Here is a 40,786-nt window from a genome sequence, read left to right as displayed (position 1 = left end):
ATTCATGATGTTATCTATGTATAAATATAAATTTTCTAAAATAAGGGGTTGATTTTTCAAATCAAAAGGAGTATATATATTGTATCAAATAAATAGACGAAATGAACAAAGGTGTTCCAAATCATTGGGACACTTTTCTTTTTTTGTTTTATCAGAAGAAAGGAAGTACAAAATTATGATGAACAAAATTTCAGCCGTATTCGGTTCACACGTTTTCTCCGATCAGGTTATGAGAGAGCGTCTTCCAAAAGCAGTTTATAAATCCTTGAAGAACACAATCGATAAGGGCGAACCTCTTGATACATCTATTGCAGATTCTGTTGCAGCAGCAATGAAGGAATGGGCAATGGAACTTGGCGCAACACACTATACTCACTGGTTCCAGCCACTGACAGAGACAACAGCCGAGAAGCATGATTCATTCGTAAGTACAGTAGGTGATGGCGGAGTTATTCTTCAGTTCACAGGTAAAGAGCTGATCAAATCCGAGCCGGATGCTTCATCCTTCCCTTCTGGTGGACTTCGTGAGACATGCGCAGCCAGAGGATATACAGCATGGGATTGTACCTCACCGGCATTTGTAAAAACAACAGATGCAGGAACCTGTATCCTTTGTATCCCTGCAGCATTCACATCATATACAGGTGAGTCACTTGACTACAAGACACCACTTCTTCGTTCCATGGATGCGATTAGCAAGGAAGCTTTAAAGGCACTTGCATTATTTGGAAATACATCAGCAAAGAAGGTTACAGCTTCTGTTGGTCCTGAGCAGGAATACTTCCTGATCGATAAGAAGAAATTCGCCAAGAGAACAGACCTGAAGCTTTGTGGACGTACCTTATTCGGTGCGATGCCTCCAAAAGGACAGGAGCTTGACGATCAGTATTTTGCAGCAATCAAAGATAAGGTTGCATCATACATGACCGAGTTAAATGAAGAATTATGGAAATACGGTATCCTTGCTAAGACACAGCACAACGAAGTTGCACCTGCTCAGCATGAGTTAGCACCTATTTTCTCAACAACAAATATAGCAACCGATCAGAACCATCTGGTTATGGCTACTATGAAGAAGATCGCAGCAAAGCATGATCTGGAATGTGTTCTTCATGAGAAGCCATTTGCAGGTGTCAATGGTTCCGGTAAACATAACAACTGGTCAATCTCAACAGATGAGGGCGAGAACCTGATCGATCCTGGTAAACATCCGGAGACAAACCTTCAGTTCCAGTTCTTCCTTGCAGCCGTTCTTGCAGCCGTTGATAACAATGCAGAGTTGTTAAGACTGTCCGCATCATCCGCAGGAAATGACCACAGACTTGGAGCAAATGAAGCACCTCCAGCAATTATTTCGGCATTCCTTGGTGAACAGCTTGAATCCATCGTTAAGCAGATCATTGAGAAGGGTGAAGCTACAGAATCACCAAAGGGCAAGACTTATGTATCCGGTGCATCCACACTTCCTACATTTACAATGGATGCTACAGATAGAAACAGAACATCACCATTTGCATTTACAGGTAACAAATTCGAGTTCCGTATGGTAGGTTCTACACAGTCCATCGCATTCCCAATGATGGTATTAAATACGATCGTTGCAGATCAGTTAAAGAAGATGACTGACGAATTGGAAGGTGCAGAAGATTTCGAGACAGCATGTAAGGCATTGATCAGAAAGACTCTGACAGAGCATCAGAAGATCATTTTCAACGGAAATGGTTATTCAGATGAATGGATCGCAGAAGCTGAGAAACGTGGACTTCCAAATATCAAATGTATGGTAGATGCAGTTCCATATCTGGCAGCAGATAAGAGCGTTAAGATCTTTGAAGGCCTTGGCGTTATGGATAAAGCAGAGTTGTCAGCCAGAGCAGAAGTTATGCTTGAGAATTATGCAAAGAAGATCAACATTGAGGCACTCACAATGATCGAGATGTCAAATGAAGAGATCATCCCGGCAGTTATGGAATATCAGGCAGAGCTTGCAAAGGGTGCTGCTGAGATCAAAGCTCTTGGTATCGAACCAAGCGTACAGGTATCACTGTTGAATACAATCTCTGATAAGCTTGCAGAGCTGAAGACAGCAACTGTAAAACTGGAAGAGCTTGTTGCAAAAGCTGCTGATTACGAAGATGATATCGAAGCATGGGCAAAATACTATCACAACGTAGTATTTGCAGCATTTGATTCTGTAAGAACACCTGCTGACGAACTGGAAAAAGAACTTCCAAAGACAGCATGGCCATTCCCTACATACGAGCAGTTATTATTCGAGCAGTAAGATCAAATACAGTAAATGTTTATTACAACCTAAAATAGTCAAAGGGCATCTCGTTTTCTGAATCGAAGGCGGGGTGCTTTTTTACTGTGCGGATATCACAAAAGCTATGGTCGAAACCTTGTTTTTCTGGTATTATAAAAAGATGTGATGTGTAATATTGATCAAATATAAAAGAATCAGGAGTTTGATTTGAAAAACTTATATATAGCAGAAAAACCAAGTGTTGCAAGGCAGTTTGCAGATGTGCTTGGTGTAAAAGGAAATGCCGGAGCAGGTTATCTGGAATCGGAAGATTCTGTTGTGACCTGGTGTGTGGGACATCTGATCACGATGAGCTATCCGGATGCCTATGACGAGAAATTAAAAAAATGGGATCTGGCTACGATTCCTTTTATTCCGACAGAATTCAAATACGAAGTGATACCAGATGTCAGCAAGCAGTTCAAGATCGTAGCAGGGCTGTTGAACCGGGATGATGTAGGCTGTATCTATGTCTGCACCGACTCAGGACGTGAGGGAGAATATATCTACCGTCTGGTGGATCAGATGGCAAAGGTTGGAAATAAAGAGAAGCGGAGAGTCTGGATCGATTCCCAGACAGAGGAAGAGATCTTGCGTGGAATCCGGGAAGCCAAGCCGCTTTCAGAGTACGATTCGCTCAGCGATGCCGCATATCTTCGTGCAAAAGAAGATTATCTGATGGGTATTAATTTCTCCAGAGCCTTATCGTTAAAATACAGCTATGTGATAAGAAATTATCTAAAACTGGATAAATGCGTGATTGCGGTTGGACGTGTTATGACCTGTGTTCTTGGCATTATCGTGAAGCGGGAGCGGGAGATCCGTGAATTTGTAAAGACACCATTTTACCGTGTTGTTGGTACGGTAAATGTTACCGGGCAGACATTTGAGGCAGAATGGAAAGCGGTAAAGGATACACCGTATTTTAATTCACCGCTTCTGTATAAAGAAAATGGCTTCAAGCAGAAGAAGGATGCAGAAGATCTGGTGAAAAAGCTGTCGGCAAATGGAATGGAAGCCACTCTTGTTGCAAGCGAGAAGAAGAAAGAAAAGAAGGCTCCGCCAATGCTGTATAATCTTGCCGAGCTTCAGAATGACTGTTCTTCACTTTTTAAGATCAGTCCGTCCGACACCTTAAAGATCGTGCAGGAGTTATACGAGAAGAAGCTGGTGACATATCCGAGAACGGATGCCAGAGTGTTGTCAACGGCTGTGGCAAAGGAAATTTATAAGAATATATCCGGTTTGAAACGATATACACCGATGGCTGCCTATGCTGATGAGGTTCTTAACATGGGAAGCTATAAGACGATCGCAAAGACCAAGTATGTAAATGACAAACAGATCACAGACCACTATGCGATCATTCCGACCGGACAGGGCATGGGTGCGTTAAGAGGACTGTCTGAGATTGCGGCAAATGTGTATGAGATCATTTGCAGACGATTCTTAAGCATCTTTTATCCGGCAGCAGAATATCAGAAGCTTTCAATGACACTGGCAAAGCAGGATGAATTCTTATTTGCCAATTTCAAATATATGTTAAAAGAAGGTTACCTGAAGGTTGCCACGAACCGCTTTGCAAGGAAAAAGGATGATACCAAATACAGCCCGGAATTCATCGAGACGATCGGACATTTGAAAAAGGGAGATATCCTTTCACTTGACAAATTCGAGATCAAAGAGGGTGAGACATCACCTCCAAAACGGTACAATTCCGGTACGCTTATCCTGACGATGGAAAATGCCGGACAGTTTATCGAGGACGAGGAGCTTCGTGAGCAGATCAAGGGCGCAGGTATCGGAACCAGTGCGACCAGAGATGGAATCATCACCAAGCTTGTAAATAACAAATACATTGCTCTGAATAAGAAAACGCAGATTGTAACACCGACATTTCTCGGCGAGATCATTTATGATGTTGTTTATTATTCGATCAATGGACTGCTTCGGGCGGATCTGACAGCAAGCTGGGAAAAAGGCTTGTGTGGTGTCGCTGATGGTTCGATCACGAAAGAAGAATATACAGACAAGATGAACACCTTTGTGATCAAATATACAAATCTGGTAAAGGGAATCAGCAATCAGAACCAGATTACAACAGTATTTGACAGAACAAGGGTATATTATAAAAAATAACCTTGAACATAGTTGCTTAATAGAAAGAATTATCCTTTGTGGATAGATGATTGCTTTTTAGAAAAGAATTATTCTTTGCGGATAAATGATTTTTTTTAGATAAAAATTGTCCTTTGCGGGCGAATGATTGTTTTCTATTAAATTCTGAAAAAGATAGTGAGGTATAAGAAAATGAATAATGAAACAGTAAAACAGGTAACGATCAAAGAATTATATGATCTGACAGAAACAGCAGCAAAGCCATTGCTTGAAAGCGTTACATATCCGTGGGAAGCGCTTCCGAAGATCAAGGACTTTATCATTGAACTTGGAAACAGCTTAGATCCGGAAGAGTATGAGAAACGTGGTGAAAATATCTGGATTCATAAATCAGCAACTGTATTTGATTCTGCTTATATTGCAGGCCCATGTATTATTGGAAAAGATACAGAGGTCAGACAGTGTGCATTTATTCGTGGAAGTGCTTTAGTGGGAGATAACTGCGTTGTTGGTAACTCCACAGAGTTAAAGAATGTCATTATCTTTAATAATGTGCAGGTTCCACATTATAACTATGTAGGTGATTCGATCCTTGGCTTCCATTCTCATATGGGAGCAGGCAGCATTACCTCTAATGTCAAGTCAGACAAAACACTGGTGCATGTCAAAGGCGCGGACTTCGATATTGCAACCGGTATGAAGAAATTTGGTGCAATGCTTGGTGACTATGTAGAGGTTGGTTGTAACAGCGTTTTAAATCCGGGAACCGTGATCGGCTCACATTCAAACATCTACCCATTGTCCCGTGTCAGAGGCTATGTGCCATCAAACAGCATCTACAAAGACCAGAACGACATCGTAACCAAGCATTAGACGCTAGCCTTTACGTTGAGGCACAAGGACGAAGGCAGGCAGGTTGTTATATCTTTATTCCGCAAAACGCTTTCGCTCTATCCTCAACGCAGCGGTACCTAAGGCTCCCTGCATTCGCAGTTCGCCAAGTACCGGCGTGAGGAGAGGTTTGCTTCATAAAATATAACACCTACCATCCTTCTGTATTGTGTAAGCATACAAAGAAATATTTGGCTATGCGATTTATGATTGAAAGGCAGCGCAGACAAGGCTGGGAAGAATACTGGCTCAGCGCACAAAAATCTGACGTACAGAAATGTTACATAACACATCTTGGTATAGAAACACAAATCACCTGAGTAGAATGTCCTTATGTAGCAGACCTGTCCAGATGTTAGTACTTTAAGTTAAAATGGAAGATAGCATTACTATTATGACGTAAGCATTATCCGAGGCCGGTACTTAAGTTGCGTTTTTTGCAACTTTATGTACCGCTGCACGAGGATACGAGCGGAAGCGTCTTACGGAATAATATGTAATGTATCTTTCATTTTGATTCAAGGACTTATGAGAGCGTTCTGCTACATAAGGAGCATACTACTTAGGTGGTTGTACCGTATCAATAGCCAAGGCTGGAAACGGTGTTATGTCAATAAACAGATATATGCCGGATAACTGATATTGTGTAGCAAACCTGTCCGAGCGTCGGTACTTAGGCTGCGTTTTTTGCAGCCTTATGTACCGCTACGTCGAGGATAGAGTGGGAACGTTTTGCGTAACAATAGTCAGTTGTCTGGCATATATCGTTCTATTTCATTGAACCACAGCCTTGGCGAGTGCCTCTTTGATGGCGTTGATCAGCAGCATCGAGGTATACTTGGTATCGCCGGAAACAGTGAGGTCGTCAATCGATGACACATACTGCAGGTCAGTGTTGATCGCCTCTAAAGAAGACGACAGGAGCGGATACATGGTGGTGACACTTTCGTCCAGATTGGAGAGCGCAACATCCTGGATAGAATGATCATCAACCGTAACCATAACAGACAGAGTAGATTCGCCGAGCGTGATAGTTGAATCATATGTACCGGGGTTATAAGAAGGCTCCGTTGTTTCAGAAGCGGTATTCGAAGAAGCAGTTTCTGAAACGGTGGCAGGTTTTTTGAACATGATCGTCAGTATGATGATAAACAGGGCGACAAGTCCGAGAAAAATAACCGTGTATATGATTTCTTTAGATTTTAAAACGATAAGCTTTGTGGATGCCATATAAATATTCCCCTCATTTATTATTACTATATTGTATTCACAGAGAAAACAAAATATAACCAAAGAGCAGATGGTTAGTAAAACAATATTGAAGTAAATATGGCTTAGCAAAGAGAAAGCCAGAAAAAGAGTATTGCTTGACAGATGAGTGAAAGGAGACCGTTATGTCAGTTCGATTCTTACTTGGAGCATCCGGCTCAGGGAAATCCAGACAGATTTACAATGAAATCATTCAGACATCGATAAAAGAACCGGAGCGGAATTTTTATCTGATCGTGCCGGAACAGTATACGATGGAAGCACAGAGAGAACTGGTTACCATGCATCCGGCCGGAGGCATGATGAATATTGATGCGATCGGCATGAACCGGCTGGCATATCGTGTATTTGATGAACTGGGGATCAGCACCGGACAGGTGCTGGAAGACTTTGGAAAAAGTATGCTGATTAAGAAGATCTTATGTGAACAGCAGGACACCTTACAGGTATATGGAAACTATTACGACAAGCTTGGATTTGTGGATGAGATGAAATCCATGATGTCGGAGATCTTCCAGTATAATATCAAGCAGGATACGATCGATGAGATCATGGAGCAGATTCCGGAGGACAGCGTTGTTGCAGGTAAAATGCAGGATATCAGACACATTTACGAAGAATTTGAAGCATTTGCAGGTGAACGCTATATTGTGGCAGAACAGTTGGTGGAACTGTTGACCAGACATGTTGGCCAGTCTAAACTTGTGTGTGGCAGTTCGCTGTATTTTGATGGGTTTACCGGATTTACGCCGGTACAGCTTGAACTTGTTGAGAAGTTGATGACCTGTGCGGATGATCTGACCTTTTCCTTTACATTAGATGACAGAGATCAGAAATATGAGCATATAAAAGACTACGAATTATTCTATCTGACAAAGACTACGATAAAGAAATTAACAGAAGCGGCAGCAGCCGCTGGTGTGGAGATTGAGTCTCCGGTTGTTCTGCCTGGAACAATCAACTATCGTCTGGGGGAGAACCGGGAACTGTTTTTTCTGGAGCGGAATTTGTTCCGTAGTCCGTATCAGAAATGGAAGCAGCCATTGGAGCGGATCCATCTGACAGCGACAGGAGATGCACAGGACGAGATCGTATTTGTCGCATCTACGATAAGGAGGCTCGTACGGGAGGAAGGATACCGTTATAAGGATATCGCGATCGTAGCGGGAGATCTGGAACAGGCATCCCACATCTATGAACGGGTGATGGATGAATATGAGATCCCTGTATTTATCGATGCAAATGCCTGCCTGAAAGCAAATCCATGTGCGGAGACGATCCGAAGTGTACTGGCGGTTCTGGCAGATGATTTCTCCTATGACAGTGTGTTCCGGTTCTTAAAAGCGGGTATGACAGATCTGTCCTTTGAGGATATAGAGCTTCTGGAAAATTATGCATTAAAGCGTGGTGTCCGTGGCTACAGCAGATGGAACCGGGCAGTATCTGAAAACTATGAGAAGACCTCTCCGGTAAATGTAGAAGAGATCCGGAAGGCTTTTATGGAGATGTTTGGTGATATCCGTAAGGTCTTTACAGATAAAAAAGCCATCACAAAAGATTATGTGGAAGCCCTTTATGACTTTCTACTTCAGATACATATGTATGAGAAGTTAGAAGCCAGAAAGAATGAATTATATGAAGAAAACCGGATCAATGAAGGAGATGCTTATGGTCAGATCTTTGAGAAAACGGTCCGGTTATTTGATAAGATCGCGGAACTCTTAGGCGATACGAAGATGAGCGTGAAAGAGTTCTATGAGATCGTGGATACCGGACTTTCAGATATTGAAGTCGGTGTTGTACCGCCTACGGTTGACCGGGTGTTGATTGGAGATATCACAAGGTCAAGATTAAATCACATAAAGGTGTTATTCTTTACATCGGTCAATGATGGAATCGTGCCAAAAGCACCGAAAAAGGGAAGAATCCTAAGTGACAGAGACCGGGATATTTTGTCAGGCTGCGGCCTGGAGCTTGCTCCATCCGACAAACAGAACAGCTATATCGAGCAGTTTTATATCTATACGATATTGACGAAACCATCCGATCATCTGTATATATCGTATCATAAATTAAGCGCATCACTTGAAAGCATGCGTCCGTCTTATCTGCTTGGAAGGATCAGCAGTATTTTTCCATCCCTTCAGGCAGAGGAGTATGATGCTGCTTCCTGTATGCCGGATACCGTCAACCGTTCATTAAGACGGATACTCCGGACAGAGGAAGATGATAGCGAAGATGCAGAGAGCCGGATTCTGACAAGAATTTTGACGGAAAAAGGATTGGCCAGAGAATTGACAGCCATTTATAAAGGCAGAACATACAGAAACGTGGCAGAACAGCTGCCACCGGAGACGATCGCCCTGTTATATGGCAGATATCTGCATGCATCAGTATCGAAGCTTGAATTATATGCCAGATGCGGATTTGCATATTTCTTAAAATATGGTCTGCGTTTAAAAGAGCGGGAAATGTATCAGGTCGATGTCAGAAATGTCGGAGTTATCCTTCACAGTGTAATGGAAGGACTGTTTAAGCAGGTAAGAGACACCAGAAATAATGACTGGGAGAATTTTCCGGAAGATGAGAGAATGCTGATGGTCACGGAGCTTGTAAATCGTGCAGCAGAGGAATCGGCAGGAGATTTCTTTGAAGATAATGCAAGAAATGCCTACATGCTTCAGATGATCGAACGTATGGCACAGACATCCGCTGGTATGTTACAGAAGCATATAAGACTTGGCAGCATGAAGCCTGGAATGCTGGAAAAGACCTTTGATTCCGCAAAGGATGAAGTCGGTTCTTATCTGTTTGAGCTTCCAAATCAGATCCGGATGAGCATCAATGGTAAGATCGACCGTGTGGATGTGGAAGAAGAGGATGGAACGGTTTATATCAAGGTGATCGACTACAAATCATCCACCAGAAAACTCAGTCTGGAGGAAGTCCTGAATGGAGAACAGCTTCAGCTTGTGACCTATTCTGCGATTGCATATGAGATTGAAAAAATGATCTATCCCGATAAGAATATTCAGATCGCCGGTTTATTATATTACAGCTTTGATGATCCGGTGATCGAGATTGAATCTTCGGAGATTGATACCGATACAGAGCAGCCGGAATTCTCGGATCAGGAGAAATTAGACGCTGAGAGAATGGAGAAAATGAAGCTGCAGGGATTTGTCAATGAATCACCTGCCGTGATACAGAAGATGGATCATACCTGCAATCAGTCACTTCCGGTAAAACTTGATAAAAATGGTGACATCAAGAAAAGTGAGAATGTGGTATCGGCAGACCAGATCCGGACGATCATGGAATTGACAAGAGAGAATATAGAAGAACTTGGAAGTCAGATCGCAGAGGGAAAGATCGCGATCGAGCCATATAAGAATAAGAGCAATACAGGTTGTGATTATTGTGAGTTTAAGAATATCTGTCATTTTGATGTCAAGAATGGCGGAAATCAATATCGCAGACCGGATAACGAGAAGCTTAAGCGGTACAGGGAGGAGTAGCAGAGATGGGTATTTCATGGACAGATGAACAGAAATCAGTCATTAATTCCAGACATGGTAATCTTCTGGTATCTGCTGCGGCAGGCTCCGGTAAGACGGCTGTCCTTGTAGAACGGATTCTTGAGATGGTCATGGGAGTTGATGCGGATGGCAATAAGGCAGAGGAGAAAATCGATATTGATGAGGTTCTGGTTGTAACATTTACCAGAGCTGCGGCAGCCCAGATGAAAGAGAAGATTGCGGATAAGCTTGAGCAGGCAGCCGAAGATCATCCGGAGGATGAGCATATCGTTAAGCAGTTATCCCTGCTGCCACGGGCAGATATTATGACGATCGACAGTTTCTGCCTTGGAATCGTAAAAGACTATTTTCAGATGATCGGGATCGATTCCTCTTTTGATATAGCAGATAATGCAGAGATGGATCTGATCAAGAATGATATATTGGATGAAGTATTAGAACAGAAATATCAGGAAGCATCCGATGAATTTATCGGACTGGTAGACAGCTTTGCGAGAAAAGAATCGGATGAGAAGATCCGGGAGCTGGTCTATCAGATCTACCGCGTTGCTTCCGGTTATCCGAAGCCGGAACGCTGGATAAATGAAGCAGAAGCGGCACTTGAAGTATCAATGAAGGAAGAACTGTATACCTTAAAATGGTATCGGGATTATATGCAGATCGTAGCAGACACGCTTGATTCAGCGATCGGTCAGGCAGAACAGTGCTTAGAGATCGCAGGCGAAGCAGATGGCCCTGCAGGTTATGATCCTATTATACATTCAGATCTGGAATTACTGCGGAATCTGAGACGGGCCGAGGATATGGATGAGGCATATAAACGGGTTTCCAAATTTTCCAATCTGAAGCGTATCGCAGCCTGTGATCCGGAGAAACAGCAGTATGTAAAGACGACTATGCAGACCTATCGTGGAAGTGTAAAGGACATGATGGCATTGTTTCGTCCGACAGATGTCATACTTGCAGAATGTGCGATGATGAAGGAACCATTGTTAGCGTTATTATCCCTGACACGTTCCTATATGGATCGGTTAAAGGAAGAGAAGCTCGACAGGAATCTGTATGAATTCCGGGACATTTCAGAATTTGCCTATGACATCCTGTGTGCAGGAACGGATGAGAATGGCTGTGTGATTCCATCGGAAGCAGGAAAGACGGTTGCCAGACGGTATCGTGAGATCCTGATCGATGAATATCAGGACAGCAACTTTTTACAGGAAGATATCTTAAATTGTGTGACAGGTCACGGAGAAGATCGGAAGAATATGTTTATGGTAGGTGATATCAAGCAGAGCATCTACCGCTTTCGTATGGCAAGACCGGATCTGTTCCTGAATAAATATAATACATATTCTGACCGGGAAGATGCAGAAGATCAGAAGATCCTGCTTTCGAATAATTTCCGAAGTGCAGGAAAGGTGATTGATACGATCAACCAGATCTTTGAACCGTTGATGTCAGAGAATCTGGGCGGGATCGATTATGATGAATCGGCAAAGCTGCATATCGGAAGACAGGACAAGAATAATATGGGGTATGGATCCGAGATCCTGATCGTAAGGAATGATTGCGCAGATCCGGAGAAATCCCAGCCGGAAGAGATACGGTCGTTAACAAATGTGGATATAGAGGCACGGATGATCGCAGATGAGATCTATGAGTTAGTGAAGGGTGATAAACCACTTTATATTCCGGATGGAGATAACGGAGAGACCAGAAGGGTTTCTTACCGGGATATTGCGGTATTGATGCGAAGTGTGAAGAAGAATGCGAAAGCCTTTGAGGAAGCATTTGCGGAGCGTGGGATTCCATTATTTGTAGAGAGCGAGAGTGGATATTTTGATGCGATCGAGATCAGTACCCTGCTTGATATGCTGGCGGTGATCGATAATTCCCATCAGGATTATGCACTTGCAGCAGTCCTTCGTTCACCGCTTGCAGGTGTAAAGGAACAGGAGCTTGCAGAGATTGTAGGTATCTATGACCGGGACTTCAAGGATCATGAGAAGAATCTGGCGCGGACGGCGAGTTTTTATCAGAAGGTCTGTTATTATGCAGAAAAGCCGGACTCAAAAGCTTCAGAGGAGCTTCGACAGTTTCTTCGTATGCTGGATAGCTGGAAGGCAGATAAAAACTATATGAGTATCAGTGAACTGCTTCATTCGATATTGGAGCAGACCGGATATTATTGGTTTGTTGGCGCGATGCAGTCGGGAAAACGAAGACAGGCAAATATCGATATGCTGATCCAGAAAGCGGATACCTATGAGGACAGCAGTTTTCGTGGATTGTTTAATTTCCTGCGTTACATGGACCGGCTGAAGACGAATGATCTGGATTTTGCAGAAGCATCGGTGCTTGGAGATGATGACGATTCTGTTGTGATGATGACGATGCATAAGAGCAAGGGACTGGAATTTCCGGTTGTATTTGTCAGTGGACTGGCAAATCGTTTTTCGAATCTGGATGCCTTATCTCCGGTGACGGTAAATGCAGACAGCTATCTGGCAGGTTATGCGATTGACCGGAAGAACCGTGCGAAGAAGAAAACATTTGCAAGAGCGGCCATGCTCAGTGTCATGAATGCAGAGAAGCTGGCGGAGGAGATCCGTATCTTATATGTTGCCCTGTCAAGAGCAAAAGAGAAGTTATATATGACAGCGGCGGTAAAAGACCCCGGAGCGGAAAAGGCAGTCTTTGATTATCCGCTGCAGACTGATTTTCTTATTGAAGCGTCCGGACAGATGCGGATGGAGCTTCCATATATCACCAGAATGGAAGCCGGCTGTTTTATGGACTGGATCTTATCGGCGTTATCTATGCATATCGTATCAGAAGATACTGTATGCAGAAAGGATACTTATGCAACCTGGGTACTTGCAAAGACCGGCTATCAGAATCAGATACCTGCCGGGACAAATATAGATATGTCAGAAAAAAAAGCTGTACAGACAGAGGATGAACTGCAGTTATATGAAAAGTATAAGGAACTTTTAGATTATACCTACCCATATAAAACAGAGCAGGCAGTAAAAAATAAGATGTCCGTTACAGAGATCAAACGACTTGCACACCGCGGAGAGGAGAATCCGGGATCTGACCTGTATCAGCCGCCTGTGACAGAAGCAGAGATTACAATACCGGTGCTTCATTCCCGCATGAAGGAGGAGCCTGTAAAAGGAAATGAGATGGGTACTGTGATCCATAAGATCATGGAGCTTATTGATTTTACAAGAAACAGCATGGATGAGATTAGAGAGCAGATCCGGTCATTTTTTGATCATGGATATCTGGAAGAACGGTACAGAGAGCATGTTCGTGCAGATAAGATTTATAACATGGTCAACAGCCCACTCGGAATCCGTATGGCAGAAGCACAGAAGAACCATACCTTATACCGGGAGCAGCAGTTTTATATCGGCATGAAGCCGGAAGATATATCACCGGAGTATAAAGACAGCAAGGATATGGTCGTAGTTCAGGGAGTGATCGATGCCTATTTTCTGGAAGGAGATCAGGTGGTTTTAATGGACTACAAGACAGACCGGGTGGATCAGATATCGGATCTGGTCAGCCGTTATCATGTACAGCTTGATATGTATGCAAAGACGATACATCAGCTTACCGGAAGAATGGTAACAGAGAAGATCATCTATGCCTTTCATTTTGATGACAGTATCAACTTATAAACAGTAAAATGTCCGCGGACAATCATATAAAGAAGATGGCAGCCTGTTACTATGCAGAGTATTTTCAGGCTGCCTTTGGTATATTTATATTGTAAAGAGATTAGGGGCTTGGTATAATTAAAACCAAATGGAAAGAAGTATTTTGATAAATGACAGACCAGATAGAAACGATGGTGTGACAGATAAGAACCGGGAGAAGATAAAGAATGATAATAGCCAATAACTTAAAGAAAATTTACGGTAAAGATTTTGTGTCCGTAAACAATTTAAGCTTTCATATTAAGAAAGGTGAGATCGTCGGATTCGTAGGGCAGAATGGTGCGGGGAAGACAACAACGATCAAGATGCTGACCGGTATTTTAAAACCGACAGAGGGCAGCGTTCAGATCAATGGTCATGATATCCGGAAAGAGCCGCTTGAGGCAAAACAGTCGATTGGATATATTGCAGATAATCCTGATATCTTTTTACGGTTAACAGGACTGGAATATGTGAATTTCATTGCAGATATTTATGGTGTATCAGAGACTGACCGTAAGAAGCGGTTAGAGGAAATGGCTGGGCGTTTTGGTATGGAAGACAGCTTAAATAAACAAATGGTCAGCTATTCGCATGGTATGCGCCAGAAAATGATGGTAATAGGCGCATTAGTACATAAACCACCGGTCTGGATCTTAGATGAACCGATGACCGGATTGGATCCGAATGCGGCATATGAATTAAAGAAGATGATGCGGGAGCATGCGGATGAAGGTAACTGCGTATTTTTCTCAACGCATGTTCTGGAAGTTGCAGAGAAATTGTGTGATAATATCATCATGATCAAGAAAGGTCATGATATCTATCAGGGAACGCTGGATGATCTGGTTGTTGCACATAAGAATAAGTCACTGGAAGATATATTTATAGAAATGACACATGAGGAATAGAGTGCTTATGAAGAATTTTTTGTATTTGACCAGAGTGATGGCAAAGGATACAGAGATGACGATGCCGGACACCGGAGAAAAAGCGAAGGCATATAAGACACTTGGTTCACTTGCCATGTTCTGTATCATGGTTCCCTGTTGTCTGGTCGTTGGATTTATTGTATATATTATGACAGAAGCACTGATAGAAGCAGGAGGAATGACGGAAGGCGTAGAACTGATCATACAGTTGATGTCCGTATTTGGCATGATCTTTTCGGTGATGGTACTGTTTAATGTACTGTTTTTTTCATCGGATCTGGATCATCTGCTTCCGCTTCCGGTAAAGCCGGGTGAGATCGTAGCAGCCAAATTTGTAAATGCATATATTGCAGAGAGTGTTATGGAGTTTATGGTTTTATTCAGCGGCTTTGTAGGTTACTTCATAGCTGCCGGATTCAAGCCGGTATCTGTACTGACGGCATTAGTCGGAGTAGCGATGCTTCCGATCCTTCCACTTGTATATTGCGGAATTTTTGCCTTACTTTGTATGGCGTTTTTAAGCCGGATAAAACTGTTTCGGAATGTGGATGCCATGACAGGACTGGTAACCGTTATTTTCCTCGGACTCTTTTTATTATCGTTTATTCAGATGGACAGCATCAATATTAACAATTATATTGATGGTCTGATGAATCATAACAATATGTTTACAGCAATCATGGGAAAGATATTCTTTACGGTTCCTGTATTCTTAAAAGCACTTGAAACGAACAACATTGCATATTCCCTGCTGTTCATCCTGTTAAATGCGGTTATGGCAGGTCTGTTGTTTTTCCTTGGAAGCAAGCTGTATCTGCGTGGCGTATATCTGGTTTCATCTGTCGGAAAAGCAGAGAAGAAAGAAGATGTGGTTTCTGATGCAGCTTATGCGAAAAAAAGTATTCGCAAAGCATATTTTCTGAAGGAATGTAAGATACTATACCGGACACCGGCATATCGCAAATATTGTGTAATGGTAAATATTATATGGCCGGTTCTTGCGGTGGCATTGTTTGTTCTGCCTGCGACGAAGAACTTTATGACTTCATTTGAGAAGCTGCTTTCCAAAGGTTTTGTAGCATCCGATCTGATCGTATTATTGCTGGTACTGATCATTTCCTTCTTTGCAACAGCAATGAACAGTATTGCATCGACCTCGTTTACAAGAGAGGGAGATCATTTCAGCTTTATCAAATATGCACCGGTCAGCTATCGGACGCAGATTGGGATCAAGGCAGGTGTCAGTCTGGTATACAGCGGCATCACAGTTGCAGTAACGATCATTGTGTTGTGCATCTGTATGCATATCAATGTGCCTTCGGCCATTTACTTTATTGTGATCGGGTTCTTATCGGTTGTATGCTGCACCTATATCGGACTCTGGCTGGATGCAACACATCCGAAGCTGAACTGGGAAGATGAATACGGAGCGCTCAGGGGCAATCTGAATGCATTCTTTAATATGGCGATTGCTATTCTGGTATCCATGATCCTTTGTGGAGTCGGTTTTTGTTTATTTAAGTTTACAAAGATGGATTCTTTTATGATCTTTGCAATCTATCTGGTAATTCTCGGACTTGTGACATACAGGATCCGCAGAAGTGCCATTATATATATAAAAAAGAGTATAAGCAATGACTTATATGTTTAGGAGGCATAAAAATGAAAGATAAAAATGCATGGAACAGTTATGACAAGGAAGAACTTGCAAAGCTGGAAAAATTATGTAAATCCTACCGTGAATTCCTGGATACAGGAAAGACGGAGCGGGAATGTGTAAAAGAGATCGTAAAACAGGTAAAGAAAGCCGGATATGAAGATATTCAGGATGTGATCAAAGAAGGAAAGAAGCTGACAAAAGGTTCAAAGGTATATGCGGTATGGATGAATAAGACCGTAGCGCTGTTCAATATCGGTAAGAAGGATATCGAAAAGGGTATGAACATTCTTGGCGCACATATCGATTCCCCACGTATGGATATTAAACAGATTCCATTATACGAGAAAGAGGGATTTGCTTATCTGGATACGCATTATTATGGAGGAATCAAGAAGTATCAGTGGGTAACCTTACCACTTGCTATTCATGGTGTAGTTGCTAAGACAGACGGAGAAGTTGTAGAAGCAAACATTGGGGAAGACAAGAATGATCCGGTATTTTGTGTTACCGATCTGCTGATCCATCTTGCCGGTGCTCAGATGGAAAAAAGGCAAATAAAGTTATCGAGGGAGAAGAACTGGATATTTTATTTGCGAGCAAGCCATTAAAGGGAAAAGAGAAAGAAGCCGTAAAGGAACAGGTGCTTGCACTTCTGAAGAAGAAATATGGAATAAAGGAAGAAGATTTCATTTCAGCAGAGCTTGAGATCGTTCCGGCAGGAAAGGCAAGAAACTGCGGAATTGATGAGAGTATGATCATGGCATACGGACAGGATGACAGGGTATGTGCATATACATCTATGGTTGCGATGCTGGAAGCAGAAGATGTAGAAAAGACGACCTGCTGTCTGTTGACAGATAAAGAGGAGATCGGAAGCGTGGGTGCAACCGGAATGCAGTCTCATTTCTTTGAGAATACAGTTGCTGAGATTATGAATGCGATGGGCTGTTATAATGAACTGGCCCTCAGAAGATGTCTGGCATCCTCCAGAATGTTATCCTCTGACGTATCTGCAGGTTATGATCCAACCTTTGCAAGTGCATTTGACAAGAAGAATGCGGCTATCTTTGGTGAAGGTATGGTATTTAACAAGTTTACAGGAGCAAGAGGCAAATCCGGTTCCAATGATGCAAATGCAGAGTATCTTGCAGCTATTCGTAAGGTAATGGATGATGCCGGAGTATACTATCAGACTGCAGAGCTTGGTAAAGTAGATGTTGGCGGTGGCGGTACGATCGCTTATATTTTATCATTATATGGAATGGAAGTTGTGGACTGTGGTGTGGCCGTATTAAACATGCATGCTCCATGGGAGATCACTTCCAAAGCAGATATTTATGAAACTAAAAAAGGATATGTAGCATTTTTATTAGGTGCATAAGAAAACTATGAAGCAGTTACATTCAAAAATCAGAATGATCATATTAATAGCAGTAGCCGTGATGATACTTTTTTCACCACGGCTTGCTGTGTTTGCACAGGAGAATTTTACATCAGATTACAGTCAGACCAAGTACACAGAAGATGACGGTTTTGAAAGTGGGGAAGCAAACTGCATCAGCCAGTCTGCCAGTGGATACATATGGGTCGGCACGGACAGCGGACTGTACCGTTATGATGGAAGTCAGTTTCGGAAATTTTCACTGGGAGAAGACAGCGACAGCAGTTCCTATATGATCAACAGTATTCTTGCGGCATCGAATGGGGATCTGTATGTAGGAACGGAAAACTATGGCTTATTTATTTACAAAGACGGATGCTTTAATCGTATATCGAATTCAACAGAGGATGAGATTACGACCGTCCGTGGACTGTATGAAGACGAAGAAGGAAAAATATGGCTTGCTACTTCATCCGGTATTTATTATTACGAATCCGGTGAAATGACGCTGGTTGCGGATGATGATGTTGTTGCACCGGATGTAACAGCGATCAGTGGATATCGTTCTTATGTATATGCGATCGTGAATAACGATACGATCGTAAATATCAAGGATGATCAGATCGTAAGCAAGATCAGTAAGATGGAATACACAGAAGAAGATCTGAACAGTCTTTTTGTAGATGAGAATGGGGAACGGTATATTGGTACGGTAGGTCATACAATTATACATCTTACGACGAACAAAGATTTTGAATTATTATCAACAGCGGCACTGAGTGGTATCAATAAGATCCAGCGGATTGATAATAAATTGTGGGTTCTTGCGGATGATGGTGTTGGTTATATCAACAAAAATAAAAAAATGAAGTATGTTACCGGTCTGGAATTTAATGAGTCGATGAGTGACATAATCCAGGATTTTGAAGGGAACTACTGGATGACCTCATATCGAAAAGGACTGATGCTGTTATCCAGAAGCAAATTCCAGAATGGAAGCATGAAATATGGTCTGGATGAGACAATCGTCAACTGCATTACGGAGTATTGCGGAAAGTTATATATCGGTACAGATGATGGCCTGCGGATCATAAATGCAGACGGAACTCTTGACCGTGACTCTGATCTTGTCACAATGTTAAATGGAAAAAGTATCCGTGATTTCTGTGTGGATTCAAAGAATAATCTGTGGATCTGTTCCTACCGAATTTATGGTGTTATCAAGGTGAACAGTAAGGGTAAATACAAATTCTATAATAAGAGTGGCGCGTTGTTGACCAGTAATGCTGTCAACTGTATCATTGAATTAAAGGATGGTAGTATGGCGATCGGAACCGAGAGCGGTATTTCCATATTGAAGGATGAACAGGTAACAGTCAGCTACGGCCGATTTTCCGGTATGGAAAATGCAGATATCATATCCCTGTATCAGGCGGAGGATGGAACCTTATATGCAGGGTCCAATGGTTCCGGTCTTTATACGATAGACATGGAATCTAATCTGAAAAAGATATCTATGTCAGAGGGACTGAATTCGAATGTTGTTTCTTCCATTGTTGGTGGAAGCAATGGTATCTGGATCGGAACAGATAATGGACTTTATTATCAGGAGGGCGTGATCCGTCAGATCAGTGCAGTTGATCCATCGAATTCTGTGGCAAATCTGATACTGGATCAGGCAGGAGACCTCTGGATCTTCGGTTCCCGTGGCATCCAGAAATATTACGAAGGAGATCTGTTGAGCTCGGCAGATCCGAAATGCGAGATATATACGAAAAATGATGGACTGATCTCTGATATTACGGATAATTCAACGAATTATATCAGTGAAGATGGAGTCGTCTATGTTTGTTGTGATACCGGCTTCAGTATGCTGGATCAGAATCAGGTATTTACAAATGAAGTTCCACCGAAGGTACGGATAGCTTCTGTTACGATAGATGATAAAGAGTATGCGTTCTCGGATCTGGATGGTAAGATGACCGTTCCGGGTGATACGAACCGAATCGTGATCAAGTTCTCTGTTCTGAGTTATGTAAATCGTGGGGATATTCAGGTAAAATATTATCTTGATGGATTTGACGATAAAGATCGTGTTGTTTCGGGTACGGATAATCTGGAAGCAGAGTATACAAATCTGGAGGGCGGAAATTATACATTTGTGCTTTCGGCAGAGAATTCTGATGGTGTTGCCTGTGAAGAACCGCTGTCTTTTGTTATTGTAAAACAGTTGAAATTCTGGGAGACTCCATTTTCCAGAGTTCTGATTGTGGTATTGATCATAGCAATCTGCGTGGCAGTGATATTTGTAGCCCGGTATGTGATGCATCTGCTTGGCAAAAAGACGGAGCAGGTAGAAGAACTCAGCAAGAAAAATGAACAGGCAGAGCGTTCTAACCGTGCAAAGAACGATTATGTGAACTATCTGAATCATGAGATCCGTGTACCGTTAAATTCGATCCTTGCGATCAGCGAGATGCTTTTGCGGAATGATGAGGCAAAAACGGAAGAAGAGGTAAAACAGTTATCCACGGTATATGGTTCCAGCTACGAGATCCTTGGTATAATTGATGGAATTTCCAGATTATCGAATTTACAGGATGGAACACTGGAATTGCAGGAGAAGGAATATGCGGTTTCAGATATGATCGAGGAGCTTGCGGTTCAGTTTAAGGAAATGATCAACCGGGATCTGGTTGCCTTAAAGGTAAGCATTGAGGATGATATACCAAATGGTCTGATCGGCGATCGTGATAAGGTGAAGGAGATCCTGATGAATCTGTATCAGAGGGCGGCAAAGACAACCAAAGAAGGTTCGATCAGCATTGAAGTGGATTGGAGAAAGATCGCTCCGGAAGAGTGCGACAGACCGGACAGCATTTATCTGGATATCGTGATATCAGATACCGGAACCGGAGTAAAGGAAGAACGTCTGGACAGTTTCTTTGATCTGGACGATTCTTATGACAGAACTGATATCGGTAATTTTGATATCAGTATCGGACTGGCAATCGCAAGACAGTTGATCGAGAGTATGGGTGGAACCCCGGAGGTTGACAGTACCTATGGAGCAGGAACCACGATACGCTTTTCCATTATACAGCAGGTATTTGATTACAGCTATGTTAATTATAATGTAAGCAAACGACGGGAGCAGGCATTCCGTAATTCGAATTCAAGAATCTGGCTTCCGGATGTCAGGATCCTTCTTGTGGACGATTCTGATGTCAGTATACAGATCCAGAAGGTTATATTTGATTCCTATGAGCTGATCTGTGATACTGCTTCATCCGGATTCGAAGCGATTGACAAGGTTATGGTAACTCCATATGATATGATCTTCATTGATACAGTCATGCCGGTTATGGATGGTGCAGATACCGTCCGTGAGATCCGGAGCCTGGATGGAGAAGAATACAAACGGGTTCCGATCATTGCACTTTCAGAAAACAATATAGACAGCAGCAGAGATGAGATCATAAAGCAGGGCTTCAGTGACGTACTTGTAAAACCATTGGAAATGGATGGAATCGAAGGGATTTTCCGTCTGTTCCTTCCGGAGGACAAGATCAAGGAAAAGACAAGCAATATCAGACAGTATATCAGCGAATCCAGATTTAAGGATGATGTTATATTCTGGAGAACAGTATTGTAGTTGAAAATGCATTGAAGATGATCGGAGGCAATTTTGATACCTTTAACCGTTTTATTGCGGCATTCAAGGAAGACTATGAGCCGGATGTAGATCGTCTGGAAGAATATATTGATGATGATGTCAGACGGTATCGGAATATCATTCATGATATCAAGAGCAGCAGTGGAAATATCGGCGCATACAGCATCGAACGGAAAGCAGCAAATCTGGAGTCGGCGATCAATATAGGAAATATGCAGTATGCAAAGGAAAATACGCATGAATTTGTATCCATGCTGAAGCGTATGTTTAAGGATATCGGACTATATCTGGCGAAGATCAATCCGGTTGAACAGCAGGAAAAGACAGTCAGGGATGCAGTGGATCGTGGACAGCTCAAAGATATGCGTACATTTTTACGGGATGCCGATGTTGGAGCTGTAAAAGAAATACTGGCAGAAATCGACCGATACGAGTATAATGATGCTGATATTGAGTTCTTAAATGCACTGAAGATGACGGTGGATGCCATGGATTATGAAGGGGCAAGTGAGATTATCGATCAGTATCTGAACAGTAAGTAAAATACCATTGTGCCATGCATGGAGCCATGTATGACACAGGGATATGACACATAAAAAGAAAGAAAGAAGGATAAAAACATGAGAGTAGCGATCATTATGGGATCAACAAGTGACCTGCCAAAGGTTGAGCCTGCAATCGGCATTTTAAAGGAGTATGGAGTAGCAGTTGATGTAAGATGTCTGTCTGCACACAGAGCACATGCAGGACTTTCAGAGTTTATTGAAGAAGCAAATAATAATGGAACACAGGTTATCATTACTGCCGCAGGTATGGCAGCAGCACTTCCGGGTGTTGTAGCAAGCCAGACAGTGATCCCGGTTATCGGAGTACCAATTTCCGGTTCTGTATTAGATGGAATGGATGCACTTCTTTCTATCGTTCAGATGCCATCCGGTATCCCTGTAGCAACTGTAGCAATAAACGGAAGCAAGAATGCAGCATATCTGGCACTTCAGATCATAGGAAACAGCAATGCAGAAGTAAGAAAGAAACTTTTGGCAGAGCGTGAGTCCATGGAAGCTGCAGCCATGAAGGCGAATGCAGAGGTAATTGCAAAATATAACTAATTTTTATGTATTATAAAAATGATGATTTCCGATATGGATCTATGATCTGTATGGGAAAAACATAAGAAAAGCAGGAGAAAAAATGATGATAAATTCAGGTTCTCCTGCTTTACTTTTTACCTTGTAAATGGTATTGTAAATGGCGGATGGTATTCGAAAGAAACTATACCTGATTGTACACCACAGATAGAACAGGCGATAGCAGGTGATCATATGAGGATTGGATTTATCGGTGCAGGCAAAGTAGGCTTTACACTTGGAAAGTATCTTGAACAGAAGCTGAATAAAGAAGAGATACAAAAGAACCTTCCGGAGACAGTAACCGTATCCGGATATTACAGCAGACAGGTGGAGAGTGCAAAAGAAGCTGCAGCATTTACCAATACCGAAGCATTTGATGATTTGAAGAAGATCGTTTGCGCAAGTGACGTCCTGATGCTTACCGTTCCGGATGGAAGGATAGAAGCAGTATGGGACAGCATAAAAGCCTTTGATATCAAGGGCAAACTGATCTGTCATTGTAGTGGTGCGATGACATCTAATATTTTTTCAGGTGTAACAGAGGCAGGAGCCTTTGGTTATTCGATTCATCCTATGTATGCAATCAGTTCAACGACAAAATCCTACAGGGAAATGCAGAAATGTTTTTTTACCGTGGAAGGTGCTGAAGAGTGGGGAAATAAACTTTGCCGCTTTATTCGTCTTTTAGGAAATGACTGTGTACTTCTCTCAACAGAAAATAAAACAAAATATCATGCGGCTGCAGTATTTGCCAGCAATCTGGTGAATGGTCTGTATGGATCGGCAGTTTCATTACTGGAAGACTGCGGATTTGAAGAGAAACAGGCAGAGCAGGCACTTGTTCCGTTATTTATGGGAAATGCATCGCATATAGCAGAAGATGGCCCAGTGGCAGGTCTGACCGGACCAATCGAGAGAAATGACACAACGACAGTAAAGAAACATCTGAATGTTCTTGATGCAAATGAGAAACATATTTATATCAGCGTATCAGGAGCTGTACTTGCTTTAGCAGAGCAGAAATATCCCAACCGTGATTATTCTGAGATGAAGAAAATTCTTTCAGGACAGGAATGAGAAATGGGAATACTGCAATGCCGGGAACGATGGCAGGGAAAGCAGTAAGTTATGGCAATGCTGGATTTTGAAATGAACAAAAAATGAAATGATTTCAGAATAGGAGAATAAGACGTATGAAGAACACAACAACATCAATTATGCAGATGAAGAATTCCGGGCATAAGATTTCTATGCTGACAGCGTATGATTATACGACAGCAAGATTATTGGATGAAGCAGGAGTCAACACGATTCTTGTCGGTGATTCCCTCGGAAATGTAATCCTTGGATATGAGGATACGATCTCTGTAACCGTAGAAGACATGATCCATCATAGCGCAGCCGTTGCAAGAGGAGCCAAGAATGCACTGGTTGTAACCGATCTTCCATTTATGTCCTATCAGACCAGTGTATATGACGCAGTCGTAAATGCAGGTCGTCTGATGAAGGAAGGCAGAGCCGGAGCTGTAAAGTTAGAAGGTGGTAAAGAAGTCTGTCCACAGATTAAAGCAATCGTATCAGCAGGAATCCCTGTTGTTGCACATCTGGGACTGACTCCGCAGTCGATCAATACTTTTGGTGGCTTTAAGGTTCAGGGTAAGACAGAAGCAGCAGCTAAGAAGCTGATCGAGGATGCCAAGGCAGTAGAAGAAGCAGGTGCGTTTTTACTGGTGCTGGAGTGTGTCCCTGCAAAGCTTGCAAAGCTTGTAACAGAGAGCATCAACATTCCTACGATCGGAATCGGAGCAGGAGCAGGATGCGACGGACAGGTTCTTGTAATTTACGATATGCTTGGCATGTTCAGTGATTTCAAGCCGAAGTTTGTAAAGCATTTTGCTAATGCAGGAGACGTGATTCGTGAAGCAGTAAAGACTTATATAGCAGAGATTGACGATGGAACATTTCCGGCAGAAGAACACTGCTACAAAATTGATGATGAAGTAATCGATAAATTATACTAAGAGATAGAAGCTGCCTGAACCGGTAAAAACCGGGAGACAGGATCAGGAAAGGACTGGAAATCAGAAATGAAGATTTTAAAAACAGTAGATGAAGTAAGAAGTCAGGTTAAGGCATGGAAGAAAGAAGGCTTAAGTGTTGGACTTGTACCAACAATGGGATATCTCCATGAGGGACATCAGAGTCTGATCAGGAAATCCGTAGAACAGAATGACAGAACCGTTGTATCTGTATTTGTCAATCCGATGCAGTTTGGACCAACAGAGGATCTGGAGAGTTATCCAAGAGATCTTGATGCAGATGCAAAGTTATGCGAGACAACAGGTGCAGATGTGATTTTTCATCCGGAACCGGAAGAAATGTATAAGCCGGGATTTTGTTCTTATGTCAATATGACAGGGCTTCCGGATGCATTATGCGGACTGACTCGTCCGGTACATTTCAAAGGTGTATGTACAGTTGTAAATAAATTGTTCAATATCGTTCAGCCGGATCGTGCTTATTTTGGTCAGAAGGATGCACAGCAGCTTGCGATCATCATGCGTATGGTTACAGATCTGAACATGGATATTGAGATTGTTGGATGTCCGATCATCCGTGAGGCAGATGGTCTTGCCAAGAGTTCCAGAAATATTTATCTGAAGCCGGAAGAACGTCAGGCAGCAGTTGTACTGAGCAAGTCAGTTAAGCTTGGACAGAAAATGATCGAAGATGGTGAGCGAGATGCGAAGAAGATTGTAGCAGCAATGAAAGACCTGATCGGATCAGAGCCACTTGCAGATATTGATTATGTTGAGATGGTGGATATGGATACCATGAAGTCAATCGATATAGTAGAGGGACATGTCCTTTGTGCTATGGCAGTCAGATTTGGCAAGGCAAGATTGATCGATAACTTTATCCTTGATATGAACAAATAACAGCCGGATCAGCATTCGTTCCGGACAGAATGATTTTCAATGATACGATGCAGAATGGAGAAAATGATGTTAAAGAATAAGACCGTTGTTTTAGGTGTAACAGGAAGTATAGCAGCATATAAGATGGCAAATGTTGCCAGTATGCTTGTAAAACTGCATGCAGATGTAAATGTCATCATGACAGAAAATGCGACCAATTTTATCAATCCGATCACATTTGAGACCTTAACAGGAAATAAGTGTCTGGTGGATACCTTTGACCGTAATTTTCAGTTTAACGTAGAACACGTTGCACTTGCAAAACGGGCAGATATCTTTATGGTTGCTCCTGCATCGGCAAATATTATTGGGAAGATTGCAGGCGGCATTGCAGATGATATGTTGAGTACTACGATCATGGCTGCAAAATGTCCGAAACTGATCGCACCTGCAATGAACACGAATATGTTAGAGAATCCGATCGTTCAGGATAACATCAGGAAATTACAGTCTTACGGCTATGAGATCATAGAGTCGGCAAGCGGATACCTTGCCTGTGGAGATACAGGCAAGGGGAAGCTTCCGAATGAACAGTTGTTAGTTGATTATATATTAAAGTATATTGCAGCAGAGAAGGATATGCAGGGAATAAAAGTACTTGTTACCGCAGGTCCTACGATGGAAGCAATCGACCCGGTTCGCTTTATTTCCAATCATTCAACCGGTAAAATGGGATATGCGATCGCCAGACAGGCGATGCTTCGTGGGGCGGATGTGACACTTGTAACAGGAAAGGTAGCGATCACACCGCCAGAATTCGTAACAGTAGTGCCGGTTACCTCTGCACAGGATATGTATGAAGCAGTAACGGCTGCCAGTGCAGATCAGGATATCATTATCAAGGCTGCCGCCGTTGCAGATTACAAACCGGCAGAAGTATCAGATAACAAGATCAAGAAATCGGATGCTGATATGAGCATTCCACTTACAAGAACAAAAGATATTCTTGCATTCCTTGGAATGCAGAGAGAAGAGGCAAGAAAGACAGATGGGGACAGCAGACTTGCCAGACAGATTATATGCGGATTTTCGATGGAGACACAGAATCTGCTGGAGAATTCCAGAAAGAAACTGGAAAAGAAGAAGATCGATATAGTCGCAGCAAATAACTTAAAGACAGCGGGGGCTGGATTTGGAACAGATACCAATGTGCTGACATTGATCACACAGGATGAAGATATTGAATTGCCACAGATGAGTAAAGAGGAGTGTGCAGACAGACTTCTTACCCAGTTAATAAAAATGAGGAAATAATATTAACCTGGAGGCTGGCATTGAGCATAGAAAATAAGAAAAAGCTGCGGGCGTTATGCCTGGTGCTATTTATATTATACAGTATATCCATTGTCTATTTCCTGATATTCAGTGATATGTTTGGAAGGGGACATGGATATGAAGAGATGCGGTACAATCTGACACCGTTTCTCGAGATTAAGCGTTTCGTAAAGTACAGAAGTTATATGACGACCACAAGCGTGATGTTGAATCTGGTTGGAAATGTTCTTGCTTTTGTACCGTTTGGAATGTTGATCCGCTGGGTCAGAGGTAAAAAGACCGGTTTTTTACAGCGACTCTGGCGGCATTTACGTTTTCGTTAAGTATTGAACTGGTACAGCTGATAACAAAACTTGGGGTGTTTGATGTTGATGATATTATCATGAATACCTTTGGCGGCATGCTTGGATATATCATATATTATATTCTGGCACGATTTGACAGAAAAAGGAGAAAAAAGATTGAAAAACAGTGATTTCAGGGTTTCTCCACCCGGAAGTTCAGGAGATACGATCATTTCATATATATTGGGAATTTTGGGCGGAATCTTTATAATACTTTCCGTGATCAAATCCATTATATCAAGAGGTACGGTAGAACGTATCTATGGGGTATTGATGATCAGTGCATTTTTGATGGCATTTACCGGAATTGTATTCGGCGTGATCGGGTATCATGCAGAAGAAGGTGGGGTTACATCTAAGAAAATGGCGGTTTATCTGAATATCATAGTTTTTATTATATCAGGCATCTTTTTTATGAAGGGAATATAAGAGTGTGGATGAGAGACTGAAGAAACAACTGGATTTTATACTGGAGGTTGACAAGAGCAAATTTGTAGTCAGACAGACGTATCTGACAGATGGAATCAGAAAAGAAGATGATGCAGAACATTCCTGGCATATTGCACTTATGGCAATCTTACTGGCGGAATATTCAAATGAACCGGTTGACGTATTAAGAGTGGTTTCCATGCTGCTGGTTCATGATCTGATCGAGATAGATGCAGGTGATACATATGCATATGATAAAAATGCAAATGCAACAAAAAGAGAACGGGAATTAAAGGCTGCTGACCGGATATTTAATATCCTGCCGGAAGATCAGGCGAAGAAGCTTCGTGGACTCTGGGATGAATTTGAGGAGTATCAGACGCCGGAAGCCAAATTTGCACATGTAATGGATAATCTGGCGCCGGTTATGTTAAGTGATGCCGTTGGAGGAAAAAGCTGGAAAGAGCATGGCGTTTTCGAGAACCAGGTGTATGGTAGAAACAAGCGGACACCAGAGGGATCAGAGACGTTATATCAGGTGATTGATGAGGTGTTCCGGAAGAACATTCAACTTGGAAACATAAAGGGAGACAATAAATGACATATTATAAGGATATAACAGCAGAATATGAAGATATCGAAGATCGTTACGAACTGATGGTTGAGCGGATCCGTTCGATCACAAAAGAAGAAACAGTGGACATGCGGTATCGGGATTATTTTGTAAGAACTGGAGAATTTTTACTGCAGTTAGATAAAGTGATCGAAAAGGTAAAAAGTGGGATGTCCATTTCGGAGAGCTGTACAGCGGGAGAATTACAGCAGATAAATGCAGCACTTTATCAGGATGTTATGCCTGAAAATTACGAAACGAGTTATTGCAACTATGAATACACCAGACAGATGTTTGGTGAGAAAATAGCAGAGGACGAGATTGAAGACATAGACAAGCGGGAATATTTATTTGCTGACTATCTGACATTTCTTTGTTATGAATTCCATGGACTGATCGCGGCAGCATTTGAAGGAAGAGTTGTAGACCTTACTGTATGGTTTGAATTGTTTGTGGAGGTATATGGGATCTTTGAGGATTTTCCATCTGTTAAAGCAGTAAAAGATGCCATTTATTATTTTGAACATGATTATGCGGAGTTCTTCATGGATTATCGTGTGCGTGAGAAGATGGATCCGATTCTTTCCTTTGCGACAGATATTGTCATGGAATGTGAAGACGGAGATAACAGCTATTTATATGAATATGGCGAATACATCGGAAAGAATGAATTGGAAACGGAAGCGTTTCTTCGCAGGATGTCATCAGAAAAAGTGGCGTCGATTGCCCGGACTTATACAGAAGGGTTTCGACAGGGCTTTGTAGCGGCCGGAATTGATATGTCAAAAAAGAAGCATGTAAATATCCGGTATTCGATTGGTATGGAGCGCATCGTAAAAGCTGCAATCCTCCAGTTCCGTGATATGGGGCTGGAACCGTTATGCTTCCGTTATGATACCAACCGGATCAATCGGATCAGAATGAACCGGATTGGTTATGTAGGTACTCCGGTAAATAAGCAGATGGATTACGATCATCAGATGGATCAGGCGTTATTCCTTGATCGTAAGCTGATGGAACGAAAGTTAGAGATAATGCGTGGCGCTTATGAGAAATACAGATATGAGGCGTCTGTATATGCAGGACCGGCGTGTATCGAGATCTTTGGTGAGACACCGTTTGAACCGGTAAGCAAGCCGGGACAGCTTACGCTTAGCAAGAAGCAGCAGGAGCTTGGTGTGGAATATACCAATGAACTGTCACAGATCGTGAATGAATATATACCGGGGGATGAGTACAGCTTTACGATCATCGCATATCCAATGCCGGAGATCGGAGATGATTATGAAGAAATATTTGAACAGATCATCCGGATCAACAATCTGGAAAGTGATGTATACCGTCCGGTTCACCAGATGATCATCGATGAGCTGGATCAGGCAGAATGGGTACATGTGATTGGACAGAATGGTAATCAGACTGATATGAAGGTATCGATGCATGTGTTAGAGCGCCCGGAGACAGAGACAAATTTTGAGAACTGTCTGGCGGATGTGAATATTCCTCTTGGCGAGGTTTTTACATCGCCGAAGCTTACCGGAACGCATGGAGTTTTAAATGTGAGTGAGGTCTATCTGAATGATCTGAAATATGTTGATCTCAAGCTGACCTTTGAAGATGGAAAGATCAAAACTTACACCTGTAAGAACTTTGACAGAGAAGAAGATAATGTAAAATTTGTAAAGGATAATCTTTTGGGCGGACGGGATACACTGCCGATCGGAGAGTTTGCGATCGGAACGAATACGACCGCATATGTACTTGCAAATAAATATAACATGGTATATAAATTGCCGATACTGATCGTAGAGAAGATGGGACCGCATTTTGCAGTCGGTGATACCTGCTATAGCTGGAGCGAAGAAAATATCCTTCATAATCCGGACGGCAAGGAAATCGTTGCAAAGGATAATGAGTGCTCGATCCTTCGAAAGACGGATATCAGCAAGGCGTATTTCAACTGCCATACCGATATTACGATACCATATGATGAGATCGGAGGCATTTATTCGGTTCATGCAGATGGAACCAAAGTTGCCATTATCGAAAATGGCAGATTTGTTCTTCCGGGAACAGAGATGTTAAATGAGCCGTTTAAAGAGGCAAAATAAAAAATAAACCATATAAATGAGAGTGGATTCATCATCCTGAACATGGGAGAGAAACTATCATTTATATGGTTTATTTTATTTCACAGCGTTTATCTGTGCTTTTATAAAGAAGTTAGTATTCGTATCGTATTTTATTATTTTAAAACAGACATTCGCTTATATCGTTTATTTGAATACAGTGCGCTGTCTGCCTGGCTTAACAGATCCTCAATCTTGATATTCGGATCGCAGGAAAATTCCGATACACCGACACTCATTTCGATATAATATGGTTTGCCACAGGTTTCATTTAATTCATTGGACAATTCCTGAATCCTTGCCTGTACAGTCTTAGGAAAATCAGGATCATCAATGAAAGCAAAACATACAAACTCATCACCGCCGATTCGACCGACAATGTCACTCGCCCGGAAACTTGTCATCAGGATATTTGCAATATTCTTTAAAGCAAAATCTCCATCGTTGTGTCCGAATTTATCGTTTACGATCTTTAAGCTATCCATGTCTGCAAACAGTAGCATTGCCTTACGTCCATGATTGGCAGGTTTATTGATCAGGTATTCTACTTTTTCCATTAATCCACGTCTGTTATTGACGCCGGTCAGTTCATCGGAGGTAGACAGGTGATTTAACAGCTCATTTTTTTCATGGATCTCATTTAAGGACATTACTAATTGTTCTTTTGTCTGGATCTGTTCTTTTAAAAGTGATAAATATTTAAAAGAAGCCCCAAGATGAAGAGAAGTTGTATAAATGTGTCCAAAGTGATCTACATCTGTATTACATACAAACAGACCATGATGTTGTTCATTTGTAAAAATAGGAACAATAACAGCGGTAAATCTATCTTCAAACCCGGTATATTCATTGTCAAAGATATCGGTAGATGCAATACGACGTGTTTCACCTGATAAAACAGCTGTATGTTTTGGATTGTAAAAAGCTTGAAGATACAAAGTATCCGGCGTTTTCCAGCTTCCGTCCGGTTGAATGGCGACGGGTTCATCATACGCATATAAATAAGATGCTGCAAATCCAAGGTCTTTTAATTTAGCAAGCATAGATGAAAAGGTTTTTGCTGTATCGGTTCCATATGTAAGAGTATCTCTTGTAATATAGATTGAAGACCATGATCCCGTTTTGCTGTCATGTTCCTGTTGGTACAAAGAAGTTGACAAAAACTGTGCGATAGCACTTGTAATATGAGAATTTAGCCGATAGTATTCAGACCGTTTATCCGGATCGTTGATTAATGCTATGATGACACCGGAAAAACAACGGAATGAAAATGCAATATTGGTTACTGAAAAGAAACTTGTGACAGGAGATGACAATAATGACATCAGTTTGTCTACAATCAGATTCTTTGGATATGGTTTTGCCTTTGGTAAAACAGCAATTTCTATTATATCCTTCCAGATGCTGTTGATCTGATCAAGAACAATCGTACCAAAAAAGCTGTTTTTAATGTTGCCTAAAATAGAATCATCACAGTATTCCAGAATATCTGTTACAGTAGAGGAATTGTCAATCGGCATATGTTCGGTATTTTCATGCAGACTGCACCCACATGATAATCGTTTTACAAAGTGGGAATCCAAGACAGAAGAACAGAATTCGCCTGCCTTAATATCCTGAATGATCTTGCCAACGGCACGATAGCCCAATGCAGGGGTGTTCGCGTTTACGGTTGTAAGGGGTGGAACCATAGTTACGGAACCGGGAGAGTTGTCAAAACCGATTACACTGATATCAGCTCCGATTCGGATGTTACGGCTTTTCAATTCCTGATAGCCGCCGATAGCCATCTGATCGTTAGAGAAAATAATTGCATCAGCATCCGGATTATCATCAAGCAGTTTGCCGACAATCTCACGACTGTATTCAGAATAATCACCGTATACGATCATATCTTCGGTGATCGGTATGTTGTGAGCTTTCATTGTAGTTCGGTATACATTCAAACGTTCCAGAGCATCTTCATTTGTCTTTCTTCCGGCAACAAAACAGATATGCTTTCGGTTGTGATGAATAATCAGATGTTCGATGGCATCTCGAAGACCGGCAGTACTGTCGGTCTGTAAACAAGGATAACCTGAAACCTTAGATTCCAGAGTAAGGATCGGAATATCTTTAAAAGTATCCAAAAATGCTTCAATACTTTTTTGTGATATAAAAGATGCGATCGTGCCAACGGACACGATCAGGGCATCCAGATTTTCTTTTTTAGCATAATAAAAAACAGAGTTGTACTGATAATCATAAATTTCGTTTTCAGGATCGTTAAATGAAGCATTTAAAAACATGCCCGGAAAGACGATAAGATTCACGTCTAGCTCTTTCGCTGCGTATTCAGCTCCTTTACATATTTCATTTGCATATTCATTGTCGAGATGACATATGAATAATCCGATGTTTAATCTATTATTTGTCATACAACTACCTCTTGTTAACGAAAAAAACAGTTACTCTGCATATAACGTTATATTACCATAAATGGGAATCATTATCAAATTATATTTGATATTTATATAGTATTTTTCAAAAAAAAGAAACACGCTTTGCTGACAAATAAAATTGTGCCGAACAGAGACCTGTTTTGGGCTGGTATATTTGTGAGAATGGCTTCTTTACAAACAGAAATTAATCCCGTATAATTTATAAGAATCAATTGGCATGAAAATGCACTTTATAATGGATAAAACAGGAGGATTTTACAATGGATTACAAGAATGCCGGCGTTGATATTGAGGCAGGATATAAGTCAGTAGAACTTATGAAGAAGCACATCAAGACAACCATGAGACCAGAGGTATTAGGTGGTATCGGAGGTTTTGCTGGTGCGTTCAGTCTTGCAAAGATCAAAGAGATGAAAGAGCCTGTATTACTGTCTGGAACAGATGGATGCGGTACAAAAGTACAGCTTGCATATATCATGGATAAGCACGATACGATCGGAATCGATGCTGTGGCTATGTGTGTGAATGATATTGCATGTTCTGGTGGAGAACCTCTTTTCTTCCTGGATTATATAGCATGTGGTAAGAATTATCCGGAAAAGATCGCTACGATCGTAAGTGGTGTTGCAGAAGGCTGTAACCAGTCCGGCGCAGCTTTAGTTGGCGGCGAGACAGCAGAGCATCCGGGACTTATGCCGGAGAATGAGTATGACCTTGCAGGATTTGCTGTTGGTGTCGTAGAGAAGGATGAACTTATCACAGGAGAGAATATCAAAGCCGGAGATACATTGATCGGTATCGCTTCAAGCGGTGTACACAGCAATGGTTTTTCACTGGTTCGTAAAGTATTTGAGATGACAAAGGAATCTCTGGATACATATTATGATGAACTTGGAACAACACTTGGCGAAGCACTTCTTGCTCCGACAAGAATTTATGTAAAAGCATTAAAGGCAGTAAAGGATGCCGGTGTAATGATTAAGGGTTGCAGCCATATCACAGGCGGCGGTTTCTATGAGAACATTCCAAGAATGCTTCCGGACGGAGCTCGTGCGCAGGTGAAGAAGGACTCATATGAAGTGCCTGCTATATTCAAGCTCCTTGCAAAGAAGGGCGATATAGATGAGCATATGATGTACAATACATATAACATGGGAGTTGGTATGTGCCTTGCAATAGATCCTACAGATGCAGATAAGACAATAGCAGCTATAGAGAGTGCCGGAGACAAGGCATTTGTTCTCGGTACAGTAGTAGCCGGTGAAAAGGGAGTAGATTTATGCTAAGAATAGCAGTTCTGGTTTCCGGTGGCGGTACGAACTTACAGGCGATCATTGATGCAATCGCAGCAGGAAAGATCACAGACACCGAGATTGCAGCAGTTATCAGTAATAATAGAAATGCCTATGCACTGGAACGTGCAAAACAGGCAGGTATAAAAGATATCGTAGTATCACCAAAGGATTTTGAAACAAGAGATGTATTTAATGAGAACCTGTTGAAGATTTTACAGGAAGTGAATCCGGATCTGATCGTACTTGCGGGATACCTTGTAGTTATTCCGGAGATTGTGATTGATGCATTTGAGAACCGGATTATCAATATCCATCCTTCTCTGATTCCTGCTTTTTGTGGTACAGGCTATTATGGACTCAAGGTTCATGAGGCAGCGTTAAAAAGAGGTGTAAAAGTAGTAGGTGCTACGGTACATTTTGTAGATAAAGGAACCGATACCGGTCCGATCATTATGCAGAAAGCGGTTGCGGTACAAAACGGAGATACTCCGAAGGTGCTTCAGCAGAGAGTCATGGAGCAGGCAGAGTGGAATATTCTACCTGCTGCTATTGATAAGATTGCACATGGAAAGGTTCGGATCGAAGACGGCATAACAGTTGTAGAAGACTGACAGGAGGAAAACAAATGAAGATTTTAGTTGTAGGTGGCGGCGGAAGAGAGCATGCTATTATTACAAGTATTGCAAAGAGCAGTAAAGTAACAAAAATCTATTGTGCACCGGGAAATGCAGGTATTGCAGAATTGGCAGAATGTGTGGATATCGGTGTTATGGAATTTGATAAACTGGTTGATTTCGCAAAGAAGGAAGCAGTTGATCTTGCAGTTGTAGCTCCGGATGACCCGTTGGTTGCCGGTGCAGTTGATGCATTTGAAGCAGCGGGCATCCGTGCATTCGGTCCTCGAGCAAATGCAGCGATCATCGAAGGTTCAAAGGCATTTTCCAAGGATCTTATGAAAAAATACAATATACCTACAGCCGCATATGAGAATTTTACAGATGCAGAATCAGCACTTGCATATCTTGAAACGGCAAGCTTCCCGATCGTATTAAAAGCAGATGGACTGGCACTTGGTAAAGGTGTTCTGATCTGTAAGGATCTGGAAGAAGCAAAAGCCGGTGTAAAAGAGATCATGCTGGATAAGCATTTTGGAAATGCGGGAAATACTATGGTTATCGAGGAATTCATGACAGGACGTGAGGTGTCTGTTCTTGCGTTCTGTGATGGTACAACGATCAAACCTATGACATCCGCACAGGATCATAAGCGTGCACAGGACGGTGATCAAGGATTGAATACCGGTGGAATGGGAACATTTTCACCAAGCCCATTCTATACAGATGAGATCGCAGATTATTGCATGGAGAATATATACAAGCCTACAATGGCAGCCATGAAGGCAGAGAAAAGAGAATTCAAGGGTGTATTATTCTGCGGACTTATGATCACGCCACAGGGCGTAAAGGTACTGGAATATAATGCAAGATTTGGAGATCCGGAGGCGCAGGTTGTTCTTCCTAGAATGAAGAATGATATCATTGATGTATTTGAGGCGTGTATTGACGGAACTCTGGATCAGGTAGAACTTGAATTTGAAGACAACGCTGCTGTATGTGTAGTACTTGCATCTGACGGTTATCCGGTTTCCTATAAGAAAGGATATCCGATCTCAGGTCTAGAGACATTCAAAGACAAGGACGGATACTATGTATTCCATGCCGGAACTAAGTTTGAAGACGGCAAAGTTGTAACAAATGGCGGTCGTGTACTTGGAGTAACAGCTACAGGAAAGGATCTTCATGAAGCCCGTGCAAATGCATACAAGGCAACCGAGTGGATCACATTTGAGAATAAATATATGCGTCATGATATCGGTAAAGCGATTGATGAGTGTTAATTATTATTGAAAGATATACGAAAGAAAAAAGTCTCTGGGGAACATACTAATATATGGGAGCCGGGGACTTTTGTATCATAACAGAAGATAGTAGGCAGAAAATGTCATATACTATGAAAAAAGAGGTGACATAATTTGAAACTTCCGAACAGTGAAAAATTACAGGAAATATTAAAAGAAGCCAAACGGATATCCAAGAAGCTGGGGCAGAACTATATAGGAAGTGAACATCTGTTGATGGCACTTACCTTTGTCAGTGATACGGCACCGTTTGTTGTTTTACAGGAAAATGGAGTAACGATACAGTCGATCATTAATATCTTAAGCCAGATACCATTAGCCGGAGGAACCTTTGGCGCAGAGAAAAGCAAATATACAAAATCCGCAGAGTCGATTCTGGAGCTTGCGGGAAATGAAGCAAAACGTCTGGAAAGTACAGAGGTAGGAAGTGAGCATCTTCTGATTGCCATTTTGAAGCATCTGGATTGTACGGCGGTAAAAATCATACTGTCATTAAAGGCAAATATACAGAAAATATATGTAGACATCATGTCTGCATGTGGAGTGGATGGCAGTACGGCAAAGAAAGAATTTGTAAGTCTGAAAAAGGGAAAGAATAAATCCAAGGCATCGGCAACACCGACGTTGGATCAGTTCTCCAGAGATATGACGATGGATGCCCGTATGGGAAATCTAGATCCGGTTATAGGCAGAGAGAAAGAGATAGAGCGTGTGCTTCAGATTTTAAGCAGACGTATGAAGAACAACCCATGTATGGTTGGAGAACCGGGTGTAGGTAAGACTGCGGTAGCAGAGGGGATTGCTTACCTGATCGCTGCGGGAGATGTGCCGGATACAGTACGGGATAAGCGACTGTTGTCGCTAGATTTATCCAGTATGGTAGCGGGTTCCAAGTACCGTGGAGAATTTGAGGAACGGATCAAGAAGGTGATCGCAGAGGTAAAAAATGCCGGAAACGTCATTCTGTTTGTGGATGAGCTTCATACGATCATCGGAGCCGGTGGAGCAGAGGGAGCAATCGATGCATCTAATATCTTAAAACCATCCTTATCGCGCGGAGAGATCCAGATGATCGGAGCGACGACGCGTGCAGAATACAGAAAATATATAGAAAAGGATGCAGCGTTGGAGCGAAGATTTCAGCCGGTCTATGTGGAAGAGCCGACCAATGAAGAAACAGTAGAGATCTTAAAGGGACTTCGCTCTGCATACGAGGAACATCATCATGTAGAGATCAGTGATCAGGCACTGGAAGCAGCGGTATCATTATCGGTTCGATATATCAGTGACCGTTTCCTGCCGGATAAAGCTATTGATCTGATGGATGAAGCCTGTTCCAGAAAACGTCTGGGATTCGGAAAGAAGGCAAAGAAGACACTGCCATTGGAGCTTGAGATACAGGCGTTTTCCGATGATATTGAGAACCTTTTAGAGGCTGGAGATATTGATGAAGCGGCAGAACTGTTAAAGAAACAGAGAAAGCTGGAAACAAAGCTCGATAAAATGAAGCAGAATAAAAATGCGAAAAGTGTTGTAGTAGATGCAGAGGATATTGCGGATGTTGTATCTGTATGGACGAAGATTCCGGTAAACAAACTGACCGAACAGGAATCCAAACGTCTGGAACGTCTGGAAGAGGAGTTGTATAAGAGAGTTGTCGGTCAGAATGAGGCAGTTGATGCGGTAGCAAGGGCTATCAAGAGAAGCCGTGTAGGCTTAAAAGATCCAAAACGTCCGGTTGGTTCGTTCTTATTCCTTGGGCCTACCGGTGTAGGTAAGACTGAATTGTCGAAAGCTCTTGCAGAAGCAGTATTTGGCAGTGAGGACGCATTGATCCGTGTTGATATGTCGGAGTACATGGAGAAACACAGTGTGTCGAAGCTGATCGGGTCACCTCCGGGCTATGTTGGCTTTGAGGAAGGTGGACAGCTTAGTGAGAAGGTTCGTTCCAATCCATACTCTGTTATATTGTTTGATGAGATAGAAAAGGCACACAGTGATGTGTTTAATATATTATTACAGGTATTGGATGATGGACATATCACAGATTCTCAGGGCAGAAAAGTAGATTTTAAGAACACGATTATTATCATGACATCTAATACAGGCGCACAGAGGATTATTGATCCGAAGAAGCTTGGATTTGTTACCGCGTCAAATGCAGATACAGAGCACGAAGATATGAAGAAGAATGTTATGGATGAGGTAAAACAGAACTTCAAGCCGGAGTTCTTGAACCGTATTGACGACATTATCGTATTCCGTGCACTGACGGAGGAGGATGTAAGAAATATTTCGAATCTTCTATTAAAAGAATTAAAGCAGCGTGTTGCATCGCAGATGGAGATTCAGTTGAAGTTTGGAGATGCAGTTAAGAAACTGATCTTTGAGAAAGGCTACGATAAGAAATACGGAGCAAGACCGTTGAAACGTGCGATTCAGACGAATATAGAAGATGAGCTTGCAGAAGCAGTCTTAAAAGGTGAGATCAAACGGGGAGATACCGTTCAGGTGACTGTGCGCAACGATAAGGTGAAGTTTGTAGTAAAAAATGAACCTGAAAAGTAGTTGCTTCCAAATCTATAAAATAATTGTGAACTGATTATATTTGGTGTGGCAAAAGCCGGAGCATTATTGTATAATCAGATTATAAAAGTGCCGGGTAAGGCATGAGTATAATGTACAGGAGGATAAAAATGTCAGTAATCAACGATTTAATTAACATAGAGTCCGATTCACTGGATTTCGGAAATTATGAATTAGCAACAAAGACAAAGAAAGATGGTATTGAATATAAAGGTGATATCTATAAGATCAAGACTTTCAATGAGATCACCAAGCTTGAGAAGAATGGTATGTTTGTATATGAATCAGTACCGGGTACAGCAGTACATGGCTTCCGTTCATCAGAAGAAGATGTATCATTTATAGTAGAAGGAACAGAGACCTCATCTATTACACTGGAGCTGGAACCGGAAACAGATTACAAGATTCATATTGATGATATATATGTAGGAAAGAATAAAACAAATCTCGGTGGCAAGTTAAGCATCAGTGTAGATCTTGAGCCGGGCAGAGAAGTAAAGGTAGACGTCAGAAAAGCATTTGACTAGGAGTTTATATGGCAAAAGAAAAACAGATCTTTTTTTGCCGGGAATGTGGATTTGAGTCAGCAAAATGGATGGGACAGTGTCCGGGATGCAGATCCTGGAATACGTTCTGTGAAGAAAAAGTAACGGTAGGCGCCAGAAAACAGTCCGGAGGACGGACTGCTGTGGTGCCTACAAGTATTTTAGAAGTAAAAACGGCTGATGAGACAAGATTTTCCACAGGACTGGAAGAATTGAACAGAGTACTTGGAGGAGGAATCGTAAACGGTTCTCTTGTTTTGGTAGGGGGAGATCCCGGTATCGGTAAGTCGACAATCCTGCTTCAGATGTGCAGAAATCTATCAGCGGACGGTCATAAGATTCTTTATGTTTCAGGTGAGGAATCTTTGTCACAGATCAAGATGCGTGCGGAACGAATTGGTACATTTCAGAAGGATATGCTGCTTTTGTGTGTAAATATCTGGAAGATGTAGAAGAATATGTCAAGAAAGACAAACCGAAGGTTATTGTTATCGACTCGATTCAGACAATAGTAGTAGAGGATATAGCATCGGCGCCGGGAAGCGTATCTCAGGTAAAAGAGGTAACAGCACGTTTGATGCAGATGGCAAAACAGATGGATATAGCGATCTTTATCGTTGGACATGTTACGAAGGAAGGAACGGTAGCAGGTCCGAGAAATCTGGAACATATGGTAGATACGGTGTTGTACTTTGAAGGCGATCGTAATGCAGGTTTCCGTATTCTTCGTGCGGTAAAGAACCGATTTGGCTCAACAAATGAGATTGGTGTATTTGAAATGCTTGAAACCGGCTTGTCAGAGGTGAATAATCCATCAAAGGTTATGCTGGCAGGTAGACCGCTTCAGACATCCGGTTCGGTTGTAGTATGTTCTTTAGAAGGAACCAGACCGATCCTGCTGGAGATCCAGGCACTGGTCTGCCAGACCAGCTTTAATCTGCCGAGACGTACAACAGTTGGTTTGGACTATAATCGTGTGAACCTTCTTCTTGCGGTACTTGAAAAGAGAGCGGGAATGGTGTTATCAGGAAGTGATGCATATGTCAATATAGCCGGTGGTATGCGGCTTGATGATCCGGCAGCAGATCTTGGAATTGTATTTGCACTTGTTTCCAGTTTTCGTAATCGTCCATTGGATGAGAGTATGGTCGTATTCGGTGAAGTAGGACTTTCAGGAGAAGTCCGTGGCGTATCCGCAGCAGAGCAGCGTGTAAGAGAAGCGGTAAAAATGGGATTCCAGACATGTATTATGCCAAAGACAAATGCAGAGCATCTTAAGAGTATAGAGGGCATAAAAGTAGTAGGAGTATCGAATATCAGTCAGGCGTTAGAGTACATATAAGATTGTATTTATTTTAATACAATTTTTGTCAAAAAAAGTGTTGACATCTGACGTCTGATTTAGTATTATATCAACTGTTCGCGGTACGAAACACCAAACGAACAAAGATCACAACTTACATATTTCATGATGATTCTCATCTGGAAAGCATGCAGAACATCAAAAAAGAAATTAAAAAAGTTGTTGACAAAGAACACTGAATGTGATAGCATATAGAAGTTGTCGCTGATGAGTTCGACAACAAAGAACCTTGAAAAATTAACAACATGACAACCCTGAAATT

26 protein-coding genes and 2 pseudogenes are annotated in these 40,786 nt (G+C 42.0%); 26 read left to right on the top strand and 2 right to left on the bottom strand.

Annotated features, from left to right (window positions below; genetic code table 11):
* Positions 1 to 175 precede the first annotated feature (175 nt).
* The 3 genes from DW959_RS13880 to DW959_RS13870 all read left to right on the top strand — a co-directional run bounded on the left by DW959_RS13880 (position 176) and on the right by DW959_RS13870 (position 5,296).
* Positions 176 to 2,284, top strand: coding sequence for a glutamine synthetase III (locus DW959_RS13880; RefSeq protein WP_008403090.1), 2,109 nt, complete (start codon positions 176 to 178; stop codon positions 2,282 to 2,284).
* Positions 2,285 to 2,473: 189 nt separating this feature from the next.
* Positions 2,474 to 4,444, top strand: a complete 1,971-nt coding sequence (locus tag DW959_RS13875; RefSeq protein WP_021943206.1) for a DNA topoisomerase — start codon at positions 2,474 to 2,476, stop codon at positions 4,442 to 4,444.
* A 171-nt stretch (positions 4,445 to 4,615) separates the two neighbouring features.
* Positions 4,616 to 5,296, top strand: a complete 681-nt coding sequence (locus DW959_RS13870) for a UDP-N-acetylglucosamine pyrophosphorylase (protein ID WP_117823571.1) — start codon at positions 4,616 to 4,618, stop codon at positions 5,294 to 5,296.
* Between the two features lie 792 nt (positions 5,297 to 6,088).
* Here the strand turns inward: DW959_RS13870 and DW959_RS13865 are convergent.
* Complete coding sequence (locus DW959_RS13865) at positions 6,089 to 6,544, bottom strand: hypothetical protein (RefSeq protein WP_021944031.1); 456 nt, start codon at positions 6,542 to 6,544, stop codon at positions 6,089 to 6,091.
* Positions 6,545 to 6,708: 164 nt separating this feature from the next.
* Here DW959_RS13865 and DW959_RS13860 point away from each other — a divergent pair, with 164 nt between their 5' ends.
* From DW959_RS13860 to DW959_RS13790, 17 genes and pseudogenes are all read left to right on the top strand, one after another.
* Positions 6,709 to 10,101, top strand: coding sequence for a PD-(D/E)XK nuclease family protein (locus DW959_RS13860; protein WP_117823572.1), 3,393 nt, complete (start codon positions 6,709 to 6,711; stop codon positions 10,099 to 10,101).
* Positions 10,102 to 10,106: 5 nt separating this feature from the next.
* Entirely contained in the window at positions 10,107 to 13,811 is a 3,705-nt protein-coding gene (gene addA / locus DW959_RS13855) for a helicase-exonuclease AddAB subunit AddA (RefSeq protein ID WP_118616405.1), read from the top strand.
* Between the two features lie 206 nt (positions 13,812 to 14,017).
* The gene (locus tag DW959_RS13850; protein WP_117785021.1) at positions 14,018 to 14,740 is read left to right on the top strand and encodes an ABC transporter ATP-binding protein; all 723 of its coding nucleotides are present in this window, start codon (positions 14,018 to 14,020) and stop codon (positions 14,738 to 14,740) included.
* Between the two features lie 7 nt (positions 14,741 to 14,747).
* Positions 14,748 to 16,412: a hypothetical protein gene (locus DW959_RS13845; RefSeq protein WP_242997378.1), complete on the top strand. Its 1,665-nt coding sequence runs from the start codon at positions 14,748 to 14,750 to the stop codon at positions 16,410 to 16,412.
* 11 nt (positions 16,413 to 16,423) lie between these two features.
* Positions 16,424 to 17,802: pseudogene (locus tag DW959_RS13840) on the top strand (aminopeptidase).
* Positions 17,803 to 17,809: 7 nt separating this feature from the next.
* Positions 17,810 to 21,457: a hybrid sensor histidine kinase/response regulator gene (locus tag DW959_RS13835; RefSeq protein WP_243023414.1), complete on the top strand. Its 3,648-nt coding sequence runs from the start codon at positions 17,810 to 17,812 to the stop codon at positions 21,455 to 21,457.
* Between the two features lie 17 nt (positions 21,458 to 21,474).
* On the top strand, positions 21,475 to 22,020 hold the full coding sequence (locus DW959_RS14780) for an Hpt domain-containing protein (RefSeq protein ID WP_243023415.1): 546 nt from the start codon (positions 21,475 to 21,477) through the stop codon (positions 22,018 to 22,020).
* A 78-nt stretch (positions 22,021 to 22,098) separates the two neighbouring features.
* Positions 22,099 to 22,587 carry a 5-(carboxyamino)imidazole ribonucleotide mutase gene (gene purE, locus DW959_RS13830; protein WP_021944038.1) on the top strand — a complete coding sequence of 163 codons (489 nt, stop codon included), beginning with the start codon at positions 22,099 to 22,101 and terminating at the stop codon, positions 22,585 to 22,587.
* A gap of 213 nt (positions 22,588 to 22,800) precedes the next feature.
* Positions 22,801 to 23,685, top strand: a complete 885-nt coding sequence (locus tag DW959_RS13825; protein WP_021944039.1) for a Rossmann-like and DUF2520 domain-containing protein — start codon at positions 22,801 to 22,803, stop codon at positions 23,683 to 23,685.
* 116 nt (positions 23,686 to 23,801) lie between these two features.
* Positions 23,802 to 24,629, top strand: coding sequence for a 3-methyl-2-oxobutanoate hydroxymethyltransferase (gene panB / locus DW959_RS13820; protein WP_021944040.1), 828 nt, complete (start codon positions 23,802 to 23,804; stop codon positions 24,627 to 24,629).
* A 66-nt stretch (positions 24,630 to 24,695) separates the two neighbouring features.
* Positions 24,696 to 25,547 (top strand): pantoate--beta-alanine ligase, encoded by an 852-nt coding sequence (gene panC, locus DW959_RS13815; protein WP_008403076.1) that lies wholly within the window; start codon positions 24,696 to 24,698, stop codon positions 25,545 to 25,547.
* A gap of 66 nt (positions 25,548 to 25,613) precedes the next feature.
* Positions 25,614 to 26,840, top strand: coding sequence for a bifunctional phosphopantothenoylcysteine decarboxylase/phosphopantothenate--cysteine ligase CoaBC (coaBC, locus tag DW959_RS13810; RefSeq protein WP_021944041.1), 1,227 nt, complete (start codon positions 25,614 to 25,616; stop codon positions 26,838 to 26,840).
* A 20-nt stretch (positions 26,841 to 26,860) separates the two neighbouring features.
* Positions 26,861 to 27,184, top strand: a complete 324-nt coding sequence (locus tag DW959_RS14945; protein WP_279221010.1) for a VanZ family protein — start codon at positions 26,861 to 26,863, stop codon at positions 27,182 to 27,184.
* A complete protein-coding gene (locus tag DW959_RS14940) occupies positions 27,160 to 27,336 on the top strand; it encodes a VanZ family protein (protein ID WP_347475366.1) in 177 nt (58 codons plus the stop codon). The genes DW959_RS14945 and DW959_RS14940 overlap by 25 nt, the downstream gene beginning before the upstream one ends.
* On the top strand, positions 27,323 to 27,634 hold the full coding sequence (locus tag DW959_RS13800; protein WP_021944043.1) for a hypothetical protein: 312 nt from the start codon (positions 27,323 to 27,325) through the stop codon (positions 27,632 to 27,634). Before DW959_RS14940 ends, DW959_RS13800 begins: the two co-directional genes overlap by 14 nt.
* Positions 27,635 to 27,638: 4 nt before the next feature.
* Positions 27,639 to 28,235, top strand: coding sequence for an HD domain-containing protein (locus DW959_RS13795; RefSeq protein WP_021944044.1), 597 nt, complete (start codon positions 27,639 to 27,641; stop codon positions 28,233 to 28,235).
* The gene (locus DW959_RS13790; RefSeq protein ID WP_117823578.1) at positions 28,232 to 30,358 is read left to right on the top strand and encodes an aminopeptidase; all 2,127 of its coding nucleotides are present in this window, start codon (positions 28,232 to 28,234) and stop codon (positions 30,356 to 30,358) included. Before DW959_RS13795 ends, DW959_RS13790 begins: the two co-directional genes overlap by 4 nt.
* Positions 30,359 to 30,492: 134 nt before the next feature.
* Here the strand turns inward: DW959_RS13790 and DW959_RS13785 are convergent, their stop codons facing one another.
* On the bottom strand, positions 30,493 to 32,793 hold the full coding sequence (locus DW959_RS13785) for a GGDEF domain-containing protein (RefSeq protein WP_117823580.1): 2,301 nt from the start codon (positions 32,791 to 32,793) through the stop codon (positions 30,493 to 30,495).
* Between the two features lie 284 nt (positions 32,794 to 33,077).
* On the opposite strand from DW959_RS13785, the gene purM reads away from it, so the two are divergent.
* The 6 genes and pseudogenes from purM to radA all read left to right on the top strand — a co-directional run bounded on the left by purM (position 33,078) and on the right by radA (position 40,503).
* Entirely contained in the window at positions 33,078 to 34,103 is a 1,026-nt protein-coding gene (purM, locus tag DW959_RS13780; RefSeq protein WP_021944047.1) for a phosphoribosylformylglycinamidine cyclo-ligase, read from the top strand.
* On the top strand, positions 34,097 to 34,723 hold the full coding sequence (purN, locus tag DW959_RS13775; protein WP_021944048.1) for a phosphoribosylglycinamide formyltransferase: 627 nt from the start codon (positions 34,097 to 34,099) through the stop codon (positions 34,721 to 34,723). The genes purM and purN overlap by 7 nt, the downstream gene beginning before the upstream one ends.
* Positions 34,724 to 34,737: 14 nt before the next feature.
* A complete protein-coding gene (gene purD, locus DW959_RS13770) occupies positions 34,738 to 36,009 on the top strand; it encodes a phosphoribosylamine--glycine ligase (protein ID WP_117823582.1) in 1,272 nt (423 codons plus the stop codon).
* Positions 36,010 to 36,144: 135 nt separating this feature from the next.
* Entirely contained in the window at positions 36,145 to 38,598 is a 2,454-nt protein-coding gene (locus DW959_RS13765) for an ATP-dependent Clp protease ATP-binding subunit (RefSeq protein WP_117823584.1), read from the top strand.
* A gap of 128 nt (positions 38,599 to 38,726) precedes the next feature.
* Positions 38,727 to 39,143: a hypothetical protein gene (locus tag DW959_RS13760; RefSeq protein ID WP_021944051.1), complete on the top strand. Its 417-nt coding sequence runs from the start codon at positions 38,727 to 38,729 to the stop codon at positions 39,141 to 39,143.
* An 8-nt stretch (positions 39,144 to 39,151) separates the two neighbouring features.
* Positions 39,152 to 40,503, top strand: a pseudogene (gene radA, locus DW959_RS13755) (DNA repair protein RadA).
* Positions 40,504 to 40,786: the final 283 nt, after the last annotated feature.

Origin of the sequence: Clostridium sp. AM46-21, assembly GCF_003480025.1 — a bacterium.
GTDB lineage: Bacteria > Bacillota > Clostridia > Lachnospirales > Lachnospiraceae > Coprococcus > Coprococcus ammoniilyticus.
Note: the sequence above shows the minus strand (reverse complement) of the source record. Positions and strands in the feature narration are given on the sequence as shown.

Coding starts and splice junctions, on each gene's coding strand:
- panB (WP_021944040.1), top strand. CDS start 23,802: ATGAAGAACACAACAACATCAATTATGCAGATGAAGAATTCCGGGCAT.
- purE (WP_021944038.1), top strand. CDS start 22,099: ATGAGAGTAGCGATCATTATGGGATCAACAAGTGACCTGCCAAAGGTT.
- DW959_RS13785 (WP_117823580.1), bottom strand. CDS start 32,793: ATGACAAATAATAGATTAAACATCGGATTATTCATATGTCATCTCGAC.
- DW959_RS13835 (WP_243023414.1), top strand. CDS start 17,810: ATGAAGCAGTTACATTCAAAAATCAGAATGATCATATTAATAGCAGTA.
- purM (WP_021944047.1), top strand. CDS start 33,078: ATGGATTACAAGAATGCCGGCGTTGATATTGAGGCAGGATATAAGTCA.
- DW959_RS13850 (WP_117785021.1), top strand. CDS start 14,018: ATGATAATAGCCAATAACTTAAAGAAAATTTACGGTAAAGATTTTGTG.
- DW959_RS13865 (WP_021944031.1), bottom strand. CDS start 6,544: ATGGCATCCACAAAGCTTATCGTTTTAAAATCTAAAGAAATCATATAC.
- purD (WP_117823582.1), top strand. CDS start 34,738: ATGAAGATTTTAGTTGTAGGTGGCGGCGGAAGAGAGCATGCTATTATT.
- DW959_RS13860 (WP_117823572.1), top strand. CDS start 6,709: ATGTCAGTTCGATTCTTACTTGGAGCATCCGGCTCAGGGAAATCCAGA.
- purN (WP_021944048.1), top strand. CDS start 34,097: ATGCTAAGAATAGCAGTTCTGGTTTCCGGTGGCGGTACGAACTTACAG.
- DW959_RS13870 (WP_117823571.1), top strand. CDS start 4,616: ATGAATAATGAAACAGTAAAACAGGTAACGATCAAAGAATTATATGAT.
- DW959_RS13845 (WP_242997378.1), top strand. CDS start 14,748: ATGAAGAATTTTTTGTATTTGACCAGAGTGATGGCAAAGGATACAGAG.
- DW959_RS13825 (WP_021944039.1), top strand. CDS start 22,801: ATGAGGATTGGATTTATCGGTGCAGGCAAAGTAGGCTTTACACTTGGA.
- DW959_RS14780 (WP_243023415.1), top strand. CDS start 21,475: ATGATCGGAGGCAATTTTGATACCTTTAACCGTTTTATTGCGGCATTC.
- DW959_RS13880 (WP_008403090.1), top strand. CDS start 176: ATGATGAACAAAATTTCAGCCGTATTCGGTTCACACGTTTTCTCCGAT.
- panC (WP_008403076.1), top strand. CDS start 24,696: ATGAAGATTTTAAAAACAGTAGATGAAGTAAGAAGTCAGGTTAAGGCA.
- DW959_RS13760 (WP_021944051.1), top strand. CDS start 38,727: ATGTCAGTAATCAACGATTTAATTAACATAGAGTCCGATTCACTGGAT.
- coaBC (WP_021944041.1), top strand. CDS start 25,614: ATGTTAAAGAATAAGACCGTTGTTTTAGGTGTAACAGGAAGTATAGCA.
- DW959_RS13790 (WP_117823578.1), top strand. CDS start 28,232: ATGACATATTATAAGGATATAACAGCAGAATATGAAGATATCGAAGAT.
- addA (WP_118616405.1), top strand. CDS start 10,107: ATGGGTATTTCATGGACAGATGAACAGAAATCAGTCATTAATTCCAGA.